The organism is Spirosoma profusum, assembly GCF_014699005.1.
Classification (GTDB): Bacteria; Bacteroidota; Bacteroidia; order Cytophagales; family Spirosomataceae; genus Spirosoma; species Spirosoma profusum.
In genome coordinates this window covers 1-57,671 of sequence record NZ_JACWZY010000017.1, presented here as the reverse complement: position 1 = coordinate 57,671, position 57,671 = coordinate 1, and the positions used below count along the sequence as shown (strand labels likewise).

General features: G+C 47.0%; 56 protein-coding genes (1 of these 56 running past the window's edge). 25 read left to right on the top strand and 31 right to left on the bottom strand.

The genetic code is table 11. From position 1 onward, the window contains the following. Positions 1–158: the 3' portion of a pyridoxamine 5'-phosphate oxidase family protein gene (locus IC229_RS19285; RefSeq protein WP_190888643.1), read on the top strand. 346 nt of this gene lie to the left of the window's left edge; only the last 158 of its 504 coding nucleotides appear in the window; its start codon lies off the left edge, out of view; the stop codon is at positions 156–158. Between the two features lie 79 nt (positions 159–237). Here the strand turns inward: IC229_RS19285 and IC229_RS19280 are convergent, their stop codons facing one another. The 11 genes from IC229_RS19280 to IC229_RS19225 form a co-directional block, all read right to left on the bottom strand. Then, the gene (locus IC229_RS19280) at positions 238–1,197 is read right to left on the bottom strand and encodes a hypothetical protein (RefSeq protein WP_190888642.1); all 960 of its coding nucleotides are present in this window, start codon (positions 1,195–1,197) and stop codon (positions 238–240) included. Between the two features lie 4 nt (positions 1,198–1,201). Further along, positions 1,202–1,654 (bottom strand): (4Fe-4S)-binding protein, encoded by a 453-nt coding sequence (locus IC229_RS19275; RefSeq protein ID WP_223834078.1) that lies wholly within the window; start codon positions 1,652–1,654, stop codon positions 1,202–1,204. Positions 1,655–1,775: 121 nt separating this feature from the next. After that, a complete protein-coding gene (gene pyrE / locus IC229_RS19270) occupies positions 1,776–2,420 on the bottom strand; it encodes an orotate phosphoribosyltransferase (protein WP_190888641.1) in 645 nt (214 codons plus the stop codon). A 44-nt stretch (positions 2,421–2,464) separates the two neighbouring features. Then, the gene (locus IC229_RS19265; protein ID WP_190888640.1) at positions 2,465–3,604 is read right to left on the bottom strand and encodes an aldose epimerase family protein; all 1,140 of its coding nucleotides are present in this window, start codon (positions 3,602–3,604) and stop codon (positions 2,465–2,467) included. Between the two features lie 13 nt (positions 3,605–3,617). Then, entirely contained in the window at positions 3,618–4,898 is a 1,281-nt protein-coding gene (locus IC229_RS19260) for a hemolysin family protein (RefSeq protein WP_190888639.1), read from the bottom strand. A gap of 102 nt (positions 4,899–5,000) precedes the next feature. Beyond that, entirely contained in the window at positions 5,001–5,228 is a 228-nt protein-coding gene (locus IC229_RS19255; protein ID WP_190888732.1) for a hypothetical protein, read from the bottom strand. Between the two features lie 97 nt (positions 5,229–5,325). Then, on the bottom strand, positions 5,326–7,983 hold the full coding sequence (gene ccsA, locus IC229_RS19250) for a cytochrome c biogenesis protein CcsA (RefSeq protein WP_190888638.1): 2,658 nt from the start codon (positions 7,981–7,983) through the stop codon (positions 5,326–5,328). A gap of 449 nt (positions 7,984–8,432) precedes the next feature. Further along, positions 8,433–8,873 carry a cytochrome c maturation protein CcmE domain-containing protein gene (locus IC229_RS19240; protein WP_190888637.1) on the bottom strand — a complete coding sequence of 147 codons (441 nt, stop codon included), beginning with the start codon at positions 8,871–8,873 and terminating at the stop codon, positions 8,433–8,435. A gap of 43 nt (positions 8,874–8,916) precedes the next feature. Then, positions 8,917–9,171 carry a CcmD family protein gene (locus IC229_RS19235; RefSeq protein ID WP_190888636.1) on the bottom strand — a complete coding sequence of 85 codons (255 nt, stop codon included), beginning with the start codon at positions 9,169–9,171 and terminating at the stop codon, positions 8,917–8,919. 67 nt (positions 9,172–9,238) lie between these two features. Next, positions 9,239–9,898 carry a cytochrome c biogenesis protein CcsA gene (gene ccsA / locus IC229_RS19230; RefSeq protein ID WP_190888635.1) on the bottom strand — a complete coding sequence of 220 codons (660 nt, stop codon included), beginning with the start codon at positions 9,896–9,898 and terminating at the stop codon, positions 9,239–9,241. A gap of 73 nt (positions 9,899–9,971) precedes the next feature. Then, entirely contained in the window at positions 9,972–10,646 is a 675-nt protein-coding gene (locus IC229_RS19225; protein WP_190888634.1) for a heme exporter protein CcmB, read from the bottom strand. 65 nt (positions 10,647–10,711) lie between these two features. On the opposite strand from IC229_RS19225, the gene IC229_RS19220 reads away from it, so the two are divergent. Then, positions 10,712–11,485: a sulfite exporter TauE/SafE family protein gene (locus IC229_RS19220; protein WP_190888633.1), complete on the top strand. Its 774-nt coding sequence runs from the start codon at positions 10,712–10,714 to the stop codon at positions 11,483–11,485. 270 nt (positions 11,486–11,755) lie between these two features. Here the strand turns inward: IC229_RS19220 and IC229_RS19215 are convergent, their stop codons facing one another. The 5 genes from IC229_RS19215 to IC229_RS19195 form a co-directional block, all read right to left on the bottom strand. After that, the gene (locus tag IC229_RS19215) at positions 11,756–12,601 is read right to left on the bottom strand and encodes a serine/threonine-protein kinase (protein ID WP_190888632.1); all 846 of its coding nucleotides are present in this window, start codon (positions 12,599–12,601) and stop codon (positions 11,756–11,758) included. Between the two features lie 90 nt (positions 12,602–12,691). Further along, on the bottom strand, positions 12,692–12,958 hold the full coding sequence (locus tag IC229_RS19210; protein ID WP_190888631.1) for a hypothetical protein: 267 nt from the start codon (positions 12,956–12,958) through the stop codon (positions 12,692–12,694). 57 nt (positions 12,959–13,015) lie between these two features. Then, positions 13,016–14,797 (bottom strand): ABC transporter ATP-binding protein, encoded by a 1,782-nt coding sequence (locus IC229_RS19205; RefSeq protein WP_190888630.1) that lies wholly within the window; start codon positions 14,795–14,797, stop codon positions 13,016–13,018. 87 nt (positions 14,798–14,884) lie between these two features. After that, the gene (locus IC229_RS19200) at positions 14,885–16,210 is read right to left on the bottom strand and encodes a hypothetical protein (RefSeq protein WP_190888629.1); all 1,326 of its coding nucleotides are present in this window, start codon (positions 16,208–16,210) and stop codon (positions 14,885–14,887) included. A gap of 117 nt (positions 16,211–16,327) precedes the next feature. Beyond that, the gene (locus IC229_RS19195) at positions 16,328–16,849 is read right to left on the bottom strand and encodes a DUF3592 domain-containing protein (RefSeq protein WP_190888628.1); all 522 of its coding nucleotides are present in this window, start codon (positions 16,847–16,849) and stop codon (positions 16,328–16,330) included. Positions 16,850–17,155: 306 nt separating this feature from the next. Here IC229_RS19195 and IC229_RS19190 point away from each other — a divergent pair, with 306 nt between their 5' ends. After that, on the top strand, positions 17,156–17,386 hold the full coding sequence (locus tag IC229_RS19190) for a FeoA family protein (protein WP_190888627.1): 231 nt from the start codon (positions 17,156–17,158) through the stop codon (positions 17,384–17,386). 106 nt (positions 17,387–17,492) lie between these two features. Next, positions 17,493–19,610: a ferrous iron transport protein B gene (gene feoB / locus IC229_RS19185; RefSeq protein WP_190888626.1), complete on the top strand. Its 2,118-nt coding sequence runs from the start codon at positions 17,493–17,495 to the stop codon at positions 19,608–19,610. A 119-nt stretch (positions 19,611–19,729) separates the two neighbouring features. Here the strand turns inward: feoB and IC229_RS19180 are convergent, their stop codons facing one another. Both IC229_RS19180 and IC229_RS19175 read right to left on the bottom strand, forming a co-directional pair. Beyond that, positions 19,730–19,891 (bottom strand): hypothetical protein, encoded by a 162-nt coding sequence (locus IC229_RS19180; RefSeq protein WP_190888625.1) that lies wholly within the window; start codon positions 19,889–19,891, stop codon positions 19,730–19,732. Between the two features lie 208 nt (positions 19,892–20,099). Next, complete coding sequence (locus tag IC229_RS19175) at positions 20,100–21,605, bottom strand: NAD(P)H-hydrate dehydratase (protein ID WP_190888624.1); 1,506 nt, start codon at positions 21,603–21,605, stop codon at positions 20,100–20,102. A 261-nt stretch (positions 21,606–21,866) separates the two neighbouring features. On the opposite strand from IC229_RS19175, the gene IC229_RS19170 reads away from it, so the two are divergent. The 5 genes from IC229_RS19170 to IC229_RS19150 all read left to right on the top strand — a co-directional run bounded on the left by IC229_RS19170 (position 21,867) and on the right by IC229_RS19150 (position 25,270). Further along, entirely contained in the window at positions 21,867–22,055 is a 189-nt protein-coding gene (locus IC229_RS19170) for a hypothetical protein (RefSeq protein ID WP_190888623.1), read from the top strand. Further along, positions 22,052–22,885, top strand: coding sequence for an SPFH domain-containing protein (locus tag IC229_RS19165; protein WP_190888622.1), 834 nt, complete (start codon positions 22,052–22,054; stop codon positions 22,883–22,885). The genes IC229_RS19170 and IC229_RS19165 overlap by 4 nt, the downstream gene beginning before the upstream one ends. A 155-nt stretch (positions 22,886–23,040) precedes the next feature. After that, positions 23,041–23,418: a 50S ribosomal protein L19 gene (gene rplS / locus IC229_RS19160; protein WP_190888621.1), complete on the top strand. Its 378-nt coding sequence runs from the start codon at positions 23,041–23,043 to the stop codon at positions 23,416–23,418. A gap of 82 nt (positions 23,419–23,500) precedes the next feature. After that, a complete protein-coding gene (gene dapF, locus IC229_RS19155) occupies positions 23,501–24,280 on the top strand; it encodes a diaminopimelate epimerase (RefSeq protein WP_190888620.1) in 780 nt (259 codons plus the stop codon). A gap of 60 nt (positions 24,281–24,340) precedes the next feature. After that, positions 24,341–25,270 carry a bestrophin family protein gene (locus IC229_RS19150; protein WP_190888619.1) on the top strand — a complete coding sequence of 310 codons (930 nt, stop codon included), beginning with the start codon at positions 24,341–24,343 and terminating at the stop codon, positions 25,268–25,270. A gap of 202 nt (positions 25,271–25,472) precedes the next feature. Here IC229_RS19150 and IC229_RS19145 read toward each other — a convergent pair whose 3' ends face one another. Further along, the gene (locus IC229_RS19145; RefSeq protein WP_190888618.1) at positions 25,473–25,778 is read right to left on the bottom strand and encodes a rhodanese-like domain-containing protein; all 306 of its coding nucleotides are present in this window, start codon (positions 25,776–25,778) and stop codon (positions 25,473–25,475) included. Positions 25,779–25,823: 45 nt separating this feature from the next. Continuing rightward, the gene (locus IC229_RS19140; RefSeq protein ID WP_190888617.1) at positions 25,824–26,120 is read right to left on the bottom strand and encodes a hypothetical protein; all 297 of its coding nucleotides are present in this window, start codon (positions 26,118–26,120) and stop codon (positions 25,824–25,826) included. Between the two features lie 221 nt (positions 26,121–26,341). Between IC229_RS19140 and htpG the strand changes: the two genes are divergently transcribed. Continuing rightward, the gene (htpG, locus tag IC229_RS19135; RefSeq protein WP_190888616.1) at positions 26,342–28,171 is read left to right on the top strand and encodes a molecular chaperone HtpG; all 1,830 of its coding nucleotides are present in this window, start codon (positions 26,342–26,344) and stop codon (positions 28,169–28,171) included. A gap of 64 nt (positions 28,172–28,235) precedes the next feature. On the opposite strand, the gene IC229_RS19130 is transcribed toward htpG, so the two are convergent. The 4 genes from IC229_RS19130 to IC229_RS19115 form a co-directional block, all read right to left on the bottom strand. Next, complete coding sequence (locus IC229_RS19130) at positions 28,236–28,868, bottom strand: DUF4126 domain-containing protein (protein ID WP_190888615.1); 633 nt, start codon at positions 28,866–28,868, stop codon at positions 28,236–28,238. Positions 28,869–28,877: 9 nt separating this feature from the next. Then, a complete protein-coding gene (locus IC229_RS19125) occupies positions 28,878–29,732 on the bottom strand; it encodes a hypothetical protein (protein ID WP_190888614.1) in 855 nt (284 codons plus the stop codon). A 46-nt stretch (positions 29,733–29,778) separates the two neighbouring features. Further along, positions 29,779–30,585 carry a hypothetical protein gene (locus tag IC229_RS19120; protein ID WP_190888613.1) on the bottom strand — a complete coding sequence of 269 codons (807 nt, stop codon included), beginning with the start codon at positions 30,583–30,585 and terminating at the stop codon, positions 29,779–29,781. Positions 30,586–30,906: 321 nt separating this feature from the next. Next, on the bottom strand, positions 30,907–32,400 hold the full coding sequence (locus IC229_RS19115) for an ATP-dependent DNA helicase (RefSeq protein WP_190888612.1): 1,494 nt from the start codon (positions 32,398–32,400) through the stop codon (positions 30,907–30,909). Between the two features lie 164 nt (positions 32,401–32,564). Between IC229_RS19115 and IC229_RS19110 the strand changes: the two genes are divergently transcribed. The 4 genes from IC229_RS19110 (at position 32,565) to coaD (ending at position 35,240) form a co-directional block, all read left to right on the top strand. Next, a complete protein-coding gene (locus IC229_RS19110) occupies positions 32,565–33,002 on the top strand; it encodes a CBS domain-containing protein (RefSeq protein WP_190888611.1) in 438 nt (145 codons plus the stop codon). 138 nt (positions 33,003–33,140) lie between these two features. Continuing rightward, positions 33,141–33,656 (top strand): NUDIX domain-containing protein, encoded by a 516-nt coding sequence (locus tag IC229_RS19105; protein ID WP_190888731.1) that lies wholly within the window; start codon positions 33,141–33,143, stop codon positions 33,654–33,656. Positions 33,657–33,767: 111 nt separating this feature from the next. Beyond that, on the top strand, positions 33,768–34,670 hold the full coding sequence (locus IC229_RS19100; RefSeq protein WP_317171601.1) for a DUF3822 family protein: 903 nt from the start codon (positions 33,768–33,770) through the stop codon (positions 34,668–34,670). A gap of 99 nt (positions 34,671–34,769) precedes the next feature. Further along, a complete protein-coding gene (coaD, locus tag IC229_RS19095; protein WP_190888610.1) occupies positions 34,770–35,240 on the top strand; it encodes a pantetheine-phosphate adenylyltransferase in 471 nt (156 codons plus the stop codon). 9 nt (positions 35,241–35,249) lie between these two features. Here the strand turns inward: coaD and IC229_RS19090 are convergent, their stop codons facing one another. Continuing rightward, positions 35,250–35,954, bottom strand: a complete 705-nt coding sequence (locus IC229_RS19090) for an NUDIX hydrolase (RefSeq protein WP_190888609.1) — start codon at positions 35,952–35,954, stop codon at positions 35,250–35,252. A 119-nt stretch (positions 35,955–36,073) separates the two neighbouring features. On the opposite strand from IC229_RS19090, the gene IC229_RS19085 reads away from it, so the two are divergent. Then, the gene (locus tag IC229_RS19085; protein ID WP_190888608.1) at positions 36,074–37,363 is read left to right on the top strand and encodes a hemolysin family protein; all 1,290 of its coding nucleotides are present in this window, start codon (positions 36,074–36,076) and stop codon (positions 37,361–37,363) included. Between the two features lie 130 nt (positions 37,364–37,493). Then, complete coding sequence (locus tag IC229_RS19080) at positions 37,494–37,829, top strand: hypothetical protein (protein ID WP_190888607.1); 336 nt, start codon at positions 37,494–37,496, stop codon at positions 37,827–37,829. Positions 37,830–37,868: 39 nt separating this feature from the next. Here the strand turns inward: IC229_RS19080 and IC229_RS19075 are convergent, their stop codons facing one another. Together IC229_RS19075 and IC229_RS19070 are read right to left on the bottom strand one after the other, a co-directional pair. Then, entirely contained in the window at positions 37,869–38,615 is a 747-nt protein-coding gene (locus IC229_RS19075; protein WP_190888606.1) for a LytR/AlgR family response regulator transcription factor, read from the bottom strand. Positions 38,616–38,689: 74 nt separating this feature from the next. Further along, the gene (locus IC229_RS19070; RefSeq protein ID WP_190888605.1) at positions 38,690–40,651 is read right to left on the bottom strand and encodes a histidine kinase; all 1,962 of its coding nucleotides are present in this window, start codon (positions 40,649–40,651) and stop codon (positions 38,690–38,692) included. Between the two features lie 320 nt (positions 40,652–40,971). Here IC229_RS19070 and IC229_RS19065 point away from each other — a divergent pair, with 320 nt between their 5' ends. After that, positions 40,972–41,355 (top strand): hypothetical protein, encoded by a 384-nt coding sequence (locus IC229_RS19065; protein ID WP_190888604.1) that lies wholly within the window; start codon positions 40,972–40,974, stop codon positions 41,353–41,355. Between the two features lie 52 nt (positions 41,356–41,407). Then, on the top strand, positions 41,408–41,872 hold the full coding sequence (locus IC229_RS19060; protein WP_190888603.1) for a hypothetical protein: 465 nt from the start codon (positions 41,408–41,410) through the stop codon (positions 41,870–41,872). A gap of 77 nt (positions 41,873–41,949) precedes the next feature. Here the strand turns inward: IC229_RS19060 and IC229_RS19055 are convergent, their stop codons facing one another. Then, complete coding sequence (locus tag IC229_RS19055) at positions 41,950–43,725, bottom strand: ABC transporter ATP-binding protein (RefSeq protein ID WP_190888602.1); 1,776 nt, start codon at positions 43,723–43,725, stop codon at positions 41,950–41,952. A 180-nt stretch (positions 43,726–43,905) separates the two neighbouring features. Between IC229_RS19055 and IC229_RS19050 the strand changes: the two genes are divergently transcribed. Next, complete coding sequence (locus IC229_RS19050; protein WP_190888601.1) at positions 43,906–45,141, top strand: DUF2264 domain-containing protein; 1,236 nt, start codon at positions 43,906–43,908, stop codon at positions 45,139–45,141. An 81-nt stretch (positions 45,142–45,222) separates the two neighbouring features. On the opposite strand, the gene metG is transcribed toward IC229_RS19050, so the two are convergent. Beyond that, on the bottom strand, positions 45,223–47,286 hold the full coding sequence (gene metG, locus IC229_RS19045; RefSeq protein ID WP_190888600.1) for a methionine--tRNA ligase: 2,064 nt from the start codon (positions 47,284–47,286) through the stop codon (positions 45,223–45,225). A 210-nt stretch (positions 47,287–47,496) separates the two neighbouring features. On the opposite strand from metG, the gene IC229_RS19040 reads away from it, so the two are divergent. After that, positions 47,497–48,516 (top strand): NAD-dependent epimerase/dehydratase family protein, encoded by a 1,020-nt coding sequence (locus IC229_RS19040; RefSeq protein WP_190888729.1) that lies wholly within the window; start codon positions 47,497–47,499, stop codon positions 48,514–48,516. Between the two features lie 114 nt (positions 48,517–48,630). Then, positions 48,631–50,037, top strand: a complete 1,407-nt coding sequence (locus IC229_RS19035) for a tetratricopeptide repeat protein (RefSeq protein ID WP_190888599.1) — start codon at positions 48,631–48,633, stop codon at positions 50,035–50,037. Positions 50,038–50,188: 151 nt separating this feature from the next. Here the strand turns inward: IC229_RS19035 and IC229_RS19030 are convergent, their stop codons facing one another. Both IC229_RS19030 and mtaB read right to left on the bottom strand, forming a co-directional pair. Continuing rightward, positions 50,189–50,785, bottom strand: coding sequence for a hypothetical protein (locus tag IC229_RS19030; RefSeq protein WP_190888598.1), 597 nt, complete (start codon positions 50,783–50,785; stop codon positions 50,189–50,191). An 89-nt stretch (positions 50,786–50,874) separates the two neighbouring features. Further along, positions 50,875–52,227, bottom strand: a complete 1,353-nt coding sequence (gene mtaB, locus IC229_RS19025; protein WP_190888597.1) for a tRNA (N(6)-L-threonylcarbamoyladenosine(37)-C(2))-methylthiotransferase MtaB — start codon at positions 52,225–52,227, stop codon at positions 50,875–50,877. A gap of 570 nt (positions 52,228–52,797) precedes the next feature. Between mtaB and IC229_RS19020 the strand changes: the two genes are divergently transcribed. The 4 genes from IC229_RS19020 (at position 52,798) to IC229_RS19005 (ending at position 57,515) form a co-directional block, all read left to right on the top strand. After that, positions 52,798–53,832, top strand: coding sequence for a glutamine synthetase beta-grasp domain-containing protein (locus IC229_RS19020; RefSeq protein WP_190888596.1), 1,035 nt, complete (start codon positions 52,798–52,800; stop codon positions 53,830–53,832). A gap of 159 nt (positions 53,833–53,991) precedes the next feature. Then, positions 53,992–54,312: a hypothetical protein gene (locus IC229_RS19015; RefSeq protein WP_190888595.1), complete on the top strand. Its 321-nt coding sequence runs from the start codon at positions 53,992–53,994 to the stop codon at positions 54,310–54,312. 276 nt (positions 54,313–54,588) lie between these two features. Then, complete coding sequence (locus IC229_RS19010) at positions 54,589–56,778, top strand: glutamine synthetase III family protein (RefSeq protein ID WP_190888594.1); 2,190 nt, start codon at positions 54,589–54,591, stop codon at positions 56,776–56,778. 176 nt (positions 56,779–56,954) lie between these two features. Further along, a complete protein-coding gene (locus IC229_RS19005; protein ID WP_190888593.1) occupies positions 56,955–57,515 on the top strand; it encodes a hypothetical protein in 561 nt (186 codons plus the stop codon). Positions 57,516–57,671: the final 156 nt, after the last annotated feature.

Genomic DNA, 57,671 nt, shown 5'->3' with positions numbered 1-57,671 from the left:
AAGATGATCCAGATCTAACACTCCTGAAGGTACACATCGATATGGCAGAGTATTGGAGTGCCAGCGATAGCCGTATGGTTCGTCTATTTCAGCAGGCGGCCGCCCTGGTTACCGGCAACCCTCCCGACATGGGCGAAAACGAAAAAATATACACGTAGTAGCAACTGCAAAAACGAAGCGCGTTACGTCTGTCACTGGATTTCCGGCGGCAAACGTAACGCGCTTCGCATGTAGAAACTATGCTAAACGACCCTCAGAACGTAGTGGCTGTAGCAAGCGGTACAGTAATTCAATACCGATTCCAGCTGTCAAAAGCCGCTCTTTTTTGTTCTGAAGGAACTGCTGAGTCCAATCCACAAAGCCACCATCACCAATATCAATAGTTTGCCCCTGAAGCGTGATGGTCATTTTATACTGCAACCCTTTGTAATAATTGTTATCATTTATCCCGTCAGCCATTACGTCTATTGCTACGTTGCCGAGTTGCTCGTGCAGATGATTTCCTAACGTTGTAACAAAGCCAACGGGGTCTGTGTATCCATGGCGCGGATACAGCTGAAAACGTAACGTATCAATCTGGAGTGTATCGCGGAAAAAAACCGTCATCATCGAAATCTGCTCCGTTAAAGCCTCTTTCTCAAATTGATAGTTTCCTGAATCACGGCCAGACGTAACAAAACAAGCGATCTTGAAATGCGACCGAAACCCCGGAATATCCGGTAGGGTTGGTGTCCGCAGATGCCGATGAATAGTCGAGAAACGTAGCAATTGACCCTTTTGTTGTTGGGTACTACGTTTCAAATCGGCAATGTGAAGCGCTAGGGCGTTGGTTGCATCGGCCATAACTTCCGTCTGACGGGTAGCTGAAAGAATTTTGTTCTGGTCGGCAGTGGCTACTACGGAGCAACTGCCCAACGGAGCCACCGGCGATAACTCAACCGGCGAAAAACCAAATTGGTCAAAAATGGCAAGCGTCTGGTTTTCTAACTGTCTTATTTCTAGTGGGTTGATATCAGCAGGTTTTACGAAACGATTCGTCTGATAGGTTTTTAATAAATCGGCTGGCGATAGCTGTTTTGTTTTCTGATTAAATACATCCAGTAACAGAGATGTCAGCTCAGAGCCTGTCAGTTCATTTGTCAGAATGTCAATCAGGTCGGGCCGACCAATACGTTCAGCTATTTTTTTGCCAATCATAGATTCAGCCGACAAAGCCAATTTTTACGTGAGAGCCATCGCAGTAAGGTTTGTTACCGCTCCCTCCACACCGACAAAATGCAGTAACCTTATTTTTTTGAGTCTCTTTACCGCTGGCATCTTTCACACGAAGATTGCCATAAACCAGCAGTGGTCCGTTCGGTAGCGGCTCTACAATGCTTTCAGCCTGAATATCTTCGGGTTGCACCGATTCTTCGTTCCGGAAATAACTCAGGGCTTTCGACGGGCAACGGTCCACCTGTTCGGCAATACGTTGCGAATCTGCACCTTCCATAGTGACCCAGGGGCGCTTCCGGGGATTGAAAACCTCGATTAACTGTGTCCAGCAAATTTTGGAATGAATGCAAACCGCTGGTTTCCAAACGACTGTAATTTTACCGTTTGTATATGTTTTCGTGATACCTTCGGAGGCAGCATCCTGCATTGTTTCAGCCATAACAGTCGATGGTTTGTTTATCGTTAAAGTTGCACAATTATGTAACAGATAAATAACAAGCAGGGTTTGCTACGTAGCATCTGCGAACGTAACAAACCCTGATTTATACGTAACAGAAGCCTTATTTACCCCATTCCGCCGGATTCTGCCGCCAGGTCGATAGGGATTCTATCGCTTCCGACGAAATATAGTTGAGTGCCTGCGCTTCACTCAATAACGTTTCGTAATTGCTCAAACAGACTAAAGAAACACTTTTACTGTCGAAATTTTGATCGGCTATGGGAAAACCATACGTGAAAATCGCTGCCATACCCAATACGTCGACTCCGTTCGCCCGCAATACATCAACTACTTTCAAGGAACTGCCACCGGTCGAAATCAAATCTTCGATTACCACGACGCGCTGTTTCCCACCCGGTTCCAGATAGCCTTCAATTTGCTTGCCCATTCCGTGCGCTTTTGGCTCAGGTCGAACGTAGCAATAGGGGATTCCTAACGTATCGGCCACCAGTGCACCCTGTGGAATTCCCGCCGTAGCAACACCTGCAATCATCTGGGCATCAGGGAAATGCTGATGGATAGCGTCAGCCAGCGCATTTTTAATGAAACTTCGTACTTCAGGATACGCCAACGTAACACGGTTGTCGCAGTAAATGGGCGATTTCCAGCCCGAACTCCACGTAAAAGGCTCGTCGGGGCGCAATCGAACGGCCTTTACGTCGAGCAGATGACGCGCTACCGTTTGTTGAACAGTTAAAGAATCCACAGGAAAATTGAGAAAATAAGTCGGCAAAAATAAGCAGACTTGCCCTACTTCACCGAAAATTTATAGACGGTTGTGCTTTTAAACGTATCACCCGGACGTAGCGTCGTAGTCGGAAAATCGGGCTTGTTGGGTGAATCGGGGAAGTGCTGCGTTTCGAGGCAAACCGCAAACCGCTTGGTGTAGGCAATGCCGTCGGTGCCAATAACCTTGCCATTCAGGTTATTAGCCGTATAAACCTGAACAGCAGGTTCGGTGGTCAGTACGTCCATCTGCCGTCCGCTGGTTGGGTCATATAACGTAGCAGCTTGCTTCAACTTATTCGATTTATCGGTAAACACCCAGCAGTGATCATAACCTTTACCATATTTAATCTGCGTATCGGTCGTATCGTTAATTCGGCTGCCAATGACCATCGGTTTTCTGAAATCGAATGGAGTGCCCGCCACAGATTTCAGTTCGCCCGTTGGAATCTGTTGATTATCCGTTGCCAGAACTTTGTCAGCGTTTATGGTTAATACCTCATTGAGAATATCCGCTTTCCGGCCATTCAAATTGAAATAGGCGTGATTTGTCGGGTTAAATACGGTCGGTTTGTCGGTTGTGGCTTTGTAATCAATACGTAACCCATTGTCTTTCTGAAGCGTATATTTTACTTCCACCGACAGATTGCCAGGATACCCTTCTTCGCCATCTTTCGACAGATACGTCAGAACAACCGCAGGTTCATTTCCATCGACAGGAGTAGCGTTCCAGAGTTGTTTATCGAAGCCTTTTGGGCCACCGTGAATGTGGTTGCCATTATTGTTAGGCGCCAGCGTATATTCTTTACCGTCGAGGGTAAATTTCGCTTTTCCGATGCGATTACCATATCGCCCGATGATGGGACCAAGGCTGGGTGTACCTTTCGCATAATCATCAAACGTAGGCATCCCAAGCACTACGTCCTCCATTTTTCCTGCCTTATCGGGCGTCATGATCGAAACGATATAGCCTCCATAATTGGTAATCTTCACCACCATGCCAGATGCGTTCTGAAGCGTAAAAAGCTTAGCCTCACGGCCATCGGGGAACGTACCAAAGCGTGTTGTTTCGATACCGGGTTTGGCTTCGGGTGCACTGGATGACGTAGCAATTGACTGGCTCATAGGCAGAATTCCAACTAAAAGAAGTAAGTAACGTTTCATAGAAAAGTAGGGTTTATTCGCGTGCCAGGTGAACTTTTACGGTATCGATTCGGGTACCGTCCATCGACATAATAGTAAAAGTAAAAGGGGATAGTTCAATTACTTCACCAACCTGAGGAACGTCTTCATGTATAGTCAAAATTAATCCGCCAAGTGTGTCGTAACTGCCTTCTGGAATTGACCATCCGTAGGTTTCATTGAGTTCATCAATTCCATGGCGGGCGCTCAGAAGCCAGGTACGTTCGTCTAGTTGCTGTTCCACCCAATCTTCATTGGTGTCGTATTCATCCTGAATTTCGCCGAAAATCTGTTCAACCATATCTTCAACCGTGGCAATACCCGCCGTTCCACCAAACTCATCGACCACAAGTGCCATACTTTTCCGATCGGACAGGAAACGCAGCAGCAAATCCTGAGCGGGCATTGTTTCTGGGACAGTTATCAACGGTGTAATGATTTCCTCGATAGTTGCCGGTTTTTTAAACATGGCCAGTGCGTGACAATAGCCAATCACATCGTCGATTGTGTCGCGGTAAACTACAATTTTCGAGTGCCCGCTTTCCTGAAACACCTGTTGGAGTTCGTCAATGGTATCGTCTACGGCAACGGCGTTAATGTTGGTACGTGTAACCATGCATTCGCGCACTCGTACATCCCGGAACTCAATTGCATTATTGAAAATCTGCGTATCAACCTCTACTTCTTTCTCTAAATCTGCTTTCTGATTCAGTTGCTGGAGGTACTGATTCAGGTCAGTAAGGCCAAAAACGGGGCGAATTTCCGGGTTTTTCTTCCCCATAACGTAGCGAATAAAAAACCGCGACGTACCGACCAGTACACGTACCACCGGCGCAATGGTTTTATAAATTACCCAGATGGGTACGGCCAGCATTTCCAGAAATCGGTCGGGGTGGATGAGGGCCAGACTTTTGGGTAGATAATCGGCGAGAGGCAGGAAAATCAGTGTTAAAATCAGCGTTTCGAGAGCAACTAACGTAAAGACCGACGTACCCCAGGATTCGGGTAAAATGGCCATTAAAAGCGGATTCAACACCACTACGCCCAACACTGTATAGATAACCAGAAACAACGTATTACCTGTCAACGTAGTGCCGATAAACAGAATGGGATTTTTCAGAAACCCCGATACGAGTTTTTCGCCCAGAGGCCCCTGTTTACTATGCAGTTCAAAATAGAGACGGTTGACCGATACGTAAGCCATCTCGACCGCCGAAAAAAAACCGGCCAGCACCAGGGCGAGTAGGGCTCCGAATAAAAGGGCGTATGGTTCCATGTAAATTATGAACGATGAGTGATGAACGATAAGTGATGAGTTTGCTGACGCATCTAGTCAATGTTGGCGTCAGCAAACTCATCACTTATCGTTCATCACTCATCACTTTTTTTTCTTCTTTCTGTCCTCAACCATCTGTTTGATAGTGGGAGAAATAGCTTTTTCGCGGTCGAGCCGGCGATTTTTGAAATATTGGAAGGCCAGCAGAAAGCCCAGACTCAACATGAGCAACCAGTAACTTTCGGCAAATGTTGTGCGCTGATACTCGGCAATCCAAAGTATCAGGAAACCGGCCGCTGCTGACAGCATCAATATTTCAGAAAGTTTCAGTTTCATACGTATTAGTCATCAGTCGGTATCCATTTGTCGTCAGTATCCAAAATTACCCCTAAAGTACTATCGACTAATGACGGAAGACTATTGACTCTTACTGACTTAACCTGAATTCCCGATAGCGCCGGACAGTCGCCAGAGCAAAGCCCAGCACGACGACCAACGTACCAATCCAGAGGACGTTGATAAGTGGTTTTTCGAACGCTTTCATTACAATGTAGTCGCGCTGGGTACGGTTGACCGCAAAGGTAAATTTGCCCGTTTGCGGATTGATTTCGTTCAACTGGATACGTACACCGAGTTCATCGCTGGTTTCGGCGGGGTGCGCCACCATCCGGTTTTTGATAATGAAGGCAGGATTCAGTATGTGTTCGCCGTTTTTGTCGAGTACTCGAACGCGTGCCCGTACGGCGGCATCACTCGGGCCAATCTCGACACCTTCAACCTCGTTGGCACGTATTACGTCGTCAAGGATCGCTACGTAGTCGTTGAGGAAAAACGTGTCTTTGATCGCAACTGAATACGTCTCCGTTTTCTCCCACTGCTCTTCGGCCATCGGGTCAGGAGCGGTTGCTACGTACGTATAAATGTCACGTTGCAACGAGTGGGTAATGTCGGGTGAGAGTACGACACCCATCCGTTCGTTAACCTGAAGCCGTGGATATAGCGTGAAAATTTTGCCACTTGGCTCGCGATACTCAACACCGTAATGAACGTTCTCAGGATAGAGAGCTAACGTATCACCTTTTTTGTGGTAGAGCTTACCATCTTTTTCGATGTTTCGGTTAGCAATACCGTGAAAATCACCTTCGATAACTGACACGTCGTTACGTGGTACGTAGCCCGGTACGTCGCGAACTTCAACGTACTGACCGCGATACGTTAGTTGGTATTTATCCATCTTCTCGGGCTGATTGAGCCAGAGCAGTACGTTCTCTTTATTCTCTCTGTTATCGTTTTTGGTAAAATCGTCGGTTTTTGAAATCATCAATCCGCTGTTATTCAGAGAGATAACTCGCGAATAACCCGACGAGTACAGAATCCCGATGAGCATGAGCGCCATACCAATGTGAGCAATGGCACCCCCCGTTAATCGGTAGTTTCCACGAATAATTCCCAGCAGAATAGTACCGTTGGTCATCAGTGCAAATACTGACGCAACCAGCAGCACCATGTAAGTCGGATTTTTTAGCGACCCAAACGCAATGATTCCTGCACTGACGAGTAGGGTGAGAATGGCGGGTGTTATGAGCGCATCCCACTTTTTGTTCCCAATTTTTCGCCACCACATAAACTGACCAATACCCGTCAATGAGGCAATAGCTACAAAAAACCAGGTCTGGAATTTGCCGTAGTGCGCCATCTGATCGGTTGGCAACGCTACGTTCGAAACCTTTCCGAACAATTCCACAATTTTGTTATACACCGGAATGGACGTAGTGGCAATCACCTGAAATGCAGATAGGCACAGGATTGTTGCACCGATAAACAACCAGAATTCTTTGGTATAAACTGATGCTTCCTTTTCATCACTTGGAATGATTTTCCATTTGCTGGCAGCCAAAATCACAGCCAGTACAACGAAAACCAGCAGATAAATTAGCAACTGCCCGGATAGACCCAAATCTGTAAACGAGTGAACGGATGCGTTCCCCAAAATACCACTACGTGTCAGGAACGTAGCATAAAGCACGAGCAGGAACGTAGCAATGGTAAGAATAACAGCGCTCTTCAGACCCGTAGAACTACGTTTGGCAATCAGCATGGTGTGGAGCGCTCCCACCATAACCAGCCACGGTACGTACACGGCATTTTCAACTGGGTCCCAGTTCCAATAGCCGCCAAAATTAAGGGTTTCATAAGCCCAGTAGCCGCCCATCATGATACCGACTCCAAGAATTAGCGCACCAAACAACGTCCAGGGGAGAGCAGGCCGAATCCATTCAACAGGCTGGTTACGCCAGAGACCGGCAATGCAGAAAGCGAAAGGCACTAACGTTAGGGCAAAACCGAGGAAGAGGGTCGGTGGGTGAATGACCATCCAGTAATTCTGGAGCAGTGGGTTCAGGCCGTTACCGTCTTTGGGAATAAAATTGGCGTCTGTTGCGAAAATGGGTGCATCAGGCATGGCCTCACGTAGCAAGAGAAAGGGCGTCGAACCAATTTTGAACGTATCACCGAAGACAACACCCAGAATCATCGACGCCAAAAATGCCTGTACCAGCGCGAAAATGGTCATCATGGGGGCTTCCCATCGGCTGCCGCTGGTACGTATCAGAATAACGCCTAGTATCGCATTCCAGAAGAGCCATAGCAGAAAAGAGCCTTCCTGGCTTTCCCAGAAACAGGCAATCATGTACTTTATCGGCAACGCCCGCGATGAATGGCTCCAGGCGTAGTGATACTCGAAATAATGATTGAAAATGATGTAAAACAGGCAGGCCGAGACACCCACAATAGCCGTAGCATGCAGATAAAAAGACCATCGCGCCAGTAAACGCCAGTCATCGCGGACGGGTGGTTCTGGCGTAGTCGGTTTGCTTTTACGTTTGGCTGTTTTTCCGCCGAAACGGACCTGTTCGGCTGATTCTTCACCAGCATAAGCGAGTTGAGGCTCTCGAACAGGTTCAGCCTGAGCAGCCTTTCGCTTGCCCAGCGCCGATAAAAAATAACCTAGCGTTGCGACCAAGGCCGTCACAAACGACAGGATAACGAAAAAGTGGCCAAGTTGCCCGACTGTTGTGTGTATCATTGACTAATTATTCTATGGTACTCACGCTGAGTACCAATCCAGAACTAATAGAGTTCATTGTCTTCACGAAGCGCTAACGCACGGAAATGATCACCTACTCGTGCTGACCATAAATTGGTTTTTCCACTAAGCTCTTTAAAATGAAGAGATGGATGCAGTGAATCAACTTTCAGAAGCTCAAAATTTTTGTCAGCCAGTTCTTATATTGATTCTGGTAATGCATAATACCTTTTCCAAAATTTAGCAGTTGTTCGATGATTCATAAAGATTTTGTACGACCTTGACGAATATCCTCTCTTGCTTCATTTATCAAAGCATCTAGTCGCCCAGCTTCCGCGTCCTCTTTTATTTGTTTATCCCAATGTTCAAAAAATCGAATAGGCGGGTAACAAGCCCATCTAATTCATCTGTGGGCAGTTCTTTAGCTGCTTTTTCGATTTCCTGTACGCTCATATTTTTGCGGTTTTGGCCTCGTGTTCAGTAGTTTCAAGCTTGCCGTCCTGGTATTTCGATGGGCACTTCAGCAGAATTTTGTTGCACTGGAAATGGTCGCCCTGCATCTTACCGATGATAACGATTTGCTCTGACCGTTCGAAATCCTGCGGCTTGGGGCTGTTATAAACGACCTTCTGCATTCGGTTGTCGGTATCGACGAGTGAAAACTCAAAGTGGTTTGGGTCGATGCCGGGGTTGTAGAGCATATCGACAATCTGACCCTGCGCATTTTTTTGGAGTTTACCTACTACGTGAATCTGGTTGTCGTCGCCGTCCTTAGCCATTTGCTCGGCTTTGGTGAACGTAGTATACACACTGGCGTCACCGGCGGTGCTGGCAATAATCCCAATCGCAATGGCGATGACGATAATCCCGATAATGTGAGAAATTTTCATACTATTAATTGGCTGTCAGCCATCAAGAAACGGTTTGTTGGTACTATCGACTATTGACTAACGACTTGTCTTTTACTTCTTTTTCCATTTTCCCGATTCGCTGGTCGAGACGTATCAGGTAGACGATAATCCCTGCAAATACAGCCGCGATGACCGTTACTACCACCCAGATTTTGCCATCGGCCCGAAGTCTGTCGGCCATCTCAACACCGTTCGAAACGGGTTGCTGTGCCAGTACGTGTTGGCTGATCAGAAGAAGTGCCGCCATTGGAGCTTTCGCCAAAAAAGAGAGTCGCATTTGAATACGAAAGAGTTGAAAGGATAACGAAAAAATAGATTGAATCATTCCGGGACTTTACATGAGTTTAGTCATCTAAAGCAGCTTTTACCCGGCCCAGTCGAACGCGTAATTCGGTAATCCAGATACCCAGTAACGTAAAACCGATGATTGCCGGATAGAAGACCATACGCATGGCATTGTCCATATCGTACTTGCCAAAGGCCGGATTGCCGCCATTTCCTGGATGCAGCGAATCGGTTAAACGCGGCAGCACGAAGATGAGTGGTACAAATACGGCAAAAGCGAAGATGTTATAAATCGCTGAAATGCGGGCGCGTCGTTGTTCGTCGTCGAACGAACCACGTAGTATTAGGTAAGCCATGTACATGAGCATACCAACCGCTACGCTGTTCAGTTTCGGGTCGTTTGGCCAGGGCTCTCCCCACGTAAAATTGGCCCACAGTGAACCCGTTGCGCACCCCAATAGTCCGTACAGAATAGACGTATTGGTGAATTCTACCGCCACTAAATCGTCGTCAGGTCGACCGCTACGTAGGTAGCGAACCGAATAAACAGCCGCTGTTAGCAAGAGTGTTATCATAGCAAACCAGAGCGGTACGTGGAAATACACGTTCCGAATGCTCTCGTTCAAAATCGGCTGACGAGGTACTGTACCCAGTAAGCCTTTTAATACTACGTAGGTCATAATCAGGACCGCGAGGACCTTCCACCAGTTTTTTTTCATACGTAACGCGGGAGCCAACCCGCCATTTTTTTAGTGTACTACGTTGTCGCGGGCTTCCGCCCGTGCTACGTTCTTAACTCCGCCACAAAAACGGAAATAGCAGCCACGACACGGTTATTACAATGACGTCGATAGCTAGTACAGTTCCCATTTCGTTCCAGCTACTGTTACGTTCCAGCCCATCGAGGGCGTTTTTTGAGATTTTCAGCAGCATCAGCAGCAAGGGCAGAATCGCCGGAAAACTCAAAATTGCCATTAACGTAGCGGGATTTTCGGCTTTACTCGCAATGCCCGATACGAGCGTGAGCGATGCCGCAAAGCCAACAGCCCCCAGTATAAGTGTCAGTAAATAAAGCGGTACGTCCTGAACGGGATTGCCAAGTACGAAGGCGTATACGCTAAATCCTAAAAGCGCCAGCACCAACATTAATACCGTGTTATACAGGATTTTCGACAGAATAATCAATTGCGGACTAATCAAAGTATAGTAGTACAATTGACGGCTTGCTCGCTCCTGTACGAAGCTTTTGGCGATGGCATTTATGGCCGTAAAAAGCTGAATAATCCAGAATAACGTGTTCCAGACGATGGGTGATAACTGACCGCGTCGGGTGTTGAAACTCAGGTAACACACAAACACGGCTCCAGCAATGTACAGCAGCATTCCATTGAGGGCGTAGCGTTGCCGCCATTCCAGCAGAAATTCCTTCCGCATCAACGCACTCATTTGCCGTACCGACTCTGCCATTTTTGTTTGTTTACTGCTACAAATTTACGTCACGAGGCCGAAAGTTTACGCTACTTTTGTCGACTATGTATGATAGTGCCGTTTTAACGCTTTGCGGATTTTCGTTTCTGGCCGGTTTTATTGATGCGATTATTGGCGGTGGCGGATTGATTCAGACACCTGCAATTCTTTTTACACTCCCGCAATATCCAGTTCCGATGTTGGTCGGGACTACTAAAATTCCTTCACTATCAGGTAGTTTGATGGGCGCGTTTCAATACAGTCGACGTGTTGCCGTACGTGGCCGATTTATCGGACCGATGTTGGCGATAGCCTTTGGAGCTTCTTGGCTGGGAGCGCTCACGCTTACTCAGGTGCCGAACAGTTTCATGAAACCCCTCGCACTGGTGATTTTGCTGGCAGTATTTATTTATACGATTACCAAAAAAGACTTTGGGCAGGCTCCACAGCGGGCTGTTTCGGAGCAGCAGCAACGGATTCGTATGTGGAGTATGGGCGCAATAATCGGGTTTTATGATGGATTTTTCGGGCCGGGAACAGGCAGTTTTTTAGTGCTGGGATTTATCGCGCTGATTGGTTTCGATTTCCTGAAAGCCAGCGCCCACGCCAAATTAGTAAATGCCTCAACCAATCTGGCCTGTACGTTCTTCTTCGCCAGCAAAGGACTCATTCTCTACTCGGTCGCTTTTCCGATGGCCGTGGCGAATCTATCGGGCGCATTTTTAGGGGCACGGCTCGCCATTTTGAAAGGCAATCAATTCATTCGAATATTCTTTCTGTTGATTATTGCCGCTACCATTCTGCGATTCGCGTGGGATTTGTTTGGGAAAAATGTCTAATTGATTATAACCAGTTTAATTTACGAAAATAAATTCCTAAACGAGTAGTTTTTGTCATTCTGACGAAGGAAGAATCTTAGAAACTGTCTGAAAAACCCCTAAATTCCCTGAAGGGGACTTAACTCGCACTCCAACAAAGTCCCCTTCAGGGAATTTAGGGGTTTGAACGAATTACAAAATAGTTTTCAGACAGCTTCTTAAAGTATCCCAACTCACAAGTAAAGATACTTTAAGATTCTTCCTTCGTCAGAATGACAAAAAATGTAGTATTCACAACTTCATCTTACCCCACAGTTTGCGCATGGGTTCCATCCAGTCGGATTTATCCAGTAGGGCGGGTTCCTTTATGATATCCAGCACCTGACGAGCCGTAAGTCGGCGCTCGGGCGAAACGACCAACAACTTGTTAATGAGCCGTTCGCTGGCGCGGGAAATCGCTGGCTGCAATTTGACGGGCGATAAATAATCTGCTTTCTGTATCAGTCGCCCAATTTCTGAATCGGTACTTCCCCCGAAAGGCGAATAACCCGTCAGCATTTCGTAAAATAAAACGCCTAATGCCCAACAATCAGAAGCGGCATTACTTTCGCCCGAAAACTGCTCAGGAGCCATCGAAGCAACCGTTCCGACCAGGTGCCCCTGTCTGGTAAGTCGGGGCGAATTTGCTTGTCTGGCTAAACCGAAATCGAGTAGTTTAGGTTGGCCTTCGCGAGTTAACTTAATGTTTCCAGCTTTCAGGTCGCGATGAATAATGTCGCGCTGGTGAAGGTAATCTAGCGCCGAAGCGATCTTGCCTAAATATTTCCACGCTGCCTCTTCCGACAAAGAGGCATTTTTTCGAATAACCTGTTGCAGCGTAGGCCCTTCGACGTATTCCATGACCAGACAGGGAAGATTTTTCTCGACAAAGAAGTCATAGATTAAAGCAATGTGCGGATGACGTACCGATGCCTGAAGGGCTGCTTCGTTACGGAACCGTTCGGCCTGCTCCAGCTGACTTAATAATTTGATCGCTACCGTTCGTTGAGTTGAGTCGTGGACAGCCTGATAAACTTCCCCCATACCGCCCGAACCCAGCCATTGTGTCAGCGTGTATCCCCGAATCGTTTGGTTCATGATTACTTATAAGTTGTTATTATCCAGACTAATAGGATAATGAAAGTGACAATGGAAAAAGCTAGCCAACTATTCGTCTGACGCGTTTTTTTACATTATTTTTTTCAGAGTTTTCACTTCGCCAGCTTCCTGTGGGCGTAGCGGTGGAGGGGCCAACGTCCATTTCATCTGGCAATCAGTACATTCATATAATGAACCCTTAGGAGGGCTTATTTGAGAATTTGTAAATGAACCAGTCTGAATTCCATCATAAGCCGATAAGTCAAGCAATATGATTTGCAGGAAACGTAGCGAGGCATCTTTTTTTAGTTTTTTCTCAAAAATGGTCAAGTCATTACGTGAATCGAACCAGTTCATGTTATAACGTTTGCAACGTTCGCAGGCGGTTTCGCTTTATAGCATCGGTTTTGTTGGTTAACCCAGCACCGTAGCCGCTAACCGGCTGATGTTGAGGGTGCGGGCGTTCGAGTCGATAATGTTTCGATAAAGACCACCATCCTGATAAAGCGATTCATGGGTTCCCTGCCCAATTACTTCGCCTTCCTCAAGCACATAAATCTTATCGGCATCCATGATCTGGCTGATGTTGTGCGAAATGATTAGCACGGTCCGGTTTTGCTTGACGGCATCCAGACTTTCCTTGATTTGCTCGGTTGTGATAGCATCCAGACTCGCAGTTGGCTCATCCAGCAGCAGCACGGGCGGATTTTTGAGAAACAATCGGGCAATGGCGATACGTTGTTGCTGACCACCCGACAACGACCGGGCTTCAGTTTTGTAGCCTTCGGGCAAACGTAGCACCTGATCGTGCAGGGAGGCTTTGCGGGCCGCTTCAATCACTTCTTCGTCAGTAGCTTCCAGCTTACCGTATCGAATATTTTCTTCAATGGTTCCGGCGAAAATGTGATTTTTCTGAAGGACCAACCCTACATTCTCCCGGACAAAATCACTGTCGTAGGACGCCAGCGGTTGTCCATCGAGCAGAACGCTTCCTTGTGTCGAGTCGTAAAAACCGGCCAGTAGATTCAACGCTGAACTTTTCCCTGCTCCCGACAGTCCGACCAGCGCTGTTACTTTGCCCGGTTCAAGGTCAAGTGTTACGTTACGTAGCGCCTGTTTGCCATTTGGGTAAACGAAATCAACGTTACGTAGCGAGAAATGGCCTTTCCAGTTCGTTGTGGTTAACGTACCGCGCTGATGCAGATACGTATTGTTTTCAATCATATCGAAAAAGCCTTCGGCGTATACCAGCGCTTCGGAATATTCGTCGTAAATACGGTGCAGGTGCCGAACAGGAGCCGATACGTTGTTGAACAACATGATGTGAAGAAGAATAGCCCCAACGCTCATCTGGCGGTTCAAGACAAAGTAAATCGTGACCACAAAGACCAGCACAATACCCATCTGCTCGGCAACACTCTTCAGGCCATCGAACAGGTAATTGGTGCGGTGATGGCGAATCTCGTTTTCACACAAACTTCGGTTAATATCCTGCTGACGGCCCTTTTCGTACCCTTCCCGCACAAACGATTTCACCACGAGAATAGACTCCAGCAATCCGAACAGCGCGTTGGCTTTGTTTTCCCGCACGTCCTGAATATTCCGGCGAATCTGTTTCTGGCGATTCGTCTGCTCGCGACTGATGTAGGCATAAACCGGCAAGACCAACGTAGCAACAAGGCCCACTCCTATATTCTTATTGTAAATCAGCACCAGCGCGAAGGCTGCATTTGCCATCATCGGAATAATATCGACAAACAGATTTTTGACGGTTTTGGTCAAATTCTCGATGCCCTTATCGATACGTTTTTCGAGTTTCCCCGTCTGATTCTGATTCAGCGCAAAGAACGAAAGATGGTACGAAACAATACGTTGGATAGTGTAGTCGTAAAGATCGGCGGCCATCCGAAACCGAATCCGATCGCTCAGGAACTTCTGGCCTAACTGAACCAGCAGACTCAGTACTTCTTTGCCCAGTAGAATCGCTACCAGAGTGCTCACAACCCAGCTTACTTCTCCTTTGTCGATGGGTTTTTTGAGGAGATTCTGGACTGTATTTACCGTGTATTCCATCACCAGCGGTGTTACTTGTGCCAGCAAAGCTCCAATCGTAGTGAGGAAGAGGGCCAGCGCCAGGCTTCCCCGGTAGTTGCGCACAAAGGGCCAGAGTTTGCGGATTAGCAGAAAGGTACTCATAAGTGGGAAGTGATGGAGGATGAGAAAAACAGGAGCGGTTGCTACGTTGCTGGTATTTTCGGGCGTGAATTATCGAGGCAAAACACCTTAAATCAGTTGCCGAATGAATTCCTGTGTATTGAGCCGTCCATCGGTTTGATAATCGTAGAAAAGCTCGGTCATGGAAGCCACAATGTGCGGGTCTTCAGTCAGGAAAGCCGTCAATTTGGTAGCCCGTCCACTGGCACTGGAACCGCTTCCCAGGATGCAGACGCAAAGTCCACGGAAAATACCCGGTTTGTTTTCGCGGGGAGCACTGATGAACAGTTGCACCGGCAACGTCTTGTTCACTTTGGAAACCCGGATGCCTAACTCCTGCATCTCCTGAACAGCCTGTGTATGGTCTTTGTATAACTGGCTAACCAAGAGTGATTTAGGGTCGTTTGCTTCTTCGGAAGAGGGAACCAGAAAACGGTTGTGATGCGGAATATCGTCGCGTTGATTCAGAATTGAGTTGCTACCCGGACGATACGTCTCAACCGATACGTGTTCGTTGACAACCTTACCCAAATATTTCAGGAATGCATGCGTAGCACCTTCGTTCTGATCATTTAATGTTACGAATTCAACGTGTGCATCGCTGCCCATTTTTTGCAGATACAGAGCAGCTCCTTTCAACTTGTTTTCGATGTCAGTACGGTCGCGCTGGAGGGCTTCGGCTTTGCGAGCATAGTCAAACTGCGTAGCGTTACGTAGCTCGTGGGGCTTCAGGTTGGCGTGTTTTGCTACGTATTCCATCCGGAATGGTGCTATACCTTCGACCCGCGCCGTATTGGAGAGAACCAGCAAATCATTTCCCTGCGACTGAGCCGAATCAATAACTTTCCCGATGCCATTCAGTAATTCGTCGGCACCTTCCATCAACTGCACTTTTTCGTTCACTTTGCCACTCACGTCGACCATCAACGTATTGAGCGATTGCGTAGCCTGAACCAGCAGATTGGTCTGAGTTTTAATGTGTTCCATTTCCTGCTGATTGAGTTTCTCCTTCTGGCGGTTCGCTTTCTCCGTCGAAACGGTAACGAACAACCCAATGAAAATTCCGACAATACCACCCATCAACCCGGCTATATCCAGTTCGCGAATGTAGCGATCGATTCCAGGGCTGAAGTACGTCTGTTGATCCGACCAGATACCAGTTTTAGGATTTATCTGGTAATTAGACAGGTAGTGGGCCGAATCGTTGAAGACATAAAACCATTTGAAACCCATCGAAATCAATAAGGCAACGAAAGGAATCATGAACAGAACGGTAAACAAAACCGGGTGTCGCCGAATGATTTCGTAAAGCACAGTGAAGAAACCTGCATCCTCAGTTTTTGAGTCGTTACTGACAAAAGGATGAGAAGCGGAGGTAGGCAGAGCTGTTTGCATGATTAGTTGATTGTTAAGGCAGTACAAAGGTCTCTGGTTATCAGCTGGCGAACTATCCAGAAAGACATACATTCTGCCTATAGGAAAACCTATAATTTGTGAGAGAAGCGTTTGATTTTACTTGATGTTGGCTGACGAAACAGGCAGGGAATCCGGCGCAGTGAATATGGTAAAGGCGATAAACGCAAGCATAATCGCGCAAACGGAAAGAGCAATCCAGGGCAACATCAAGCCTAATAAAGTGCCACGTTCGCGGGCTTCACTCGGCTTGCTGGGATTGTAAAATAAGGTATAGGATTCTCCTGGTGCTGGTAACGTAGCAAACACACTGAAATACGAGTAGTGCTTATAGGTAACACCGTTCAGTACGTATTCTATAGTCAGTCGTTTCATAAACTTGCCCCAGACGAATCGTACCCGACGATCAATAATTTGCCCAATCGTTTGACTGGCTTTTTTGAACCAGTTACGTTCTTGCTGATACGTTCTGACCAGCATAACAACGGGTATAAAAACCATAATCAATAAGGCTAATGGGCTATGCCATACATTCATAGTATAGCTAACAAATAGTGCTATTTGTATCAGGGCGATTCCCATCGTCAGGACGAAAGTTTTTAGGTAATTTGCGGTCTTCATGACGAGTTGTTTTTAGAAGATTGATTTGTTTAAGAACAAGACAAAGGTCAGGCGCTGTCATTCGCCGAATCCTATGCAAACACCTACATTCTGACTACAGGAAAACCTATAATTTGACGTAATTCAGTACATTATGGGTCAAAATTTGGCTTAAAAACAGGAAATTTGGGAGTTACGCGAAATCGTTAGATATAGGATTTGTAAGTAAGTCGTTTGCATCCCAGAACTTTCTGCAGTAATCTTGCATTACTTAAAATAAATCTAAATAAGCATATACGTACAAGCGCTTATATTGCCTTCTAATTAATGAACAAGCGTAGTGTAGCCGACCTCAAGACAGGTGAACGAGCCACAATTCAGTCATTTACAGATGAAACCATGTCGCTCAAATTGCTCGAAATGGGTTGTTTGCCAGGGGCTCAGGTGTATCTGTCGGCGAAGGCTCCGCTAGGCGACCCCATTTGCCTAAACGTAGCGGGTTACGTGCTGGCCATGCGTAGAGCCGAAGCTGCAACTATTTTAATTGATAATGATTAATGAAAAATGTACAACGATTAGTAGAGCAATGAATTTATCAGCTCATGCTACGTTATCTATTATTCAATTTACGTTATCCATTATGCATTAATCATTATTCAATACTTTGAAATCGTCTCCAGTTATAGGTCTTGTTGGTAACCCGAATGCGGGAAAATCGTCGTTGTTTAACCAACTGACCGGATTGCGGCAGAAAACGGGTAATTTTCCCGGTGTTACGGTCGACAAAAAGTCGGGGCCGTGGGCTATTGATGAACAGACTACCGCCACCGTCGTTGACTTTCCCGGTATTTATTCGATTTACCCAAAATCCCTGGATGAGCAGATTGTCACCGATGTTCTGGCGAACTCCAACCACCCCGATTATCCGGACGTAACGATTGTCGTTATTGATGCGTCGAACCTGCACCGAAACCTCCTGTTATTCACGCAGGTAATTGATTTGGGCGTACCTGTTGTCCTGGCGCTGAACATGCTCGACGTAGCAAAAGACGAAGGCAAGGAGGTGAATGCGGTACGTCTGGCAATGCAGTTTCAGGTGCCCGTGGTACGTATCAATGCGCGCACGGGCGAAGGGCTGGAACCACTCAAAAAAGCCGTCTTAAGTCAGCTTCGTCAGCCCAGTTTTGCCGAGAAACTCTTTTTTGATCCAGAAAAGTCGGCCAACGGTGTCATTGCAGACACGAAAACGCAGTACCAGCTTAGTAATAATTACCTGGCGTTGCAGTATGTCGTTCAGCATGACGGATTTTCGTTTCTGAATACGCAGCAGCGGGTTGGTTTAGATGCCATCATCGATAAGCACAACTTCAACGAAACCAAATTCCTGGCGTCCGAAACCATTGATCGATACCGGCACATCGGCCCCATCGTCGACGACGTAGTAACCGACCGCCGACCCGCCAACCAACGTACCTGGACGCAGCGACTCGACCGAATTCTGCTACATCCCGTTTGGGGATACGCCATTTTCCTGCTCATTCTCTTGCTGATTTTTCAGACCATTTTTGCGTGGGCCCAGCCCTTTATGGATGGAATCGACGCGGGAGTAGCCTGGCTCAATGGCCAGTTAAAAGAAAGCCTGCCTGTCGGCCCTCTCTCTGATCTGCTCACAGACGGGATTCTGGCTGGAATTGGAGGGATTCTGGTGTTCATTCCGCAGATAGCCTTCCTATTTCTGCTGGTGGCGTTGCTTGAAGAATCGGGTTATATGTCGCGGGTGATGTTGATTATGGACCGGCTGATGCGGCCGTTCGGGTTAAACGGACGTAGTGTTGTTCCCCTCATTTCGGGCGTAGCCTGTGCGGTTCCGGCTATCATGGCGACACGTAGCATTGGCACCCGGCGCGACCGACTCATTACGATTCTGGTAACTCCGCTGATGAGTTGCTCGGCCCGATTGCCCATTTATACGATTCTGATTGCGCTGGTAGTGCCGAGTCAGCGAGTTTGGGGCATTTTTAACGTACAGGGGCTTGCCCTGATGGCTCTTTACCTATTGGGTTTAGTAAGTGCCTTATTAGCTGCCTTAGTATTGAAACTCGTCCTGAAGGCGAAGGAACGTAGCTACTACATTATGGAGCTTCCTACGTTTAAACTACCACGCTGGAACCACGTAGCACTGACGGTTTGGGAAAGTGTTCGGGCTTTTGTATGGGAAGCGGGTCGGGTTATTCTGGCCATCTCAATAGTGTTATGGGTGCTGGCCAGCTACGGTCCCGGTGATGCTATGGACAAAGCAGAAGCGAACGTCCGGCAACAAAATACTTCATTAGGAAACGATGAACTTCAAAACCAAATTGCTTCCGAACGGCTTGAAAAATCCTATGCTGGGGTATTTGGTCATTTTATCGAACCTGTTATCCGACCTCTCGGCTACGACTGGAAAATCGGTATCGCCTTACTGAGTTCATTTGCCGCCCGCGAAGTATTTGTCGGGACTATGTCGACGATTTACAGCATCGGTAGCAGTGATGATGAAACTGGTGTTACCATCCGCGAACGACTCCGTCAGGAACGTAATCCGGAAACGGGCGGCCCCATGTACACGCCAGCGCTGGCGTGGTCGCTGCTGATTTTTTACGTATTTGCGATGATGTGTATGAGCACGTTAGCTGCCACGCAACGCGAAACAAAAAGCTGGAAATGGCCTGCGGTTCAGTTAGTCTACATGATGACACTAGCCTACGTAGCGGCCTTTGCTACGTATCAGTTTATGAAATAAAATTGTCTGAACCAGGATTTAGCAGATTTAGGGATTTTCACGATTTTGCTTTTCGCTTCTTTGAAGCGCTCAATCATTTAACAAAATCCTGTAAATCCCAAAATCAGTTAAATCCTGGTTCAGAATAATATCCCTTTCGAAATCAAAGGATAAACGTGGTACACGATGTAGGCCAATAAGGCTACTGTTAAACTACCTAGTGCGGTAGTAGTATCGATGGTGGGGCGTGTTTTACGCACTGGCTGATCAAATTGCCAGCCGCGTTGGGCTGTTTGCTTCATAGGGGTTCATTAGATAGTTTACCAATGCAAAGTTGGGCACTTATCTATTGCTAATACAGCGCAAAAACCCCGTTTTTTATATGCGTAAAACTACCTGATTTGACGTCAGGAAATAGCCAGTAACACTAAAAAGGGTTGATTTAACCTAAAAACGGCCTTGATAAGCAAGCAACAGTAGTGTATATACGTTGATTGCTCGACTATGGATTTACTCCCAACGTAGCGCATCGATCACGTCAGAAGCCACCATACCGATGGCTCCCCGTTGCTCGGCGGCCTTATCGCCAGCCAGACCGTGGGCAAAAACGCCCAGAACAGCAGCTTCAACAGGATCATATCCCTGCGCTAATAGAGCCGTCAGAATACCCGTCAGTACGTCACCCGTTCCACCTGTACTTAGGCCAGGATTGCCCGTTGAGTTGAAATGCACATCGCCCTCTGGCGTGGCAATGGCCGAATAGGCACCTTTCAGCACAACAATGACTCTGTGTTTTTGAGCAAATTCACGTAACAGGTCCAGTCTTTCATAATCATCGGACCATTTTCGGGTAAGGCGTTCAAACTCTTTCGGGTGAGGTGTCAGAATGCTGCTGACTGGTAGTTTTGCCAGTAACGACTTGTTCTCAGCCAATAAATTGAGCGCGTCGGCATCGACAACAATGGGCTTTTTAACCCCTGAAATTAATTCTTTTAGCATCGCCAGCGTTTCAGGCGTTTTACCAATACCCGGACCAACACCAACAGCAGCAAACTCGGTGGGAGACGTGTTATTACCGCTATGCCGAATACCCGTCAACTTGTCATCATCAATGTCGGGCTGACACATGGCTTCGGGAACGGCGGTTTGAATGATTCCGTAGCCGCTACGTGGCACCTGAACCGTTAGCAGGCCCACACCTGAGCGCAGACAAGCTCGCGACGCCAGTACGGCCGCACCAATTTTTCCGTAACTACCCGCCAGCAGAAGCGCATGACCGAACGAACCTTTGTGCGAAAAACGGTCTCGTTTACGTAGCAAAAGCCGAGCTTCATTAGGTTGTGTATAATAATAAGGAGTCCGGGCCTGATCAATAAATCGCTTCGACAACGTAATGTCAACAACCGACCACTGGCCAACGTAACGACCGTTCTGAGGCAGCATAAAGGCCAGCTTAGGCAACTGAAACGTAACGGTATAGTCAGGCTCGATGATAACGTCGTCAGGGTTATTGGGCTGATCGACCTGTAGACCACTGGCAATATCGACCGAAACCACCGTAGCGGGAGCTCGATTGATGGTTTCAATTACATGTTTAACGATACCATCGACCGGGCGCGATAACCCCGAACCCAGAATGGCGTCGATAATTACCTCAGTATGACGTAGCGCCGGTATATCCTGCGAAAATTCGATGTACTTTACGTTCTCCGTCAACAATTTAAGCCGCCGATGATTGTGCATGAAATCATCGGACTCGCGCGGAGCGTAACGGACTACGTAGACTTCGACCGAATAGGAACGTTCGAGCAGCAAGCGGGCAATAGCCAGTCCATCGCCCCCATTATTACCAAGCCCACAGAAGATTTTAGTTGGTTTAGTAGAAGGAAACTGATCGGCAAACCAGTCGACAAAAGCCAGCGCTGCCCGTTCCATAAGGTTGATAGGGGCAATGGGTTCATTTTGAATGGTGGCTTTATCGAGTGCTTTAATCTGGTCGACGCTGAGTATTTTCATGGATTTTATATAGGTGCCGCAACGTATTTCTGCAAAAGTATTTATTACGTATTGAAAAAATAGACTTCTGGAAGTTTGGTAGTAAACGTAATCATATTTGGATTGTTATCTTGCCTTAAATCAATATTGATATCGAACGGCTGAGAAATTCAAAAAATTGGCCTTGTTTTCGACCGCTTGAAATGTCTGGCTGCCAATCAATAAGTAGTTTGTCAACTTTGCTGAATTACCTACTTCATTTGTTTCTAAACTAAACCGTTCATGAAAATCAAAACTGCATTCCTGATTTTAATCTGGGCTGTTTTTTTCGTACTAGCTCTGGACTTTGGTTATGATCTTCTAAACCAGAAAGATACCCTGCTCAACATCGGCGGTTTTCTCGTGGTGGGTGCAGTACTTATTATTTCCCTTACAACTAAATGTTTCACCGTAAACCCCTTTAAAAGATGAGTAAAATGAGAATTGTTATCTGGTCAGTTGCTGTATTGTTTCTTGGTCTGGTTTTTGTTAATTCCTGTACCACAGTTGATGCGTCGCACGAAGGTATCAAAGTAAGTAAAATTGGCTCCGATCGGGGCGTTTCGGACATTGAGAACGTAACGGGCTGGATTTTTTACAATCCGCTTACGTCCTTTATCGAACAGTATCCCACCTTTACGCAAACCAAAGATTTCGAGCCATTTACGGTTAGTTCAAAGGGAGGAACCTTGTTTAAAATTGACCCAACGCTAAACTACCATCTGGTAAAAGGACAAGGCGCTAATGTGTACCGTAAGTATCGGAAAGAACTGCCTGATATTGAGAATAATATACTACGTACCATCGTCTATAATTCATACCGCGACGTAGCGAATTCATTTTCCCCCGACTCACTGGTGAACAACCGGGCTGGCTTTGAAGAATTAGTAGAAGGAAAACTACGCAAAGCCCTGGGCGATGACGGTTTTGCGTTTGAAAACATTACGTCGAATCTGACACCACCTGAGTCCCTACAGGCGATGATCGATGCCAAAAATACAGCCGTTCAAAACGCCTTACGCTTAAATAATCAGGTGGCATCGGAGAAAGCTGCGGCTGAGATAGCGATTACAAAAGCCACCGGTATTGCCCGCGCAAAAATCATTGAAGCCGAAGCGGAAGCTCGCGCTAACGAATTGAAACAGAAAACATTGACACCCATGTTGATTCAGCAGCAATGGATCGCCAAATGGAACGGTCAACTGCCGACAACACAGCTGGGAGGAGGCACTTCGACAATGGTGCAAATGCCTATAAAATGATACGTTCCGAAAACAGTACAAGACTAACGTAGCGGTCGAATAGCCGGATTCAAACAAAACCAATTGAGATTGTGGGATTTCGTTTGTTACTACAATGAAAAACACTATCTTTGCGGCTCATTTCGAAAATACTTACTGGCGATTTATATACGGTCATGAGCGAGTTAATTAAATTAGTGGAGGCAGACAACGCGCAACGTCGCACCGAATTGCCCTCATTCCGTGCAGGTGATACGGTGAACGTACACGTTAAAATCCGCGAAGGAAATAAAGAGCGTATTCAGGTGTTTACGGGTACGGTAATTCAACGCCGGAACCCAAGCAGCGGTGGTGAAACCTTTACGGTACGTAAAGTATCGAACGGCGTAGGTGTTGAACGGATTTTCCCAGTTCTGTCGCCTAACATCGACAAAATTGAAGTGGTGCGTATGGGTAAAGTACGTCGCGCACGTCTGTACTTCCTGCGTGGCCGTCAAGGTAAGGCTGCACGTCTGAAAGAGCGCAAACCAAAAGCAGTTGCAGCAGCAAAATAGCCTGTTTGTTTGCCAGAAAATCAAAAGCTGCCTTAACGGGTGGCTTTTTTTATGACAAAAGATTACAACCTTACAACTTCTCATGACCATTAACTTCGTAAAATACCAGGGAACCGGCAACGATTTTGTCTTGATTGACGACCGTACAGAAACGTTTCCGGCTTCCGATCAGGCATTGGTAGAAAAACTGTGCCATCGTCGGTTTGGGATTGGTGCCGATGGGTTGATTCTCCTGCGCAATCATCCTGATTATGATTTCCAGATGGTTTACTTCAATGCCGACGGCGCCGAAGGCAGCATGTGCGGCAATGGCGGTCGATGCATCGTTCGATTTGCTCATGATCTGGGCATTTTTCAGGAAGAAACACGTTTCCTGGCTGTCGACGGCGAACACACGGCTCGTGTAGAAGGAGAAGATATTTTTCTGAAAATGAGCAACGTAACGAGCGTCGATGAACGTAACAGCCTGACATTCCTAAATACCGGTTCCCCACATGTAGTACAGTTTGTCGATGATCTGGAATCTTACGACGTAGTGGGCGAGGGACGTAGCATTCGCTACAGTGCTACGTTTCAGCCGGGGGGCACGAACGTCAATTTTTCCCAGGTGCTTACTAACAATACAGTATTTGTCCGAACGTATGAGCGGGGCGTTGAAGACGAAACCTATTCCTGTGGTACGGGCGTAACAGCCGTTGCACTCGTCGCTCACCAGCAGCTTTCGCTACAGAGTCCGGTGCAAATTCGAACCATCGGTGGCAACCTGCGTATAGCCTTCAACGTAACGGGTGAAAACCAGTTTGATGCTATCTATCTGATCGGTCCAGCCAAACGGGTATTTGCGGGAATGATAACCGTTTAGCGCCAAGCGCAGTTATCTAATCAGCAAGCTGGCTGCCAAACACTACGTTACGCTTAACGAATGATTCTCTACAAAAACAAGGGCCTTTTTCCCTCTATCTGGCATTTTCATACAGGCCCCACCGCACGGGGTTTACTACGTCGGCTGATTGTCGTGGCTATCTACGTAGTCGTTGTCACAGTGGCCGAAATGCATTATACCGACCTAATTCTGAAAGATACTCCGACCTCATTTCTGGGTGCAATGGGTATCCTGCTGAGTCTTCTACTGATTTTTCGGACGAATACAGCCTACGACCGATTTTATGAAGGGCGGCAGGCTTGGGGCGTATTAGTAAACAACTGCCGGAATCTGGCTATTTTCTTCAACGCCGTACTGCCCGATGGTGATCAAGACAGTCGTGCCTTCTTTGCCAAATCCATTTCCAACTTTCCATTTGCCCTTAAAAATCATCTCAGAAATGTATCCGATATGCGCGAACTGGATATGGTTGAGGAAGGCGAACGCCGTGATCTGAGCAATTTCGATCATAAACCAGCGGGTGTCTCAAATCAGCTCTGGGTAAAAACAGAGAGCCTCTATCGTCAGGGTCATATATCTGAATCACAGCATATTAACCTGAATCAGCATCTGACTACTCTGATGGACGTATGCGGTATTTGCGAACGTATTAAAAGCACGCCGATTCCATTTTCGTACATGCTCTTCATCAAGCTGTTTATCATGCTATACGTAGCGCTGTTGCCGTTTACGATCATCACAGCTTTTGGTTACCTAACCATTCCCGCCGTGTTGCTAACATCCTACGTACTGGTCGGGCTGGAAATGATTGGTGAAGAAATCGAGGAGCCCTTCGGTTTGGAACGTAACAACTTGCCTTTGAGTCAATTAAGCCAGTTGATTCGGGTCAACGTCCACGATATTTTACAGATTTACTTACCTCCTGTTGAGAAGCAGGCTGCCAAACCTGGCTTCACCATCGTAACGTAATGGCGTGGGAAGCATGAAAACTATATATATAATCCTGTTTGCGATTTTTACTTTTTTCGCTGTTTTGACCGCAACGATAGTAATTTTGTTATTGTTTCAGGAACGGTATGAAGCCAAAATGTATTCAACCGTTTGTATCGTTTTCACAATTCTCTCGATCCTGGTTGGGTCAAAACTCAAAGACTTGTGATATCATCCTAATTCATACGTCCTCAATAATTCCACCGTGAAGATGATAAATAGTCTTTTCCTTAAACTCCGGTTGACGTAGTAAATCTTTAGCGGCTACTTTGCTACGTACGCCATTCGTGCAAATCACCAGTAACGTATCGTAGGGGAGGAGTTCGGCTTTGCGGGCGCGGATATCGGGCAGCGGAATATTCAGTCCACCAATATTAAATTCGTCAAATTCCCACTCGTCCCGCACATCGACAACGGCGGTATTGGGTTGACGACGTAGCGTTTCAAGTTCCGGCAGGGAAATATCCGTGTAGGTTGGCGAAGTCATACACGAACGTAACAACCAATTTTCAGTGCGTGTTCAGAAGAGCGATTAACGCGCTTTGATTTCCAGAATCTCAATTTCGGCTACACTAGGCGTATGACCCCAGCCACACAGTAACTTGACTTGTTTTCCCGTCTCAATGAACCGAACCGTTACATTACGTTCATTGCTGTTTGGTTTGGGTGGAATGGTTGCCAGCGCTTTCTGATAAATAGGCAACGTAGCGTCCGTCGGTTTATAGGGAATACCATTGCCGGTTGAGTCGGTTTTTTCCAGGCGAACATGGTCTTCGCAACCGTCAGCAATGAGTGAACTATCGGAAATATAAGCGGCCTCAGTACGCACGAGGCTGTCTATTTGAGTACGCTGACAACTTAACAGGACGACTAGCAGACAGAGAAAAACGGATTTCATGGCTTCAACTTTTCTGTATAGACCAGAAAATCGGGCAGGGGGTTGTAAGGCTACCAAAAATTGAAAACTGTCAATCTGTCAGATAGGAACGTACTGGAACAAGATTTGAAGAGCGCCGTTTATGTAATCAAGTAGCCATCTAATAGTAAACTATGGAAACCCTACAAAACGAAAAGGGACAGATTTCGATCCACACAGAGAATATCTTCCCGATCATTAAGAAATTTCTGTATTCTGACCATGAAATTTTCCTGCGCGAGCTAGTCTCCAACGCCGTCGATGCTACGCAAAAACTGCGTCAACTTTCATCATTTGGCGAATTTGGTGGTGAACTGGGTGATCTGAAAGTAACGGTTTCGCTGGATGAAGAAGCCAAAACTATTACCGTTAGCGACAATGGTATCGGGATGACCGCCGAGGAAATCAAAAAATACATCAACCAGATTGCTTTCTCCGGCGCGTCTGATTTCCTCGAAAAATACAAAGACAAAACTGATGACAAAGGCCAGATTATCGGTCATTTTGGCCTAGGATTCTATTCGGCGTTTATGGTGGCGTCGACGGTCGAAATCGTCTCGAAATCGTATCGCGATGGGGCAGAGGCAGTACGTTGGACATGCGATGGTTCGACTGAATTCGAAATTTCACCCGCTGAACGTAGTGAGCGCGGCACCGACATAATTCTGCACATCGCATCTGATTCAGAAGAGTTTTTGAATAAAGGTCGCTTACAGAGCATTCTCGATAAATATGCCCGATTCCTGCCTGTTCCCGTTGAATTCGACGGAAAAACGGTAAACAATACGTCGCCCATCTGGACAAAAGCGCCGTCGGAACTGACTGACGAAGATTATAAGAATTTCTATCGTGAGCTGTACCCGATGAGCGAGGAACCGCTTTTCTGGATTCATCTGAACGTCGATTATCCGTTTAACTTAACCGGGATTCTCTACTTCCCACGTATCAAAAACGAACTGAGATTCCAGCGCGAGAAAATCCAGTTGTATAGCCGTCAGGTGTTCATTACCGACGAAGTGAAGGACGTAGTGCCCGACTTCCTGATGATGCTACATGGCGTAATCGATTCGCCAGACATTCCGCTGAACGTATCACGGAGCTTCCTCCAGGCTGATGCTAACGTAAAGAAAATCAACGGATACATCACCCGGAAAGTCGCCGATAAACTCAATGATCTGTTCAACGCCGACCGTAAAGCATTCGAAGAGAAATTCGATGACATCGGTCTGTTTATCAAATACGGAATTCTGAGCGACGATAAATTCTGGGAAAAAGCCAGGAATTTCGTGCTGCTGAAAAACACCGAAGGTGAATTTGCTACGTTGGACGAGTATCAGGAGAAAGTGCAGGCCAACCAGACCGACAAAAACGACATGGTAGTGCTGCTTTACACTTCTGACCGCAAACAGCAGGACGCTTATATTGAATCGGCTCGTCGGCGCGGTTACGACGTATTGCAGATGGACAATATCATCGATGCCCACTTTATCAACGCGCTGGAACAGAAGCTGGAAAAGGTTCATTTCGTGCGCGTTGATGCCGATACGTTGGATAAACTTATTGACAAAGGGCTGAATAACGAGAGCGTATTATCGGAAGATGACCAGAAAAAACTGAAGGAAGTTTTCGATCAGGTATTGGATAATAAAATGCTGAACGTCAGCGTCGAAGCCATGCCTACCGATGAACTTCCAGTGACCATCACGATGCCAGAGTTTATGCGTCGGATGAAAGATATGTCGGCTTTGTCAGGAGAATCTTCGTTCTACGGAAATTTCCCGGCTACCTACAACGTAGCGGTTAACGCCAATCACCCGCTGACGGCAAAAATTCTGACCGAAACTGATGCTGATACGCAGAAATCACTGGTGAAACAGGTGTACGATTTAGCGCTTCTGTCGCAAAACATGCTCACCGGCGCCGATTTGACCGCCTTTGTTCGCCGGACGGTTGCTACGTTGTAATTGACGATTTGAAGTAGAAAATTGGGCGTTGGTTCGGGATGTTAACCTGGGCCAACGCTCTTTTTTAGGACCGACCGTTGTTGCTACGTGGTATCTGCGTGATGGAGCCTCCTGCCTGTTTGGATGGTCGCGAAAACCATATTTTTCGTTTGGCGATCAGTCGACTCAGAACGAAAAACAATACAACGAAAATAAGTACAATGGCAATCAGCGGCAGAAAAATCGTGAACAGCGATAGCCCCACGGATGCTACGTTCTCGCCTGTGGCAATTATCGGATTGGCCGTTCCACCTGTAGTAGCCGTCGATCCCAAACGTAGCAGACTGGTTCCCGCCTGAATAATTCCCGCCGAACTTCCCCCCAGCATCAGGCCAAGTCCCCAACGTAATACGTCGTCATCGATGTGCAGGAACGACGTACTAAGCAACGTACCGGCAATGATGGAGGCTGGTGTAGCTATGGCATCCAGCAGGTTGTCGAGCCAGGGAATGTAATACGCTCCTAATTCAAAGACTGTCGCGACGGAAAGTCCTAGTAAAACAGGCCAGCCGCTAATCCATTCATAACCCGATACGGTGCCAATTACGCCTAATTTGGTAGCTAAGCTGGCAATCAGCAGCGGAATGAATACCCGAAAACCACAACAGGCCGCTAACCCGACGCCGATACAGGCACTCACAAACCATTCAATTGTCATAGTGCTACGTTATTCGTTTTTAGGACCTCTAGTTACTTCAATGGCCTGGGTTGAGAGTTCGGCTTTTGGCCACTGATGATACAAATCTGAAGACGTGTACAAGGATTTATAATCCTGTTCAGGGTTGACAAAGGCGCGAATCTGCCACTTAACGCCAGCTTCTCCTGCATTAGTGCTGCCAATATAGAGAACACATTTCCAGGTTCCGTTGCTTTCAACTTTAACGGGTGCCTGAATAAAATACTTATTCCAGCCTCCATCAGGCTCATAACTTCTGTTCCAGCTAATCGGGTGAACAACGACCCAAACTGAATCTGCATTCGATACGTTACCTTCAATAGCTACTATACGAGGTACAGTCTCTGCATTATGCGGTGTATGGATGACTAAATCACTCGCCCGCGACGGAAATAAATACTTAATGATTCCATAAACAACTAATCCAGTCAGAAATATGAAACCTGCCATAAATAGTTTACGATTCGCCGTATCAGGCGACGTTTTGGTCTGACTATCAGGCTGATTTCTAGTATCTGCAATTACGGTTGATTTTCCTTCGGCGTAGGAGCGACAGGTATTTAGAATTTTCTTTCCGGGCAGATAATTATCATCTGTGAACAGTAGAGCCAGCGTGTTTGTACTAGGAATATGAAGATTGTTATCCACCCGATCTATTCCTCTTACTACGTAAAACTCCTCAACGAAGGACTGCCGAAGCGGTTCATAATTGCCCCGATTCGTATTGTAATCGATGGTTGGAAATCGGACTTTATCGCGTTTGTAATACGTATCGTATTTGGTTCTGATTCTTTCGCGCAAGTTTTTTACCTCATCTATATTGATAGGATTGTCCTTATCTTCCATATCCGTGTGAATAAGCCTAAAAATAACACCACCTCAGGTCGATTTGTTATTTGCGAACTACTTCTACTATCGATGAGGTAAGCTCCGCTTCAGGCCAGGCGTAATAGATCTGTCCACTCTTCAATTCATGAACGGGATTGACGAACGCCCGTATTTGATACGTTAATCCAGCATGGTCGCTACTTTCGCTACCTGCATAAGCTACACCAACCCAATTCCCATCATGCTGAACTTTGATAGGTGGTTGTATCCAGTAATCTTTCCCTTTTTCGTAGCGAACGGCAAGCCATACCAATTCGGCATTTGATACGGTGCCTTTAACAACCAGCTCAACCGGAACAGGGCTTTGGGGAAGGGGGCGAATAATGACTAAGTTGCTGGGAACGGGGGTAGTAAATTGTCGGGCGATATACAGGAGAACAATCATACCGGTTAAAACCGCGAATCCACCGGCCATCAGCTTCGGAGATATCGATACAGGTTTTGTCTCAACCTGATCCGTAACGGATATGGGTGTATGATTCTCTTCGCTTATCGATCTTTCTGTTGCATACAACTTGCAAGTATCGAGCAATTTCTTGCCGGGTACGTAGTGCTCATCTGTGAAGAGGAGGGCTAAGGTATTCGTACTGGGAATATGAATTGCGCTTGACGTAGCATCCAGCCCTTGTACCCCAAAAAGCTCTTTTACAAAAGAATCCCGAAGCGGTTTGTAGTTTGCTCGATTGGTGTTGTATTCAAAGTCGGGGAAGTGGTCCCGGTCTATTTGCTGATATAAGCTGTATTTACTTTTTATGCCCTCGCGAAGGGCTTGCATCTCTATTTCGGGAATGGATTTGCTCACTTTTTCCATGCCGATAAAATAGCGGTAAATGAATGAAACTGAACCGAAGAAAAAACGTAATAGAACGGAAAGATAAACGAAAAACAGTAACGCAGCCAGTTTTCCCAAAAATATGATCTTTGTTTATCCCGACTTTCTATTCATATCTGTTCGTGGTTAAAATTGTCCTGTTGAACGAACATTATTCCGCTTCTATCCACACCATTTTTTAGTACTGAATCCTAACAAGTTAAGTCGCAGAGAAACGCAGAGGAGGCACGGAGATGCACTGAGAATTTATTTCCTCAGTGCATCTCCGTGCCTCCTCTGCGTTTCTCTGCGACTAACGTTTTACTGAAAAAACTGCGAATTAAAATTCATCAAAAAGGCTTCGTCAGTGGCGCGGGTCAGTGCCGTATATAACCACCGGACAAATTCATCGTTCACCTGCCCATCCGGTAAAAAGCCCTGGTCCACAAATACGGCGCTCCACTGACCACCCTGCGCTTTATGACAGGTGAGCGCATAGGCAAATTTCACCTGGAGAGCATTCAGATATGGGTCTCGCCGGATGGCTTCGGTACGTTCTTTCTTGCTCTTGATATAAAAATAATCCTTCATTACGCTCTCATACAGGCCCTTATATTGCTCAGAATTTAGCGATGGATTGGGTGAATACAACGTATCGAGGATAATTTTCGCTTCGAAATCGGGCTGATCCTCGTAATCAACCAAGCGTAACGTAACGGTGGCGAACCGAAAACCGTGCATTTCTTCCTTGTTACGTATCTTCTGGACTTCCACAAATTCACCATTCGCCAGAAAACCCGCTGCCGATTCTTCGTCGAGTATGGTGTAGTTGTTCCGGGCAATCATGAGCATGTCGCCCGCGTCGAGTTCTTCTTCACACTGGTCAATCATCCGCCTGACAAACTGGTTGTACTGAACAGCCGTTTTGTTAGACCGACAAATGATAGCCGTGTTTTCCCGGCCGTATTTATCGTAGGCGTAGCGAATGCCATCTTCCAGCTTTGTCAGCGGCATTTTGTAAATGTCGGTGAATGAGCGGACGTTCAGGCGAATGTCTGGTATTTCGGTGGGCGTAGGCGTGTATTTGTTGGTCAATAGCGTGTCAAAGTCGACCGCTTTAGGTGTGGGTGAAACGTCGGAATCAAGCAGCACTCGCAGGTTGGTTGCATTATATAAAATGCCCGATTCTTCATCCTGACGCATCACTTCGGTTAGTTCCTGTTCGTAAACTTTCATGTCGAAAGAACTGGCCAGAAAGCCCCGGTCCAGTGCCGGGCTCAACTCCCGACCGACAGGCGGCAATTGAGCCGTATCGCCCACCAGCATCAGTTTGTTACCCGAATTTTCGAAGACGAAATCAATTAAATCAGTCAGTAACCCTTTCCCGCCAAAATCGGCTTCATCCGAAATCATCGAGGCTTCATCGACAATGAACAGCGTATTTTCATGATAATTTTTCTGCCGTTGAAAGGCCAGAACGCCCGAGCCCGGGTCGGCCATCTGACGGTAAATTTTTCGGTGAATTGTCTGGGCAGGCTTTTTCGCGTAGCTGGTCATGACTTTCGCAGCCCGGCCAGTGGGAGCCAGAAGCACGGATTTAAAGCCAAATCGCGGCAGTATTTTGATCAACGTACCAACCAGTGTGGTCTTACCCGTACCGGCATAACCACGTAGCAGAAAGCAATCGCGGTAGTGCTCAAATTCTTCGTGAGTGATGAACGCGCCTATTTGTTCGAAGAACTGCTCCTGACCAGGAGTGGGCTTAAATGGGAATCGTTTGGCCATTAACTGAGCGGCCGTCTGCGTTTCATTCATATGCTTAAAGATACGAAAAAAAGGAGCAAGGGCCAAGGGGCGAAGGGCATGGAGTACAGGCAAATGGGCGAGGAAATAAACTTTTTTTACCCCATGCCCCATGCCCCTTGCCCCATGCTCCTTTTTTCCTATATTCACCCTCCACTAAAATCCTTCGACCCCTTATGAACATTCGTCAGATTCTCCAGAGCAAAAAGATTAATGCCCTCTATTCGGTATCGTCGGACCAGACCGTACTGGAGGCCCTCCGTGTCATGGCCGATAAGAACATCGGTGCTGTACTGGTTGTCGACAAAGGCATGCTGACCGGTATCTTTTCTGAGCGGGATTATGCCCGCAAGATTGTCTTGAAAGATCGGCATTCCGATGATACACGTATTGCCGACGTAATGACGGCCAACGTTATTACCATTGCTCCCGAACAAAGCCTTGAGGAGTGTATGCACATCATGTCCGACAAACACATCCGTCACCTGCCGGTGATGGAAACCGGGGAATTGTTAGGAATTATTTCGATCAACGACGTAGTGTCGGCTATCATTCGCGATCAGAAAACCCGTATCGACTCACTGGAGAGTTATATTTCGGGTAGTCCTTATTGATTGGCGTGTGTATGGCACACATCTTGATAGGCATACAGCATAATTGTCTACATTTGCGTCCCAAAAAAGCTTGAAAAAATTGTGACGAAAGTACTCGATGCGCCTGGTGTGGATGCGCCTGAGGTAGTGACGCCTAGAATGGAAGCGCCCGGTAAGGCAATTCCGCGCAAGTCGAATCCACGACGGGAAGTGCAGAAATTATATGGTAATCGCCTGCGATTGCGGGTGTGTGGGTTACACCGGGAGGGAGATCGATTGCTGATGGTTCGCCATCGTGGTATTGGTCCAACCGATACGTTCTGGTGTCCGCCAGGAGGTGGAGCGCAGTTTAATGAAAAAGCGCCCGACGCATTGATTCGTGAGTTTGCCGAAGAAACCGGTTTGCAGGTTGACATTGGCGAAATGCTGTTTGTAAACGAATTTATGCAGCCGCCCCTTCACGCAATTGAATTGTTTTTTACGGTTAACGTAACAGGTGGTACGCTCCGCCAGGGCATTGACCCGGAAATGGAGTTGGACGATCAGATTATTGAGGAAGTTCGGCTGATGAGTTTCGACGAGATAAAGAGTTACCCACCGGAAGAAGTGCATGCGTTGTTTCGCTATTGTAACTCGCTTGACGATGTATTTCGGCTGAGAGGGTATCTGCGTTAACTGCTTATATTGACTGAATACTTAAAAATGAATAGTACTAGTGCAAGCTGATAATTGAATGGATATTATCCATTCATCATTATAACTACTATTTTCTTATCCGCTAAAGTTGTGCAAACTGCTGTGACCCTCGCGCCAAATGTGATTATATCGTCTGACTCGTTCGATCCACGACGAACAGATACGTCCGTGTTGTGTTTAGAAGTCGGTCGTGACCGGTTTCGAATGATGGTGCAGAATAAGCGGGGGCAAGGTTTGTATCTGGAAGACTATACGTTTCCTACGTTACTAATTGACCGCCCGCTTACCGGCATTTTGCCCGATATATTTCAGGATCACCACGTATTATCGGCTGGCCCGTGGCAGGAGATTTGCATTGGGGTGAATTCACCTTCGTTCACGCTGGTTCCTTCCACGCTTTATCGGAAAGAATATGCGAGTAGTTATCTGGCACTAATGCGCGGAGGGGCGTTACCCCCCCACGAATTTGCACAGGCATACGTACATAAAGGCGAAGGATTCCTTTCAGTCTTTAATATGGAACACCCGCTGGCGAATTATTTCTCGGAAATGTATCCGCTTCAGCCCATAACTTTTGTGCATCAGACCAGTGCGCTCATCCAGGCAACTGCCGATTTGAATCGATATGCCCTTACACCCGATAATGTTTATTTATACTTTGAGGATGAGTTTGTGACGATTATCGTTCGGCGGAACAATCTGATGAATTATTGTAACCGTTTTGGTTATAAAAATTCGCAGGATTTGGCCTATTACATTCTCTACGTATTTAACGAAATCAGTCTCACTGCCGACGCTGTTAACGTAGTACTTTATGGCGAAATCACTCCTTTCGCCGAAGCGTATGCCGAATTGAGTCAGTTTCTTCCAAATTTGACTTTTGGACAAATTCCTCCGGGTTTATCGCTAATGCCAGAGTTCGGCGATTTACCCAGCCACCGTTATCTAAGCCTCTATGGGCTTGGTTTGATGGGCGAAAGAGCGAAAGAATGAAAGAGCGAAAGAGTACCGCAACGGATGTTGAATACCACCCGGCAGGTTCGCTCTTTCGCTTGTTCACTCTCTCGCTCTTTTACTATACCTCTCTTTCCCATGAAACGTATTGCCCTGTTTCCCGGCTCATTTGATCCTTTCACAAAGGGGCACGAAGACATTGTTCTCCGTGGTTTACGAGTTTTCGACGAAATTGTGATTGGGATAGGACGTAACGCCAGTAAGGCGCGTTACTTTCCCCTCGACCAGATGATTCGGTTGATAGAAGGCGCATTTCGGGATTACCCGGCAGTACGTGTCATCAGCTACGATGGTCTGACGGCACACGTAGCGAGGGATGTAGGCGCAAAATTTCTGCTACGTGGTTTGCGCAACACCACCGATTTTGAATATGAAAATGGCATCTCGCAGGTGAACCGGTACATTTACGAAGATGTTGAAACCGTGTTTCTCATTACGTCCCCTCACCTGGCTCCCATCAGCTCCAGCATCATCCGCGACCTTCATCGTTACGGTCAGAAGATTGACGAATTTTTGCCTTACAAGTTTGAGGAAAGCGTTAATCCTTAGCGGTAGCTGTTACCACTTATCGACCAGCTTATTGACAGAATCAATCACGTAGCGGATGGAACTGAAGGAGTTGGTAAGTGCCTGTTTGGCTTCACGCTGATCGAACCAGGCAAGTTTCTCAATATCTTCGTCGATCTGCGGAGTCATTCGACTGTCGTCCAGTAATGTCATTCGGTACCATTTGGTACGTTTCAGGATGCGGTTACCGTTTTGCGTATAGGTGTGCCAGGTTGTGCAGATGCGGTCGCCAATGGCCGCCCTTACGCCGGTCTCTTCTGTCACTTCACGGGCAGCTCCCCGTTTCGACGACTCCCCGTCATCCAGCTTGCCTTTGGGTAAATCCCAGACACCCCGCCGGAACATCAGAAGCATTTTTTTGCCTTTAAAAACCACTCCCCCAGCCGCTTTAATTACCTTAAACGGCTTTTTTATGGCTTCTTCGCAAGCTTCCTTGTCCAGACAACCCAGTGTAACTGACAACAGGTTATTAGCATTGGCTTTCTGTAACAGCGAAAGCAGTTTCGTAACCGTAGCAGGGGTCGTATTCAGGACCAGTAAATGTCCGTGGAGGACATCTTCACGTAGCGTTTCCAGTCGGGCGTCTACAATATGGTCATAGTCCTCGAGGGGTGGAGAGTCGGTTGAGACAGTGAGTTGGGCAGCCGCTTTAGGGCCAACGAGCCGGATTGGGCGGTCGTTAATAAAGACAATCATTAGCTCATTGCGTGATTAAGGCTGTAAATGTAATAAAACCAGGGGTCTATCGAACAGGTTAACCTGTTGGAAACAGGTTCAGTTTCTATATTTTTGCAACAGTCCAATCTTATTCCTTTGTGGAGATCCTCATTATTCTCTTACTGACGATTCTGAACGGCGTATTTTCCATGTCTGAAATCGCGCTCGTATCATCCCGTAAATCTAAGCTAGAGATAGCTGCTAAGAACGGCGACCGACGGGCGCAGATAGCCCTCGATCTATCAAACTCGCCCAACCGATTCCTATCGACCGTACAAATTGGTATTACGTTGATTGGCATTTTGCTCGGTATTTTCTCGGGCGATAAGCTGACCGACGACGTACAGGCGTTTGTAGGGCAAATTGAAATTCTACTGCCTTATGCACACTCTATTGCGGTTGTGCTGGTTCTCCTGATACTCACTTACTTATCGCTCGTGCTGGGTGAACTGGTGCCGAAACGTATCGGCCTCTCTAATCCTGAGGGGATCGCCAAGACGATGGCGGGTCCGATGATTCTGCTGTCGAGACTCACATCACCTTTCATAGCCCTACTTACTATATCGAGCGATTTGCTACTGAAAATCCTCAATATAAAACCCAATGAAAGTGCTGTAACCGAAGAAGAAATCAAAAGCCTGATTCAGGAAGGTACGTCGGGTGGGGCAATAGAAGAGATTGAACAGGAGATTGTTCAGAACGTTTTTCAGCTTGGCGACCGGAAAGTTACGTCGCTCATGACGAATCGCCAGGAGATCGTTTACCTTGATCTGGAGGATGAACCTGCCGAAAACAGGGCTAAAATCCTCGAATACAGACATTCGGTTTATCCACTTTGTAATGGGGGCGTCGATGAAGTAGTGGGTCTGATTTACTCGAAAGATTTTCTTGGGAAAGACCTTGATGAAGAGTTAATACGCCTGAATGATATCAAACGTGATGCCTTATTTGTTCCCGAAAACAACCGGGCCTATCAGGTGCTGGAGCGTTTTCGCGAACGACGGCAATACGTTGGCGTCATCGTCGACGAATACGGGGGAGTGTTAGGGGTTATTACGCTCAACGATATTCTGGACGTACTGGTTGGCGATATTAATGATGATGTCGATTCGGATTATGAAATCCGTGAACGCGAAGACAGTAGTTTTCTGATTGATGCCCAATTGCCTTTCGAAGATTTTCTCTCCTATTTCTCCATATCCATCAATGCACAAACCCGCCGTGAATTAACAGGTTTTGATACGTTGGGAGGCTTTGCCCTTTACATTCTGAAGGACATACCGAAGGCGGGCGAAACGTTTGTCTGGCACAAATACCAGTTTGAGATTATGGACATGGACAAAAGCCGGATTGACAAAATGCTGGTCAGGAAACTAGACGAAGAGTAAGATTTACTACGTCTGCAATCAACTTGGTGGAGCCTACAGGATTTTATGCCTGTAGGCTCTTTGCTTGTAAAGTATTTGAACAGCACCCGCGGTCCATACGTTATAGATGTGAAGCCAACTCATCAAAACCATGCGATACTTCATGCCTGATTCCAGCGAACCGACGGGTACTAATTCGAGCCACGTACCGACCGGAATGGAAAATGATCCTAATGCCGACGAGGAAGTGATTGATCAGCAAGCTGACGAACAGTATCCGAAACCAGCCGATCAGGCGGACGCGTTAGCCCAGCCCGACGTAGCACAATTGCCGCCTGATAAACTCGCTGATTCCATTGCCTACGCGCTTGATGGCAGTACGTCCGGCCTTACGAACGATACGCCCAACGTAGCAACCCACAAAATCATTACGGAAGGTATGACTGGCGCAGGCCCCGAAGATGAGGAAGAAGATCTGCGCCCCTGAACGTAGCATTTTATTGCCAATCAATTGTCTCAGAACGTATCATAACCAGCCAAACCTTTCCATCAGCCGGTCTTTCTGAGCGCGCGACACGGGAATGGTTTGCTGGTTCGACATGACAACGTAGCTGCCTTCGCCTTTGACGAATTTTTTGATGTGGCTCAGATTAATCAGAAACTGCCGGTGTATCCGCAGGAAATCACGCTCTTCCAGCAAATCCTGAATCTCGCGCAGGGGTTTCGTTACCAGATGATGCTGCCCATCAACTAAATAAAACTTAGTATAGTTGTCGTCTGCCTCACAATACAGGATGTCTTTCAAATTCACAAACGAAACTCCGTTCTGATAGGGGAGGGCAATGCGGTCGGGAAAGGGTTTTCCGGGATTATTGAATTGCTGTTTTAGAGCTTCCAACTGTTCGGGCGCGGTTTTTTGCTGTTTTTCTACCCGGGCAACAGCTTGAATTAACTCCTGTGTATCAATGGGTTTGAGCAGATAATCGATAGCGCTGTAGCGAAATGCTTTTAGCGCAAACTTATCATAAGCCGTTACGAACACCAGCGAGAACGATATACCTCCAACGGCTTCCAGAAGCTGAAAACCGTTCATCTGCGGCATTTCAATATCTAAAAACACGATATCGGGTCGGTAATCGAGAATGGCCTGTATGCCTTTATGACTATTGGTGCAGGAGGCTACTACGTCTACCTGTGGGCAATGTTGCGAAAGACGAAGCGCCAGTAACCCTACGGCATTGGGTTCGTCGTCGATAATAATGGCTTTTAGCATGAATTAAAGAGCGAAAGTGCGAAAGAGCGAAAGAGACTGCCGGACGGAATTCGCTCTTTCACTCTTTCGCTCATTTAAATTGGTATACTCAGCGTAACTTTTGTCCCGGCGGGCTGACCCTGCGTATCGACTAAATCAGTAACTACAATGTTGGTCTGAATCTGGTAAAGTTGATTAATCAGGTTAATACGGTCGGCTGTGATTTTCATACCGAACGACTTTTGTTTGGTGGCCGACTTACTCTTGTACTCAGCTGCTTTCTCCCGTCCAATGCCATCGTCGGTAATCTCGATCTGTAATATGCCGTCCTGCGGCTGATGAACGTCTATAAGTACAGTTCCGCCTTCTTCTTTATGCATGAGACCATGCCAGATAGCATTTTCTACAAACGGTTGCAACAACAGAGGTGGAATCTGCACCGAGCCTGTATCTAGCTGAGGATCAATGTCGATTCGATAGTGAAGTTTCTGCGGGAATCGCATAGCTTCCATGTCGAAATAGAGTTGCAGCGTTTCGAGTTCGTTATCGAGTGTAACTTTTTCCGACCGGGAGTTTTCCAGTACTAACCGAATGAGCCGGGAGAATTTACTTAGATACCCAGATGCTTTTTCAGAATCGTTTTGGGCAGTGAAAAACTGAATGGAATTGAGGCAATTGAAAATAAAATGCGGATTCATCTGTGAACGTAGCGCTGCCATTTCGGTTTCGGCGATACGTTGCTGAAACCGCGCCTGCTCCGTTGCCAGAACCGATTCAGTGTGTTTCTTTTCATCTTTCAGCAATTGAGTTCGCCTTCCCAGAGCCACCGACAGGCAAAACACTTCCAGCAATATTCCAAGCCCTGAATAAAAAGCAGGATTCGTATAAATCAGGCTGGTTGACCATCCTCTGTAGAAACTGCTGATAATAATGCTCCCCACAAATCCCATAGCCAGTAACAGGGATCCAACCAGTACGTAGCCACGTAGCGGATGGCGGCTCACGTAAATAATACGGACGATTAACAGGATAATCACTACGTTCACCAGATTTAGAACCAGGTGGGTGCGCGTGTAATAAACGGCGAGAACTTTATATGAATCGAAAAATGCCAACAGTAGCAACCAGATGATGATTATTAAAATGAAATAGATAGTCCAGATGCGAAGCGCCATTTGAATGATCTTTTGGGATTCATCGACTTCCAGCAGCGCACAGATAAAGCGCAGGTAAGTATATTCCATACCAACAACCAGAAATGGGATCGCGAATAAGAGTACCGTGGGCTGGTTTGGCAGGATCAGTCCCGTTGAAAAAACGTTTTCTTCAGCTCGAAACAGATAGGCAAATGTGAAGAGCAAATAAAATCCATACCACCAGTAAGCCTTGTCGGGGCTAGTGAAATACTGAAACAGCCAGAAACAGGCCAGAAGCAGCAGACACGAAAGGGTGCCAATGAGAAATAGGAAAAACGGTTGCTCAAGGCTTTTCTGTTCGTATAAAAAAGCGCGGTAAACAACTGGGTCAAACAACGTCAGTGGTAACGAATTATAATGTCTTGTACTGACTATTCGCAGGTAAAACAGATTATTTTGGTTAGGTAACAAAGGCAGCGAAACAGCTTTGTAACTGTTCGTTATGGCCGATAAATGGTTTTTGGGCAGCACCGAGCCGGCCTGTTCCAAAAGTTGGAGCCGACCATTTTTGAGCCGATACAGTTGAAGGGAAGGCTGGGGACCAGCATACAAAATGATGGATGATAGCTCGCGTACAGGGCCAATTGTGAAGCGAATCCATCCATTTCGGACGTTTTTCTTCAGAAATACTTTAAGAGCGGCTCCCTCCGGAAAGCGTCCGAAAACAGTAGGCGGCCGCGCCTGATTGGGAAAAAAATCGACGTCATCATCCTCCACAAAAGCTACCTGTTGGCGAATATCCAGTCCGTTTGTCGGTAAGTGCCCTGGCCGTACACTGATGATCGGTTGGCCAAACAGATTTCCACTGGTTCCGAACAACCAGAAACCTAATAAGAAGCAGCGGATCAGCTGATTAGCCATCAAAGCTAGAGGATAAGTATACGTATCGAACCTACAGTATAAAATCCTCTTTCACAAACGCTACCCCGCCAGTTGTCGCAATGACAGGGCGAATGGTGGGTTATAAAGGGTTATTGGTTTTGAATACGTTTCTAGAGGACTAACTAAACGTACCGTTCGCTCTTTCACCCCGAAAATCGGTTCACTCACCCCGAAAAGCCCGCAGTTTACCCTAAGTCGCTGGCTTTAAAGTGCTCACATCGTGCAACTTAGCAGTGGTTAAAGCCTTTCCTAATAGGGTTGACCAAGTCTATTCACACCATTTTTAAACCAAACAAACCATGAAAACGCCATTTGCGCTTCTATCCGCTTTTGTAGGGATCGCTGTGTTTACCCAATTAACCTCTGCCCAGTCTACCAACATCCCGATACCGGATAACCTCACGACGATTGAGTTGCCTTCACCAGTTTCTAAGGTTTCAGCTCGGTCGCAGACTCCGGCAGTTGGATTCTGGGTCGTTGAAAATTCACCCGGTCTGGGTCGGCAAACGCTCGTTCATTATTACGCCGATCAGTGGACGCTACTGCAAACTGACTCGCTAGCCCTCCGACGATTAAATCTTAAAAATCGCCGGACAACCAACGAGTTAAATCAACGACTCCAGGTGCTGCTCACGCATTTTTCTACTAATCGTCATCAACTGGCAGGCCCAAAACATCGCTAATCAGTGAATATTCTTTAGTTCTTTTTCAATTCATCCATAACCATAAGTAATCATGAAACGCAATGTAGTTTTTCTGACTGTGCGCCTGAGCGCATTCCTTCTGCTGAATTTAATTGGGCACGTATCAGCCTCGGCGCAGACCTATAATGGTGCCGACCGTTTGAGAGCCACACCTAAAGGACTGGATGCCGTTATTTGGGCGCCCAAATTAACGCCGTTTGTTATGCGGATTCACTTCCGCAATCCACACCCAGATGAAGTCCGAATAGTCATTCGTGATGAGAAAGGACGCATCTACTACGACGAAGGGTCGATGAAGCGAGTTTATGCGGGACGTTATGACGTATCGGCGTTGCCCACCGGCCAGTATCGGGTCGAACTCAGTTGTGGAGCAGACCGTTTTGTACAGTCGTTTACGGTCAATCCGCCAGTGCACGGCTATATTACAATGGCTACTCAGGATAACAACACACTATCCGATATCCCGCTAGTCCGACAAACGGGTACTAATAATTGATGTACAATAAGGGTAAAAAAGGTAGTGGTCCAGGTTTGAGAATCTGGACCACTACCTTTTGTCTTTCATACTCAATCTCAAACCATTTCTTTGTATTGCATCCGGTACAGATTGGCGTAGAAACCTTCGTGCTGAAGCAGTTCTTCGTGCGTACCCTGCTCAACGATACGTCCTTTATCAACCACAATGATGTTGTTTGCTTTCTGAATGGTGCTCAGTCGGTGCGCAATCACGATGGCGGTACGTCCTTTCATGAGTTTGCTGATGGCGTTCTGAATCATCTCTTCCGTTTCGGTATCGACCGACGACGTAGCTTCGTCCAGCACGATAATTTTGGGGTCCTGCACCATCGCCCGTACGAACGAAATCAACTGCCGCTGACCTACCGAAAGTGTCGAACCGCGTTCCATTACGTTGTACTGATACCCACCCGGAAGTCGCTCGATGAATTCGTGCACACCAACCAGTTTGGCCGCTTCCACAATTTTTTCGTGACTAATGGATTTGTCGCCCAACGTAATGTTGTTTTCAATAGTGTCCGAAAACAGGAAAACATCCTGTAATACGACACCGATATTCCGGCGCAGGTGTCCCAGTTCGTAATCGTGAATATCAACACCATCGACTGTAATTTCTCCTTTATTGATGTCATAAAAACGGCTCAGTAGATTGATAATGGATGATTTACCCGCGCCTGTAGCACCCACAAAAGCCACTGTGTCGCCCGCTTTCACCTGAAACGAAATGTCACGTAACACCCAATTCTCTTCGTTATAGGCAAACCATACGTTATTAAATGCTACGTCGCCACGTAGTGTCGATGGTGCATACGTACCGTTGTCTACAGTAAATTCGTCGCTATCAAGTAGTTTCAAAATTCGGTCGGTGCTGACAATGCCCATCTGCAACGTATTGAACCGATCGGCCAGCATCCGAATGGGGCGAAAAAACAGGTTTATAAAAATCACGAAGGCCGTAACAGTCCCGAACGTAACGTCGGCATGAATAATCTGCGTAGCACCGTACCAAACAACTAAGCCAACGGCAACGGCTGAAATAATATCGGCAACCGGGTAATAAATCGAGTAATACAGAATTGAACGAATGTTGGCGTCTCGGTGCTCGCTGTTGATGACCCGGAATTTTTCGGCTTCGATTTTCTCGCTGCCAAAAATCTGGACAATGTTCATACCCGTGATATGCTCCTGTACAAACGAGTTCAGGTTGGCCACTGCGGTACGTACCAGGTTGAACGATTTCTTGATTTTTTCTTTAAACACATACGTACTGAACAGCATCAGCGGAATCGTCGACAGGCTGATCGCGGCCAGCCGCCAGTCGGTGTAGAACATCACGCCGATGATGAGTACTAATTGCAAAATATCGCCAGCAATGGCGGCCATACCTTCACTGAACACGTCGGCCAGCGTCTCGACGTCCGAAATGGAGCGGGTTACCAGACGGCCAATGGGTGTATTATCGAAGAATTTCAGGCGCAGGTTCAGGATTTTTCGATAAAGCTGCGTGCGTATGTCGCGAATAACGTACTGCCCTAGCCATCCCGACAGATACGTATTGAAAAATTGAATAACGGCCTGCACAACCAATACGCCAATCATCACCACCAGCATCGTAGTCAGTTTCTGGTAATCGCCCACAGAAATGACGTTATCAATGGTATAACGGATCAGGAGTGGGATAAGGGGCGCTAAACAAGCTGACAGCAGAATGATGCCAACCAGCAAAAAAAATCGAACTTGATACGGCTTTACAAACGCATACAGCCGACGGAGGATAGCCCAGTCAAAAATCCGACCGGATGTAGATTCAGCACCTTTTTGTTCTTGGCTCACAGGAGAAATGCAATGGCGAGTTTGGTGAGTGAGTTCAGTGGAGCGCTCCGCTGAACTCACTCAGTTTGATATGTAACAGCGTTTTTAGACTGAACGTTTCCGGTTTAATGATTGCTCGTAAAAACAGTAAAAAGGCCATCTAAAGATTCTTTTAATGATATTCTTCCGAATAGTAAGTTAATGAACCGACGCACTTTTACCCGGTTAGCCGCTACGTTGCCCATAGGCTTTTCGACTCACGAATTACTCCAGCCAACGCTTGTTTTACCAGTCAACGACGACCGAACGTACTGGCTCCAACTCATACAGAAAATTGCTAACCCTGTCTTAACGGCGCTGGCACAAAACCAGTTGAAAGCCACCATGCCGGTCGAATCGGCATCGGGGCAACAGGCTGGTCGCGTGCTGGTGTCGCATCTGGAGGCATTGGGTCGAACGATGGCCGGCATTGCGCCCTGGCTCGAATTGGGTGGCGATGATTCGGCGGAAGGACGTCTACGTAAACAGTATCTGGATTTAGCCCGGAAAGCGATTGCCAACGGCGTAAATCCGCAATCGCCCGATTATCTGAATTTTACGAAAGGCGGTCAACCTTTGGTCGATGCGGCTTTTCTGGCGCACGGCATGCTACGTTCCCCGAAACTCTGGAGCATTCTGGACAAAAACGAGCAGGACAACGTAGTGAAAGCGTTGCAGGCGAGTCGGGTTATCAAACCGGGCTATAATAACTGGCTACTGTTCAGTGCGATGGTCGAAGCCGCTTTGTTGAAGTACACCGGTTCTGGCGATGAACTTCGCATGGACTACGCGATTCGCCAACATCAGGCCTGGTACAAGGGCGATGGTGCTTATGGCGATGGTCCTGATTTTCACTGGGATTATTACAACAGCTACGTCATTCAGCCCATGTTGCTGGACGTAGTGAAAACGCTGGTAGATACCGGGAAAGGGGATAAAAATCTGCTTGATACGTTGTTGATCCGCGCACAGCGTTACGCCATGATTCAGGAGCGATTGATTGGGCCCGATGGGTCATTTGCCGCTTTCGGCCGATCGTTAGCGTATCGGTGTGGCGCGTTTCAATTGCTGGCTCAGATATCCCTACTACGTAGCTTGCCTTCCGAATTGTCGCCCGGACAGGCACGGTCGGCGCTTACGGCAGTGATACGTCGTACAATGGACGCACCCGGTACGTTCGACGGAAAAGGCTGGCTGCAAATTGGTTTATGCGGCCATCAGCCCGCTATTGGTGAAACCTATATTTCGACGGGAAGCCTGTACTTGTGTTCGGTAGCGTTTCTGCCACTTGGCCTGCCCGAAACCGACCCGTTCTGGGCATCACCTTCAACTGACTGGACAGCGAAAAAAATATGGTCGGGCCAGAATATGCCGGTCGACCATGCTATTAAGGGGTAATTAGTTAATCAAAGAATAGTAAACAGAAAGCTGCAATTCTGAAGCATTGCGGCTTTCTGTTTGTTAATAGAATCCCGTGTTTTAACTCACCGTTCCACCGTTCCAGACGGATTCTCCGGGGGTGATGAGTGAAAGTTTTCCGTCACGGTCTTCGGCCATCAGAATCATGCCCTGCGACTCCAGTCCCATCATTTTTCGAGGGGCCAGATTGGCCAGAAACGTTACCTGCTTGCCGATGACTTCTTCGGGCGTAAAATGCTTGGCAATACCACTCAGAATCTGACGTCCGCCCAAACCATCATCAACCTTCAGTTTGAGGAGTTTATCACTTTTCGGAACGCGCTCAGCTTCGGTAATCGTGCCGATACGAATGTCCATTTTGGCAAAATCATCGTACGTAATCTCCGACCGGATTTCCGGTACGTTCTTGGTTTCTAATTCATTCATTCGTTTGGCATTCAGCAATTTCTGAATCTGTTTGTTTATTTCGTCGTCTTCAATTTTGGCGAAAAGTAAATCGGCTGGCCCGGCGGGGGCCTGTCCTAACACGTGCCTTTCTACTAGTAAATCCGCTCGGCCGGCATTGGTCCAGTTAAAATTCTCTGTAATGGCTAGTTGGGCTCTTATTTTTTCGGCTGTGAACGGCAGAAACGGTTCGCAGACGATACTCAGATTCGCTGTAATCTGAAGCGCAATGTTCAGGATCGTGTGTGCCCTTTGCGGGTCGGTTTTAATGGCTTTCCAGGGCTCGGTTTCGGCCAGGTATTTGTTGCCCAGCCGTGCCAGATCCATCAAATACCCCAGTGCTTCCCGGAATCGATACGTAGCAATAGACTGCCCGATACGGTCAGGGAATTGCGCGAGTTCGTCCAACACCTGTTTGTCGTAATCAGTTAGTTCGCTACGTAATGGTACGTGTCCTTCAGCCATTTTGTGTGTCAGAACCACGGCCCGGTTCACGAAATTGCCCAGAATACCAACTAGCTCGGAGTTATTACGGGCCTGAAAATCTTTCCAGGTGAATTCCGAATCTTTGGTTTCGGGCGCATTGGCGGCTAATACGTAACGTAGTACGTCCTGCTTGCCCGGCATCTCATCCAGATACTCGTGCAGCCAGACCGCCCAGTTGCGCGACGTACTGATTTTGTCGCCTTCGAGGTTCATGAACTCGTTGGCTGGTACGTTGTCGGCCAGAATGTAGCTGCCGTCGGCCATCAGCATAGCTGGGAAAATGATGCAGTGGAACACGATATTGTCTTTACCGATGAAATGCACCAGTTTGGTGTCCTTGTCGCGCCAGTACAATTCCCAGTCGCGGCCCTGTTGTTCAGCCCATTCCTTGGTCATCGAGATGTATCCGATAGGTGCATCGAACCAAACGTAGAGCACTTTACCTTCGGCATCGGGAAGCGGTACTTTAATGCCCCAATCGAGGTCGCGGGTCATAGCGCGCGGACGTAGCCCTTCTTTCAGCCACGACTGGCATTGGCCAAATACGTTCGTTTTCCACTCGGTATGACTGTTGACGTATTCCTCGATTTTTGGCTGCATCCGGTCCAGCGGCAGAAACCAGTTTTTGGTGGAACGCATCACCGGTTTAGAGCCCGACAACGTAGAATGCGGCTCAATCAACTCTGTGGGGCTGAGAGCTGTACCACAACGTTCGCACTGGTCACCATAGGCATTTGGATTACCGCATACCGGGCACGTACCAACAATATAGCGGTCAGCCAGAAATTGTCCGGCCACCTCGTCGTAATACTGCTCCGTCACTTCCTCGTCGAAATCACCATTGTTGTAAATTTTCAGAAAAATCTCCTGCGACGTTTCGTGGTGAATCTGGTTAGATGTGCGCGAGTAAATATCGAACGAGATGCCGAAGTCGCTGAACGCCTGTTTAATCTGGACGTAGTACTTATCAACGACCTGCTGGGGAGTCAGCCCTTCTTTTTTGGCTCGAATGGTAATGGGTACACCATGCTCGTCGGTACCGCTGATGAACGCAACATCTTTGCCTGTTAAGCGCAGATAACGTACATAAATATCGGCAGGGAGGTAGCATCCGGCAATGTGGCCGATATGAATCGGACCATTGGCATAAATAAGGGCCGCCGTAACCGTGTATCGTTGTGGGTTTTCTAACATCAGTGAGTCGATAGTCGTCAGTCGATAGACTTTAGACTACCGACTAATTTTGGCAAAATTAGCAATTCAGGCCCGAACGTTGTTATGTTTACGCAATTGCGTAAATACGTATTTATGTAATTGCGTATTTGCGCAAAGGACGAGCTAGCATGGAGAACAACGTTCCGAATACGAATAATTTCCCTAATAGGGTTGAAATCAAAAATTCAATTGACCTCATCACTACGTAATACCGTTTTCATTACCGGCGCTACCGGCTTCATCGGCTCGCACATTGCCCGGCGTTATCTGGCTGAGGGATATAACGTAGCAGCCTTATATCGTTCGGAACGAGGCTATGGGATGTTGAGCGACGTAGCAGACCAGATTCGCTGGCACGAAGGCGACGTACTGGATATTCCTTCACTCGAATCGGTGATTATTTCAGACATAGATGTGATTCATGCGGCTGCTATTGTTTCGTTTGTGCCCAAAGATCGCGACCGAATGGAACGTATCAATGTAGAAGGTACAGCCAACGTAGTGAACGTCTGCCTGAAAGCTGGCGTAGGGAAATTGGGTTACGTTAGTTCTGTAGCCGCCGTTGGTCGGCCAGCAGCAAAAATAGAGGGTAACGTAGTAACGATTGATGAAACGCAGAAATGGGAAGATTCGCCCAATAACTCCGTTTACGCCAAAACCAAATACCGGGCTGAGCTGGAAGTCTGGCGCGGTGTGGCCGAAGGGCTGAATACCGTGATGGTAAATCCATCGGTCGTGCTTGGCGTTGGCGATTGGCAACGTAGCAGTCTACAACTTATTAAATACGTATACGACGAACGCCCATTTTATCCGGCGGGTCTAATCAACTACGTTGATGTGCTCGACGTAACGGATACGCTGGTCAGATTGATGCAATCGGACGTATCAAACCGGCGGTTCATTCTGAATGGGGGCACCATTCCGTACCGAACATTGTTAGAACAAGTAGCAACTGCTCTGGGCAAACGTCCGCCAACCATGCGGATACCGCCCGCGCTGACAAAACTGCTCTGGCCACTGGAAGCCGTACGAGCGTGGATACTGGGGAAATCTCCTCTGATAACGCGCGAAACAGCCCGGTCGGCGAGTGCGTTATACGAGTACGACGGGCGGCAGATTGGGCAGGTGCTTGATTTTCAATACCGACCATTGAGTGATACGTTACGGCGGATAAGTGACGCGTTAAAAGCGTCTCCACCGTCGGTGTAAATTTTGCCAATGGGGTGTTGGATTTTCAATATTTTGGTTTAAATTTCACTGCCAAAGGATAAACCGAGCCAATGGCTTCGGCCCCTATCCGCCCCACAATTTTAAGGCAATAGTATGGAGCAAGAGTTCGAAGAACGAGAAGGCGATATTAAAGAATCTATCCGGCGTTTCGAGCAGATGCTGGACCAGCAACAAAGCCAGTTTTTCGATCTGGATGTCTACGAACAAATGGTTGAGCATTACCTCAATCAGGGCGATTTAGACAAGGCACTTAAAGCTGCCGAATCCGGTCTGGAAAATTTCCCTTACGCGCTGGAGTTGATGCTCGACAAAGCCCAGATTCTGGCTAATTTTCAACGGTTCGACGAATCGCTGGAGTTACTGGAACGGGCTTCTTTGTTTAACCCCGGCGACCTCGACGTACCATTTATGCAGGGCTCTGTTCTGAACATGGCGGGCCGGTACGAAGAGTCGATTCAGGTGTTGGAAGACTTACTCGACCGCGCCGAAGACAAAGATGATATTCTGTTTCAACTGGGGCAGAGTTATCAGAACTGGGGTAAGTATGATGAAGCCATTACGCAGTATAAAAAGTCGATTGCGCTGAATATAAACAACGAAAATGCCCTGTACGAACTGGCATTCTGCCTCGACGTAACGGGTGAGTTGGAGAACAGCCTTTCGTATTATCAGCAACTCATCGATACCGATCCGTATTCGTATAATGCCTGGTATAACATGGGTATTGCCTATAGCAAGCTGGCCCGTTACGCCGAAGCGGCTGAAGCCTACGATTATGCGGTGTTGATCAAGGAAGATTTTGCGTCGGCGCATTTCAACCTCGGTAATACGTACATGAATCTGGGGTTGTTTGAGAAAGCTGAGCATTGTTACCGCGAAACGCTTAAATACGAAGAGCCAACCGCTGATACGTACTGCCACTTAGGAGCTAGCATAGAAAAACAGGATCGTTTGCCCGAAGCTATCAAGGAATACCGCGAAGCCATTCGTTTGGATTCCATGTGGGACGAAGCCTGGTACGGGATTGGCGTTTGCCTGAGTGAAACGGGTAAATGGTATGAATCGCTGCCGTTTTTGCAGAAAGCCATCAAATTGAATGATCAGAATGGCGATTATTACATTGCGCTGGCCGAGACCGAATACAAAGTCGGTAACGTATTATCAAGCGTAGAAGCGTTTGAGAAAGCGGCCGAGGTCGATTCTGAAAACCCGGATGTGTACCTGACATGGTCGCTGGTTCCCTTCGATCAGGGGGATTTCCTACGGGCTAACGACATTATTCAGTCGGGCATCAGTGATATGCCAACCGAAGCCGATTTGTACTATCGTTCAGCAATTTACCTGATTCATGCCGGACATTATCGCGAAGCGTTGATTCAACTGGAAGCCGCGCTCTCGCTCGATTACGATGCACACGTACAGTTGTTCGAGTTTTTCCCTGAACTGGAAAAACAGAAAGCACTCTACAAGATTATTCAACAGTATAAGAAGGATAGTTAGCCTTCATTCTACCTAGTAAAAAGGCCGTCTCTGTACAGAGACGGCCTTTTTACTACATTTTTGTCATGCTGACGAAGGAAGCATCTTAAAGCATCCCAACAATCTATTTATGATACTTTAAGATGCTTCCTTCGTCAGCATGACAAAAAACTTACTTCTGATTAAGCTGTGCTACCGCTTTTACAATCTCATTCTGATTTAGATAAGCGTCGGATAATTTTCGCCCCGATTTCTCCTGAAAATCGTAGAACCACTTATTCAACTTATTTAACGAAGTAAATTTGTGTAAGTCATCGTTTTCGTCCAATACATACAATTGATATCCTATTTTACCACGATCCTCATCAACCACAAACATGCGATCCAGAATCATGGTAGCACCATCGGTTAACTGACGGTAAAGACGGTTTCCAAATCGAAAAAAAATAGTGGAGTCCCTACGATTCGTCACCAACGTATCAGCTCCCGCCAACGCTAACCGACGAATCATAGACGCACCAATTTTTTGACGGGTAGCCTGACTAGTAGCCCGATACGTAAAATTCGACCTTCCATTCGACTGGAAGCGGCCTTTCAGCAACGTACCGTCCCGGAGCAGTGCAACACCGTCGTGATATTTGTAATTGATTGGAGGAGGGGTATTTGTTGGAATATACACCGTAGTTGGCGCAGGATGCTTAGAACCTTGTGCCCAGGTGAACGTAGTAGCGCAGAGCAGAACTAAACAAGAAAGCAGGACAGATCTCATAACGTAGTTGTTTTAGTAGCCAATCAGTTGATGATTATTAGCTAAAATAAAAAACAAATGAGAATATTGCAATACTTCATTCTGATTCATCAATGCACTTCCAGAACGCTCTCTGGTTCAATTACTTCCATCAACCCATCCACACTAATAGCTGTTAAATGAACCGCTACTGTTTCGTTGATGAGCAATGGATCGTATTTGGCGACAACTCGTACATAATTTTCCGTAAAACCCTGCATCAATCCGTTTTCCACATCTTCCTCAAACAGCACCGTCGCATCCCGTCCCACCTGCGATTCATAAAACGCACGCCGTTTCTTGTCCGATAAAATATGCAGCATTTTCGACCGCTCGGCCCGAACATGTGCTGGCACTATGGGCATTATATCAATTGCTGATGTATTAGGTCGTTCAGAATAAGTAAATACGTGCAGATAGGAAACTGGTAGTTCATTCAGAAACTGATACGTTTCTTTGAACGCTACGTCCGTTTCGCCGGGATGCCCCACAATCACATCAACGCCAATGCAGGCGTGCGGCATCAACTCCTTGATTTTCTGAACCCGATCAACGTAGAGTTCGCGTTTGTAGCGACGGCGCATGAGGCCAAGCACTTTGTTACTTCCCGATTGCAGCGGTACGTGGAAATGCGGTACAAACCGCTTCGACTGCGCTACAAACTGAATAATCTCGTCGGTCAGCAGGTTCGGCTCGATGCTCGAAATGCGAAAACGATCGATACCTGCTACGTTGTCAAGTGCTTTGATCAGGTCAAGAAACGTTGCCTGCCGGTGGCCATCAATCAGGCCAAAATCACCGATGTTAACGCCCGTCAGTACAATTTCCTTAACGGCAGCGGCCGACCGACCACGTTCCGCGATTTCATGAGCAACCCGTACTACGTTAGCCACTGTATCGGAGCGACTTTTGCCACGTGCCAGTGGGATTGTACAATAGGCACAGGGGTAATCGCAGCCATCCTGCACCTTCAGGAACGTACGGGTGCGGTCGTTGAGCGAGTAGGAAGCGTGATACTCAATGGCATTTTCGATAGGTGAGTTAAATACCTGAGCTGGCTGGCCCGTTGGCACTTTCTCGAACGTCGACATAAGTTCGTGCAGGCGGAATTTCTCGGATGCACCCAACACGGCATCGACTCCCGGAATTTTTGAAATCTCTTTTGGCTTTAACTGAGCGTAGCAACCGAGTACCGCAACGTAACCGTCGGGATTGATTTTTTGCGCTTCGCGGACAATTTTCCGGCATTTTTTGTCGGCATTGTCCGTCACGGAGCAGGTATTGATGATGAAAATATCAGGCTGCTGATTGAACTCCACCCGTTCGTACCCATGCTGTTCCATCAGGCGGGCCAGCGTAGAGGTTTCGGAGAAGTTCAGCTTACAACCAAGTGTATAAAAAGCTACTTTTTTCACGGTATTCATTGATAAACAGTTTACCGAATCCTTGTTTCATTAGCTTATAGAAATCAGGTAGTTACCTAAATCTATACGTTACGGCCGGTAAACTCATTGAATTGAGAAACTTATAGTCCGCAAAATTACGAAAAATAGCAGTCTGTTAACGGCTAGTTTCGTTACGTTGTTTATTGAACGTAGCACTTGTTATCGACGTAATACTGCTACGTTGTTAGCAGAACGTAGCGTGCCAAATCCTTGCAAATAGAAACTTAAGGTAATAGACTTGATCAATCAGAAAAAAGCTGTTTTTGTATAAAAGATAGATTATAGGAGCTAAACTGTCTAATTTTTAAGGAATTACCAGATGAATAACCATTTTTTGAACAAAATGACCTACTTATTAGAAGCCAGAGAATTTTTCAGGAAACTAGTGTGATTTACTGTACTGAACGAATTTTAATTATAATATTTCCATAAAAACAGTAAAAAATACGGTTAAACCCTAAAATGACATTTATTTTTTATGGTGATACCACATTATATTTGCTGAAAGTATTGAGACAAAACCCCTTTTAATAAATTCACTTGTACATCATGGCAAAGGCGAAGTTAGAATACATTTGGCTCGATGGTTATAAGCCCACCCAAAGCTTACGTTCAAAAACCAAAATTGAAAGCGATTTTTCGGGTAACCTGGAAGACTGCCCTATGTGGTCGTTCGATGGTTCATCGACCGAACAGGCTCCAGGCGGTTCGTCTGACTGTTTGTTGAAACCCGTTTTCGTTTGTCCCGATCCGCAGCGTAAAAATGGTTACCTCGTTATGTGTGAGGTGCTTAACGCCGACGGAACAGCCCACGAGTCGAATGGCCGCGCTACGATTGAAGATGACGATAACGATTTCTGGTTCGGTTTCGAACAGGAGTATTTTCTGTGGGACGAATCAATCGATAAACCACTTGGATTTCCGGCAGAAGGCTTCCCAAAACGTGGTCAGGGTCCTTACTACTGTTCTGTAGGTGCAAAAAACGCTTATGGTCGGTATATTGTTGAAGAGCATCTGGATGCCTGCCTCGAAGCTGGTTTGAACGTAGAAGGTATCAATGCCGAGGTAGCAACGGGTCAGTGGGAATTCCAGATTTTTGCTAAAGGAGCTAAAGATGCGGGTGACCAGATTTGGGTGGCTCGGTACATTCTGGAGCGTATTGGTGAGAAATATGGTATTTCGATCAACTGGCACTGCAAACCACTGGGCGATACCGACTGGAATGGTTCGGGTATGCACGCGAACTTCTCGAACGGTACGTTGCGCACAGCTGGCAGCAAAGAAGTCTACGATAAAATCTGCACATCGTTTGGTCGTACTCCAGAAGTAATTAAGGCCTGTATCGATGTATACGGTGCTGATAACGAGATGCGTCTGACGGGCAAACACGAAACGCAATCGATTACCCAGTTCTCGTACGGCGTATCTGACCGTGGTGCTTCGATCCGTATCCCCATCGCTACGGTAGAACGCGGCTGGAAAGGTTGGTTGGAAGACCGTCGTCCGAACTCAGCTGCTGATCCATATAAAGTTGCCGCTGTAATTATCAAGACGGTTAAATCGGCTGATGCAGTTGAAGCATAAGCTAATTGATATAGTTTTCAAAGCCCGGCTGCGCAAGTGGCCGGGCTTTTTTATGTATTTAGTAATAAACAGCCCATTTAATCGAGTCTATGCAGGGCTGTTCTTACTTTTATTTACCTTTAAATCACAGTTTTCCTGAATCTTATTAACAACAAAGCTATGGAAGCGAAAGAATATGACTTCGAAGAGAAATGGAAGCAGATTGAAGAATCAAGTAAGGAGATATCTGGTACAGTTGGTGCGGTGGCAGGCGCATTAGTAGGTATTACTGTATTGAGTATCAGTGCTCCGGTAATGTACTTTACCAGGAAAGCCGCTGGAAAAGTAACCTCCGACGCCTTAAAAGAAGTCGGAGATAAAGTATTGACAAAGACCAAATGGATGAGTGAGTTTGGCCGGTTTACGGGCAAAAAATTCGGTCCCAAAGTGCTAGGAACAATTGTTTTTGGAGTAACGGGTTTGCTCTCCAGCGACGAATAGTCGCCAATTTACGCCATATGTATCAATTAAGCCGATTATGTCGGCTGTTCCAGGAAAACGCCCCCCCAGCCATATCGACAAATTGCCCAGGACGAGACTTTTAACTGTTGAGGAAGCGCAAAAACTATTTGCAGCAAGTCTTTGCTAACTGCTGCAAATGAACAGCGCTATTTACGCTCAGTTTTAGTTTTGGTTGATTCGCCTATAAGTGAAGAAAGTCGGATTGGTGTTGTATGTTTGGCTAAATTTTTCGACCTAAAACCCCAGACCGCATCAATGTCTAATTTTCGGTTTAAAGCCCTTGAAATTGCACAAAACCGCCAGGCCCTAGCCGTAGCTGCTCCCTCAGAACGAGTTGGCGATTTTTTTGGAAGTAATACGTTTAGTAATGAAGTGATGCGGGGGCTGCTGTCGCCCGAAGCTTATCTGAAAGTAACAGAAGCCATTAATACCAACGGGCAAATCGACCGCGCCATCGCCGATGAAGTTGCCGGAGCGATGAAGTCATGGGCTACATCGAAAGGTGCTACGCACTACACCCACTGGTTTCAGCCGCTGACGGGCGAAACGGCCGAAAAACACGACGCCTTTTTCGACGTGGGGGCGGATGGGAAGGCGATGGAAAAATTCAAAGGCAGTGCGCTGGTGCAACAGGAGCCCGATGCCTCATCATTTCCAAACGGCGGCTTACGTAATACGTTCGAAGCACGGGGCTACACTGGTTGGGACCCTAGCTCGCCCGCTTTTCTGATGGATAATGGGGCCGGCGGTAAAACGCTCTGTATTCCGTCGGTTTTTATCAGTTATACCGGCGAAGCGTTAGACTATAAAACACCACTGCTAAAAGCATTGAACGCTTTAGATAAGGCCGCCACTGCTGTCTGCCAGTATTTCGACCGGAACATCACGAAAGTAACGCCAACGCTTGGTCCTGAACAGGAATACTTTGTGGTCGACCGTGCCCTGTTTTACGCCCGCCCTGATTTAGTACTTGCCGGACGTACCGTATTTGGGCATCAGCCCGCTCGCGGGCAACAATTGGAGGACCATTACTTCGGTTCGATTCCGCCCCGCGTCAATGCGTTCATGGTCGATTTTGAGTTTGAATCGATGAAATTGGGTATGCCGGTACGTACCCGTCACAACGAGGTAGCGCCTGGTCAATTTGAAGTGGCTCCTACGTTCGAAGAAGTCAATCTCGCCATCGACCATAACGCGCTGCTGATGGATTTGATGGAAAAAATTGCTGAAAAGCATAACCTAAAGGTGCTTTTCCACGAGAAGCCTTTCGCAGGTGTCAACGGCTCTGGCAAGCACAACAACTGGTCGATGGGTACTAATACGGGTGTTAACTTGCTGGCTCCCAGTACTCGCCCGAAAGAAAGTCTGCGCTTTCTGACGTTTCTGGTCAACGTAATAAAAGCCGTTCATGACAACGCTGATCTGCTACGTGCCAGCATTGCATCGGCGGGTAACGAACACCGATTGGGTGCCAATGAAGCGCCACCGGCCATCGTTTCGGTATTTCTGGGCGAAACACTTACGCAGGCGCTCAATGACCTCGAAACCAAGTCGGAAGTGACGATCAACAAAGGCGATAATGTGTACTACAAACTCGGCCTGAACCGTATTCCGAGCCTGATGCGTGACAATACCGACCGTAACCGTACATCACCATTCGCTTTTACCGGAAACAAGTTTGAATTCAGAGCGGTCGGCAGTTCGGCCAATTCTGCTTCAACGATGACGGTACTGAACGCCATCGTCGCCGACCAGTTGACCAAGTTCAAAACCGACCTCGATTCTCGGTTGAGTAGGGGAGAGAAGAAAGAATTGGCAATTGTCGATATTCTAAAAGAATACTACGCGAACACCAAACGCATTCTGTTCGAAGGAAACGGTTATTCAGAGGAGTGGGTCGAAGAAGCAGCCGCGCGGGGCCTGTCGAACATCAAATCGTCGCCCGCTGCGCTGGGTGTATACGTATTACCCGAATCCCTGGCTCTGTTCGAACGGACAGGTATTATGAACCACGCCGAAGTGGAGTCGCGCTACGAGATCGAACTCGAAAAGTATATCAAAAATGTACAGATTGAGTCGCGCGTGATGGGCGATTTAGCCATGAACCACGTCGTATCGACGGCGCTCAAATATCAGAATAAACTGGCTGAAACGGCCCGAAATCTGGTTGAGTTGGGCATGGCCGCCGAAGCCGAACCCATCAAGGACATTCTCCGGGAAATATCAACGCGGGTGATAATCATCAAGAAAGGTGTGGAAGCCATGATTGAGTCGCGCAAAAAAGCAAACAACGTAGAGAACACCACTGAACGCGCGCGGCTGTATGCTACCGAAGTGAAGGACCACTTCGAGATAATCCGCTACGAGGTCGATAAACTCGAACAGGTTGTGGATGACGAAGACTGGCCGCTCGTGAAATATCGGGAGTTGTTGTTTGTGAAATAATTCTGAACCCGGATTTAGCAGATTTAGGGATTTTCTGAATATTGTTTTTCGCGTCCTTGAAGCGCTTAATCAATAGCAAAATTCAGAAAATCCCTAAATCTGCTAAATCCGGGTTCAGACAATCTTATAAATCCTTAAATCTGTGTAATCCCGGTTCAGAATAGTAGCTTTGTCACATGGGAAATTACAAAAACGAAGGGTACGACCCTGAAGAAATAAACCAACTCAAGGAAGAGTGCCTCCAGGAGGGTAAATCGTTCGTCTACGTTGAAGACGACGATCTGGACGTATTGGAAGAAGGCGAATGTGTACACATCCAGTTTCCGGGTAAATATCAGGGTACCGAAGTGATTTTTGATACGTTGGTCTATACACTCCGGCTTCATCACAGCAGTTTGGTATACGAAATGGCCGTCGAGCAGGTGCGTAAAACATATCCGGAATACGTACCACCGGAAGACCGCCAACTCAGTTATAAAATCGCTCCCGACCTGGAAGAAGAAGCCGAAACAGCCCTAACGGAGCTTATCGACGAACTCGAAGAAACCGAAGCCGTAAAAGTTCAGGAGCACGTAGAGGTCGATTTACAATCCGATTATGGCATTGCAATGGATGTCTGTTTGAACGTAGAGGAAATAACCGATGAAGTCATCGAAAATTTCATTCTCAACTTCAAAGCCAATACGTTAAACCTCGATACTACCCTGTACTCCTTCACGAGCGAGGAAGAAAATTAATGAGTAATGGATAATGAATAATGTACAATAGAGTAAATAAGCTTTCTCCACTCCGTGTTATTCATTATCCATTTTACATTGAACCTGTTTAAGGTTTAACAAAATACCCCCAATGAAGTATGAACTTTGTTTTGCCAAACGAATTCATACTGACTC

Excerpts from the sequence above, each read along its gene's own strand:
- IC229_RS19280 (WP_190888642.1), bottom strand. The coding sequence starts at position 1,197 with ATGATTGGCAAAAAAATAGCTGAACGTATTGGTCGGCCCGACCTGATT.
- IC229_RS19275 (WP_223834078.1), bottom strand. The coding sequence starts at position 1,654 with ATGGCTGAAACAATGCAGGATGCTGCCTCCGAAGGTATCACGAAAACA.
- IC229_RS19265 (WP_190888640.1), bottom strand. The coding sequence starts at position 3,604 with ATGAAACGTTACTTACTTCTTTTAGTTGGAATTCTGCCTATGAGCCAG.
- IC229_RS19260 (WP_190888639.1), bottom strand. The coding sequence starts at position 4,898 with ATGGAACCATACGCCCTTTTATTCGGAGCCCTACTCGCCCTGGTGCTG.
- ccsA (WP_190888638.1), bottom strand. The coding sequence starts at position 7,983 with ATGATACACACAACAGTCGGGCAACTTGGCCACTTTTTCGTTATCCTG.
- IC229_RS19240 (WP_190888637.1), bottom strand. The coding sequence starts at position 8,873 with ATGAAAATTTCTCACATTATCGGGATTATCGTCATCGCCATTGCGATT.
- IC229_RS19235 (WP_190888636.1), bottom strand. The coding sequence starts at position 9,171 with ATGCGACTCTCTTTTTTGGCGAAAGCTCCAATGGCGGCACTTCTTCTG.
- ccsA (WP_190888635.1), bottom strand. The coding sequence starts at position 9,898 with ATGAAAAAAAACTGGTGGAAGGTCCTCGCGGTCCTGATTATGACCTAC.
- IC229_RS19225 (WP_190888634.1), bottom strand. The coding sequence starts at position 10,646 with ATGGCAGAGTCGGTACGGCAAATGAGTGCGTTGATGCGGAAGGAATTT.
- IC229_RS19220 (WP_190888633.1), top strand. The coding sequence starts at position 10,712 with ATGTATGATAGTGCCGTTTTAACGCTTTGCGGATTTTCGTTTCTGGCC.
- IC229_RS19215 (WP_190888632.1), bottom strand. The coding sequence starts at position 12,601 with ATGAACCAAACGATTCGGGGATACACGCTGACACAATGGCTGGGTTCG.
- IC229_RS19210 (WP_190888631.1), bottom strand. The coding sequence starts at position 12,958 with ATGAACTGGTTCGATTCACGTAATGACTTGACCATTTTTGAGAAAAAA.
- IC229_RS19205 (WP_190888630.1), bottom strand. The coding sequence starts at position 14,797 with ATGAGTACCTTTCTGCTAATCCGCAAACTCTGGCCCTTTGTGCGCAAC.
- IC229_RS19200 (WP_190888629.1), bottom strand. The coding sequence starts at position 16,210 with ATGCAAACAGCTCTGCCTACCTCCGCTTCTCATCCTTTTGTCAGTAAC.
- IC229_RS19195 (WP_190888628.1), bottom strand. The coding sequence starts at position 16,849 with ATGAAGACCGCAAATTACCTAAAAACTTTCGTCCTGACGATGGGAATC.
- IC229_RS19190 (WP_190888627.1), top strand. The coding sequence starts at position 17,156 with ATGAACAAGCGTAGTGTAGCCGACCTCAAGACAGGTGAACGAGCCACA.
- IC229_RS19180 (WP_190888625.1), bottom strand. The coding sequence starts at position 19,891 with ATGAAGCAAACAGCCCAACGCGGCTGGCAATTTGATCAGCCAGTGCGT.
- IC229_RS19175 (WP_190888624.1), bottom strand. The coding sequence starts at position 21,605 with ATGAAAATACTCAGCGTCGACCAGATTAAAGCACTCGATAAAGCCACC.
- IC229_RS19170 (WP_190888623.1), top strand. The coding sequence starts at position 21,867 with ATGAAAATCAAAACTGCATTCCTGATTTTAATCTGGGCTGTTTTTTTC.
- IC229_RS19165 (WP_190888622.1), top strand. The coding sequence starts at position 22,052 with ATGAGTAAAATGAGAATTGTTATCTGGTCAGTTGCTGTATTGTTTCTT.
- rplS (WP_190888621.1), top strand. The coding sequence starts at position 23,041 with ATGAGCGAGTTAATTAAATTAGTGGAGGCAGACAACGCGCAACGTCGC.
- dapF (WP_190888620.1), top strand. The coding sequence starts at position 23,501 with ATGACCATTAACTTCGTAAAATACCAGGGAACCGGCAACGATTTTGTC.
- IC229_RS19150 (WP_190888619.1), top strand. The coding sequence starts at position 24,341 with ATGATTCTCTACAAAAACAAGGGCCTTTTTCCCTCTATCTGGCATTTT.
- IC229_RS19145 (WP_190888618.1), bottom strand. The coding sequence starts at position 25,778 with ATGACTTCGCCAACCTACACGGATATTTCCCTGCCGGAACTTGAAACG.
- htpG (WP_190888616.1), top strand. The coding sequence starts at position 26,342 with ATGGAAACCCTACAAAACGAAAAGGGACAGATTTCGATCCACACAGAG.
- IC229_RS19130 (WP_190888615.1), bottom strand. The coding sequence starts at position 28,868 with ATGACAATTGAATGGTTTGTGAGTGCCTGTATCGGCGTCGGGTTAGCG.
- IC229_RS19125 (WP_190888614.1), bottom strand. The coding sequence starts at position 29,732 with ATGGAAGATAAGGACAATCCTATCAATATAGATGAGGTAAAAAACTTG.
- IC229_RS19120 (WP_190888613.1), bottom strand. The coding sequence starts at position 30,585 with ATGGAAAAAGTGAGCAAATCCATTCCCGAAATAGAGATGCAAGCCCTT.
- IC229_RS19115 (WP_190888612.1), bottom strand. The coding sequence starts at position 32,400 with ATGAATGAAACGCAGACGGCCGCTCAGTTAATGGCCAAACGATTCCCA.
- IC229_RS19110 (WP_190888611.1), top strand. The coding sequence starts at position 32,565 with ATGAACATTCGTCAGATTCTCCAGAGCAAAAAGATTAATGCCCTCTAT.
- IC229_RS19105 (WP_190888731.1), top strand. The coding sequence starts at position 33,141 with ATGGAAGCGCCCGGTAAGGCAATTCCGCGCAAGTCGAATCCACGACGG.
- coaD (WP_190888610.1), top strand. The coding sequence starts at position 34,770 with ATGAAACGTATTGCCCTGTTTCCCGGCTCATTTGATCCTTTCACAAAG.
- IC229_RS19090 (WP_190888609.1), bottom strand. The coding sequence starts at position 35,954 with ATGATTGTCTTTATTAACGACCGCCCAATCCGGCTCGTTGGCCCTAAA.
- IC229_RS19080 (WP_190888607.1), top strand. The coding sequence starts at position 37,494 with ATGCGATACTTCATGCCTGATTCCAGCGAACCGACGGGTACTAATTCG.
- IC229_RS19075 (WP_190888606.1), bottom strand. The coding sequence starts at position 38,615 with ATGCTAAAAGCCATTATTATCGACGACGAACCCAATGCCGTAGGGTTA.
- IC229_RS19070 (WP_190888605.1), bottom strand. The coding sequence starts at position 40,651 with ATGGCTAATCAGCTGATCCGCTGCTTCTTATTAGGTTTCTGGTTGTTC.
- IC229_RS19065 (WP_190888604.1), top strand. The coding sequence starts at position 40,972 with ATGAAAACGCCATTTGCGCTTCTATCCGCTTTTGTAGGGATCGCTGTG.
- IC229_RS19060 (WP_190888603.1), top strand. The coding sequence starts at position 41,408 with ATGAAACGCAATGTAGTTTTTCTGACTGTGCGCCTGAGCGCATTCCTT.
- IC229_RS19050 (WP_190888601.1), top strand. The coding sequence starts at position 43,906 with ATGAACCGACGCACTTTTACCCGGTTAGCCGCTACGTTGCCCATAGGC.
- metG (WP_190888600.1), bottom strand. The coding sequence starts at position 47,286 with ATGTTAGAAAACCCACAACGATACACGGTTACGGCGGCCCTTATTTAT.
- IC229_RS19035 (WP_190888599.1), top strand. The coding sequence starts at position 48,631 with ATGGAGCAAGAGTTCGAAGAACGAGAAGGCGATATTAAAGAATCTATC.
- IC229_RS19030 (WP_190888598.1), bottom strand. The coding sequence starts at position 50,785 with ATGAGATCTGTCCTGCTTTCTTGTTTAGTTCTGCTCTGCGCTACTACG.
- mtaB (WP_190888597.1), bottom strand. The coding sequence starts at position 52,227 with ATGAATACCGTGAAAAAAGTAGCTTTTTATACACTTGGTTGTAAGCTG.
- IC229_RS19020 (WP_190888596.1), top strand. The coding sequence starts at position 52,798 with ATGGCAAAGGCGAAGTTAGAATACATTTGGCTCGATGGTTATAAGCCC.
- IC229_RS19015 (WP_190888595.1), top strand. The coding sequence starts at position 53,992 with ATGGAAGCGAAAGAATATGACTTCGAAGAGAAATGGAAGCAGATTGAA.
- IC229_RS19010 (WP_190888594.1), top strand. The coding sequence starts at position 54,589 with ATGTCTAATTTTCGGTTTAAAGCCCTTGAAATTGCACAAAACCGCCAG.
- IC229_RS19005 (WP_190888593.1), top strand. The coding sequence starts at position 56,955 with ATGGGAAATTACAAAAACGAAGGGTACGACCCTGAAGAAATAAACCAA.